General features: G+C 72.9%; 41 protein-coding genes (2 of these 41 only partly in view). 20 read left to right on the top strand and 21 right to left on the bottom strand.

Annotated elements, in window-relative coordinates:
* Together Cba03nite_RS17905 and Cba03nite_RS17910 are read left to right on the top strand one after the other, a co-directional pair.
* Positions 1-57, top strand: the end of a protein-coding gene (locus Cba03nite_RS17905) for a beta-1,3-glucanase family protein (protein ID WP_203747173.1). 1,596 nt of this gene lie to the left of the window's left edge; 57 of the gene's 1,653 nt are visible here — the last part of the coding sequence; its start codon lies off the left edge, out of view; its stop codon occupies positions 55-57.
* 141 nt (positions 58-198) lie between these two features.
* Positions 199-1,065 (top strand): aldo/keto reductase, encoded by an 867-nt coding sequence (locus Cba03nite_RS17910; protein WP_203747175.1) that lies wholly within the window; start codon positions 199-201, stop codon positions 1,063-1,065.
* A gap of 150 nt (positions 1,066-1,215) precedes the next feature.
* On the opposite strand, the gene Cba03nite_RS17915 is transcribed toward Cba03nite_RS17910, so the two are convergent.
* The gene (locus tag Cba03nite_RS17915) at positions 1,216-1,908 is read right to left on the bottom strand and encodes an alpha/beta fold hydrolase (RefSeq protein ID WP_203747177.1); all 693 of its coding nucleotides are present in this window, start codon (positions 1,906-1,908) and stop codon (positions 1,216-1,218) included.
* A gap of 46 nt (positions 1,909-1,954) precedes the next feature.
* On the bottom strand, positions 1,955-4,663 hold the full coding sequence (locus tag Cba03nite_RS17920) for a tetratricopeptide repeat protein (protein WP_203747179.1): 2,709 nt from the start codon (positions 4,661-4,663) through the stop codon (positions 1,955-1,957).
* Between the two features lie 290 nt (positions 4,664-4,953).
* On the opposite strand from Cba03nite_RS17920, the gene Cba03nite_RS17925 reads away from it, so the two are divergent.
* Entirely contained in the window at positions 4,954-5,211 is a 258-nt protein-coding gene (locus Cba03nite_RS17925; RefSeq protein WP_203747181.1) for a hypothetical protein, read from the top strand.
* A 116-nt stretch (positions 5,212-5,327) separates the two neighbouring features.
* On the opposite strand, the gene Cba03nite_RS17930 is transcribed toward Cba03nite_RS17925, so the two are convergent.
* Complete coding sequence (locus tag Cba03nite_RS17930) at positions 5,328-7,361, bottom strand: putative bifunctional diguanylate cyclase/phosphodiesterase (RefSeq protein ID WP_203747184.1); 2,034 nt, start codon at positions 7,359-7,361, stop codon at positions 5,328-5,330.
* Positions 7,362-7,725: 364 nt separating this feature from the next.
* Between Cba03nite_RS17930 and Cba03nite_RS17935 the strand changes: the two genes are divergently transcribed.
* Complete coding sequence (locus tag Cba03nite_RS17935) at positions 7,726-9,816, top strand: cellulose binding domain-containing protein (protein WP_203747187.1); 2,091 nt, start codon at positions 7,726-7,728, stop codon at positions 9,814-9,816.
* A gap of 172 nt (positions 9,817-9,988) precedes the next feature.
* Complete coding sequence (locus Cba03nite_RS17940; RefSeq protein WP_203747189.1) at positions 9,989-11,554, top strand: M4 family metallopeptidase; 1,566 nt, start codon at positions 9,989-9,991, stop codon at positions 11,552-11,554.
* Between the two features lie 79 nt (positions 11,555-11,633).
* Here Cba03nite_RS17940 and Cba03nite_RS17945 read toward each other — a convergent pair whose 3' ends face one another.
* Together Cba03nite_RS17945 and Cba03nite_RS17950 are read right to left on the bottom strand one after the other, a co-directional pair.
* On the bottom strand, positions 11,634-13,118 hold the full coding sequence (locus tag Cba03nite_RS17945; protein ID WP_203747191.1) for a S1 family peptidase: 1,485 nt from the start codon (positions 13,116-13,118) through the stop codon (positions 11,634-11,636).
* A 57-nt stretch (positions 13,119-13,175) separates the two neighbouring features.
* Complete coding sequence (locus Cba03nite_RS17950) at positions 13,176-14,144, bottom strand: LysR family transcriptional regulator (RefSeq protein ID WP_203747193.1); 969 nt, start codon at positions 14,142-14,144, stop codon at positions 13,176-13,178.
* A gap of 281 nt (positions 14,145-14,425) precedes the next feature.
* Here Cba03nite_RS17950 and Cba03nite_RS17955 point away from each other — a divergent pair, with 281 nt between their 5' ends.
* Positions 14,426-15,292, top strand: a complete 867-nt coding sequence (locus Cba03nite_RS17955) for an alpha/beta hydrolase family protein (RefSeq protein WP_239125827.1) — start codon at positions 14,426-14,428, stop codon at positions 15,290-15,292.
* 63 nt (positions 15,293-15,355) lie between these two features.
* Here Cba03nite_RS17955 and Cba03nite_RS17960 read toward each other — a convergent pair whose 3' ends face one another.
* The gene (locus Cba03nite_RS17960; RefSeq protein ID WP_203747197.1) at positions 15,356-16,048 is read right to left on the bottom strand and encodes a DUF4386 family protein; all 693 of its coding nucleotides are present in this window, start codon (positions 16,046-16,048) and stop codon (positions 15,356-15,358) included.
* Positions 16,049-16,102: 54 nt separating this feature from the next.
* Here Cba03nite_RS17960 and Cba03nite_RS17965 point away from each other — a divergent pair, with 54 nt between their 5' ends.
* Positions 16,103-16,786: a TetR/AcrR family transcriptional regulator gene (locus Cba03nite_RS17965; protein WP_203747198.1), complete on the top strand. Its 684-nt coding sequence runs from the start codon at positions 16,103-16,105 to the stop codon at positions 16,784-16,786.
* A 61-nt stretch (positions 16,787-16,847) separates the two neighbouring features.
* Here Cba03nite_RS17965 and Cba03nite_RS17970 read toward each other — a convergent pair whose 3' ends face one another.
* Positions 16,848-17,513 (bottom strand): NAD(P)-dependent oxidoreductase, encoded by a 666-nt coding sequence (locus tag Cba03nite_RS17970; RefSeq protein ID WP_203747201.1) that lies wholly within the window; start codon positions 17,511-17,513, stop codon positions 16,848-16,850.
* Between the two features lie 97 nt (positions 17,514-17,610).
* On the opposite strand from Cba03nite_RS17970, the gene Cba03nite_RS17975 reads away from it, so the two are divergent.
* A complete protein-coding gene (locus tag Cba03nite_RS17975) occupies positions 17,611-18,048 on the top strand; it encodes a MerR family transcriptional regulator (protein ID WP_203747204.1) in 438 nt (145 codons plus the stop codon).
* A 267-nt stretch (positions 18,049-18,315) separates the two neighbouring features.
* On the top strand, positions 18,316-18,915 hold the full coding sequence (locus tag Cba03nite_RS17980; RefSeq protein WP_203747207.1) for a hypothetical protein: 600 nt from the start codon (positions 18,316-18,318) through the stop codon (positions 18,913-18,915).
* Positions 18,916-19,050: 135 nt separating this feature from the next.
* On the opposite strand, the gene Cba03nite_RS17985 is transcribed toward Cba03nite_RS17980, so the two are convergent.
* Entirely contained in the window at positions 19,051-20,712 is a 1,662-nt protein-coding gene (locus Cba03nite_RS17985) for a bifunctional 3-(3-hydroxy-phenyl)propionate/3-hydroxycinnamic acid hydroxylase (protein WP_239125828.1), read from the bottom strand.
* A 117-nt stretch (positions 20,713-20,829) separates the two neighbouring features.
* Between Cba03nite_RS17985 and Cba03nite_RS17990 the strand changes: the two genes are divergently transcribed.
* The 6 genes from Cba03nite_RS17990 to Cba03nite_RS18015 all read left to right on the top strand — a co-directional run bounded on the left by Cba03nite_RS17990 (position 20,830) and on the right by Cba03nite_RS18015 (position 25,640).
* Positions 20,830-21,705 (top strand): exodeoxyribonuclease III, encoded by an 876-nt coding sequence (locus tag Cba03nite_RS17990; protein WP_203747214.1) that lies wholly within the window; start codon positions 20,830-20,832, stop codon positions 21,703-21,705.
* Positions 21,702-22,571, top strand: a complete 870-nt coding sequence (locus Cba03nite_RS17995; RefSeq protein WP_505661184.1) for a DUF72 domain-containing protein — start codon at positions 21,702-21,704, stop codon at positions 22,569-22,571. The genes Cba03nite_RS17990 and Cba03nite_RS17995 overlap by 4 nt, the downstream gene beginning before the upstream one ends.
* Before the next feature lie 80 nt (positions 22,572-22,651).
* On the top strand, positions 22,652-23,308 hold the full coding sequence (locus tag Cba03nite_RS18000) for a class I SAM-dependent methyltransferase (protein WP_203747217.1): 657 nt from the start codon (positions 22,652-22,654) through the stop codon (positions 23,306-23,308).
* 41 nt (positions 23,309-23,349) lie between these two features.
* Positions 23,350-24,450, top strand: a complete 1,101-nt coding sequence (locus Cba03nite_RS18005) for a sensor histidine kinase (protein ID WP_203747220.1) — start codon at positions 23,350-23,352, stop codon at positions 24,448-24,450.
* The gene (locus Cba03nite_RS18010; protein WP_203747223.1) at positions 24,447-25,109 is read left to right on the top strand and encodes a response regulator; all 663 of its coding nucleotides are present in this window, start codon (positions 24,447-24,449) and stop codon (positions 25,107-25,109) included. The genes Cba03nite_RS18005 and Cba03nite_RS18010 overlap by 4 nt, the downstream gene beginning before the upstream one ends.
* A gap of 111 nt (positions 25,110-25,220) precedes the next feature.
* Positions 25,221-25,640 carry a hypothetical protein gene (locus Cba03nite_RS18015; RefSeq protein ID WP_203747226.1) on the top strand — a complete coding sequence of 140 codons (420 nt, stop codon included), beginning with the start codon at positions 25,221-25,223 and terminating at the stop codon, positions 25,638-25,640.
* Between the two features lie 95 nt (positions 25,641-25,735).
* Here the strand turns inward: Cba03nite_RS18015 and Cba03nite_RS18020 are convergent, their stop codons facing one another.
* Both Cba03nite_RS18020 and Cba03nite_RS18025 read right to left on the bottom strand, forming a co-directional pair.
* Positions 25,736-35,491, bottom strand: coding sequence for a calcium-binding protein (locus Cba03nite_RS18020; protein WP_203747229.1), 9,756 nt, complete (start codon positions 35,489-35,491; stop codon positions 25,736-25,738).
* Positions 35,492-35,767: 276 nt separating this feature from the next.
* The gene (locus Cba03nite_RS18025) at positions 35,768-36,211 is read right to left on the bottom strand and encodes an Rv0361 family membrane protein (RefSeq protein WP_203747232.1); all 444 of its coding nucleotides are present in this window, start codon (positions 36,209-36,211) and stop codon (positions 35,768-35,770) included.
* Positions 36,212-36,491: 280 nt separating this feature from the next.
* On the opposite strand from Cba03nite_RS18025, the gene Cba03nite_RS18030 reads away from it, so the two are divergent.
* Positions 36,492-37,589, top strand: coding sequence for a substrate-binding domain-containing protein (locus Cba03nite_RS18030; RefSeq protein ID WP_239125829.1), 1,098 nt, complete (start codon positions 36,492-36,494; stop codon positions 37,587-37,589).
* 46 nt (positions 37,590-37,635) lie between these two features.
* Here the strand turns inward: Cba03nite_RS18030 and Cba03nite_RS39840 are convergent, their stop codons facing one another.
* The 6 genes from Cba03nite_RS39840 to Cba03nite_RS18060 all read right to left on the bottom strand — a co-directional run bounded on the left by Cba03nite_RS39840 (position 37,636) and on the right by Cba03nite_RS18060 (position 45,893).
* On the bottom strand, positions 37,636-38,961 hold the full coding sequence (locus Cba03nite_RS39840; protein ID WP_239125830.1) for an RICIN domain-containing protein: 1,326 nt from the start codon (positions 38,959-38,961) through the stop codon (positions 37,636-37,638).
* Between the two features lie 19 nt (positions 38,962-38,980).
* Positions 38,981-40,396, bottom strand: a complete 1,416-nt coding sequence (locus Cba03nite_RS18040) for an RICIN domain-containing protein (protein ID WP_203747481.1) — start codon at positions 40,394-40,396, stop codon at positions 38,981-38,983.
* Between the two features lie 138 nt (positions 40,397-40,534).
* On the bottom strand, positions 40,535-42,589 hold the full coding sequence (locus Cba03nite_RS18045; protein ID WP_239125831.1) for a beta-galactosidase: 2,055 nt from the start codon (positions 42,587-42,589) through the stop codon (positions 40,535-40,537).
* A gap of 130 nt (positions 42,590-42,719) precedes the next feature.
* Positions 42,720-44,060, bottom strand: coding sequence for an ABC transporter substrate-binding protein (locus tag Cba03nite_RS18050; RefSeq protein ID WP_203747241.1), 1,341 nt, complete (start codon positions 44,058-44,060; stop codon positions 42,720-42,722).
* Positions 44,061-44,103: 43 nt separating this feature from the next.
* Positions 44,104-44,904, bottom strand: coding sequence for a carbohydrate ABC transporter permease (locus Cba03nite_RS18055; protein WP_203747483.1), 801 nt, complete (start codon positions 44,902-44,904; stop codon positions 44,104-44,106).
* 65 nt (positions 44,905-44,969) lie between these two features.
* Positions 44,970-45,893, bottom strand: coding sequence for a carbohydrate ABC transporter permease (locus tag Cba03nite_RS18060; RefSeq protein ID WP_346111078.1), 924 nt, complete (start codon positions 45,891-45,893; stop codon positions 44,970-44,972).
* Between the two features lie 242 nt (positions 45,894-46,135).
* Here Cba03nite_RS18060 and Cba03nite_RS18065 point away from each other — a divergent pair, with 242 nt between their 5' ends.
* A complete protein-coding gene (locus Cba03nite_RS18065; RefSeq protein WP_239125832.1) occupies positions 46,136-47,152 on the top strand; it encodes a LacI family DNA-binding transcriptional regulator in 1,017 nt (338 codons plus the stop codon).
* Positions 47,153-47,163: 11 nt separating this feature from the next.
* Here Cba03nite_RS18065 and Cba03nite_RS18070 read toward each other — a convergent pair whose 3' ends face one another.
* A complete protein-coding gene (locus Cba03nite_RS18070) occupies positions 47,164-47,796 on the bottom strand; it encodes a M23 family metallopeptidase (protein ID WP_203747247.1) in 633 nt (210 codons plus the stop codon).
* A gap of 211 nt (positions 47,797-48,007) precedes the next feature.
* Here Cba03nite_RS18070 and Cba03nite_RS18075 point away from each other — a divergent pair, with 211 nt between their 5' ends.
* On the top strand, positions 48,008-51,385 hold the full coding sequence (locus Cba03nite_RS18075) for an aminoglycoside phosphotransferase family protein (protein WP_203747250.1): 3,378 nt from the start codon (positions 48,008-48,010) through the stop codon (positions 51,383-51,385).
* On the opposite strand, the gene Cba03nite_RS18080 is transcribed toward Cba03nite_RS18075, so the two are convergent.
* Together Cba03nite_RS18080 and Cba03nite_RS18085 are read right to left on the bottom strand one after the other, a co-directional pair.
* Positions 51,373-52,185, bottom strand: a complete 813-nt coding sequence (locus Cba03nite_RS18080; protein ID WP_203747252.1) for an HAD family hydrolase — start codon at positions 52,183-52,185, stop codon at positions 51,373-51,375. The two genes, Cba03nite_RS18075 and Cba03nite_RS18080, sit on opposite strands and share 13 nt — an antisense overlap.
* Entirely contained in the window at positions 52,182-53,210 is a 1,029-nt protein-coding gene (locus Cba03nite_RS18085; RefSeq protein WP_203747254.1) for a hypothetical protein, read from the bottom strand. The genes Cba03nite_RS18080 and Cba03nite_RS18085 overlap by 4 nt, the downstream gene beginning before the upstream one ends.
* 171 nt (positions 53,211-53,381) lie before the next feature.
* On the opposite strand from Cba03nite_RS18085, the gene Cba03nite_RS18090 reads away from it, so the two are divergent.
* Both Cba03nite_RS18090 and Cba03nite_RS18095 read left to right on the top strand, forming a co-directional pair.
* A complete protein-coding gene (locus Cba03nite_RS18090; protein ID WP_203747256.1) occupies positions 53,382-54,710 on the top strand; it encodes a sensor histidine kinase in 1,329 nt (442 codons plus the stop codon).
* Complete coding sequence (locus tag Cba03nite_RS18095; protein WP_203747258.1) at positions 54,698-55,357, top strand: response regulator transcription factor; 660 nt, start codon at positions 54,698-54,700, stop codon at positions 55,355-55,357. The genes Cba03nite_RS18090 and Cba03nite_RS18095 overlap by 13 nt, the downstream gene beginning before the upstream one ends.
* A gap of 58 nt (positions 55,358-55,415) precedes the next feature.
* On the opposite strand, the gene Cba03nite_RS18100 is transcribed toward Cba03nite_RS18095, so the two are convergent.
* Entirely contained in the window at positions 55,416-57,302 is a 1,887-nt protein-coding gene (locus Cba03nite_RS18100) for a pectate lyase-like domain-containing protein (protein ID WP_203747260.1), read from the bottom strand.
* Positions 57,303-57,583: 281 nt separating this feature from the next.
* Positions 57,584-57,671: the end of a hypothetical protein gene (locus tag Cba03nite_RS18105; protein WP_203747269.1), read on the bottom strand. Its footprint extends 320 nt past the window's final position; only the last 88 of its 408 coding nucleotides appear in the window; its start codon lies beyond the right edge, outside the window; the stop codon is at positions 57,584-57,586.

Here is a 57,671-nt window from a genome sequence, read left to right on the forward strand (position 1 = left end):
CAGTACACCTGCAACGGCACGGGCGCGCAATCGTTCCGCCTGGTCGCGCAGCCCTGATCCAGCTCGCGCGGCCACGGGCCGTCCCGCCCCTGCCCGGGTGGGACGGCCCCCTCGCCTTCCGGAACCGCCGCGGGCGGCCATCCCGGCCGATACGCTGAACTGCGGGCCAGACTCCCCCGGACGAGGCGAGGAGCGAGGATGACCACGCAGACCCTTCCCGCGGCCGCCGCCGGCCGCTTCACCATCGGCGGCGACCTGGACGTCGCCCGGCTCGGGTACGGCGCGATGCAGCTGACCGGCCCCGGCATCTGGGGCGACCCGGCCGACCCGGACGAGGCGGTGCGCGTCCTGCGCCGCGCCGTCGAGCTGGGCGTCGACCTCATCGACACCGCCGACTCGTACGGCCCCTTCGTCAGCGAGCTGCTGATCAAGAAGGCGCTGCACCCGTACCCGGACGGGCTGGTCATCGCGACCAAGGCCGGGCTCACCCGCGCCGGGCCGGACGACTGGCGGCCCCTGGCCCGCCCGGAGTACCTCCGTCAGCAGTGCGAGCTGAGCCTGCGCCACCTGGGGCTGGAGCGGATCGACCTCTACCAGCTGCACCGCATCGACGCGAAGGTGCCGCTGGAGGACCAGGTCGGCGAGCTGGTGCTGCTCCAGCAGGAGGGCAAGATCCGGCACATCGGGCTGTCCGAGGTGTCCGTCGAGCAGATCGAGCAGTGCCGCAGGCTCGCCACCATCGTGAGCGTGCAGAACCTGTACAACATCGCCAACCGCAGCGCCGAGGACGTGCTCAGCCACTGCGAGAAGGAGAACCTGGGCTTCATCCCGTGGTTCCCGATCGCGACCGGTGAGCTGGCCCGGCCCGGCGGCCCGCTGGCCACGGCCGCCGAGCAGCACGGCGCGTCCCCGGCCCAGCTGGCGCTGGCGTGGCTGCTGCGCCGCTCGCCGGTGATGCTGCCGATCCCCGGCACCTCCAGGGTGTCCCACCTGGAGGAGAACGTCGCCGCCGCCGAGATCCGCCTCACCGACGAGGAGTTCCAGGCCCTCGCCGACGCGGTCTGAACGCCCCGCCGCCCGGCCGGGTGGGCTGCAGTTTCAGGGAAACCGCAGCCCACCCGGCTGCGTTGACTGCGGTTTCCCCGAAACTGCAGCCCGTCCGGCGGGGGGGACGTGCGGGTTCCCGGTGGGTGCGGATCTCGGTGGGGTACGGGGTCAGCGGGTGGCCGCGCGGTCGGCGATGTCGCTGAGGATCTCGGCCAGGTCGGCCGGGCGCGTCCACATCGGCCAGTGGCTCGTCGGCAGGTCCAGGTAGGTGACGTCGCGCAGGTCGGCGAGGCCGGCCAGCCAGGGCACACCGTCGGCGACCCCGGCCTTGATCTCGGCGGCCGTCATCGACGTGCAGATCACCGTGCTCGGGACGTCCAGCCGGGCGTCGTTCACAGCCCGGGGCGGTGCTTCGCGCAGCGCCGCGCCGGGCTCGGGCACCGCGCGCTCACGGAACACCGCCAGCTGCTCCGGGCTGAGCCCGGCGAAGTCGTCGGCGGGCAGCGGCTGCTCGACGCCGTCGAAGCCCGCGTCGAGCGCGGCGGTCGCCGGACCGGAGTCGACGTAGACCATCGCCGCGATCAGGCCGGGCAGCCGGTCGGTCACGGCGTAGCCGGGGACCCCGGCGCCGGAGTGCACCGCGAGCAGCACCGGCTCGCCCGCAGCCTGCACGGCGTCGCAGATCGCGTCGATGTGGTCGGCGAGGCCGACCCCGGCCCGGTCGGCGTGTGCCGACTCCAGACCGGGCAGCGTGAGCGCGGTGACGTCGTGCCCGTCGGCACGCAGCCGGGCGGCGACGTCGTCCCAGGCCCAGGCGCCGAGCCAGAAGCCGGGCACGAGGATGATCGGTGCGGATGCCATGAGGCCGACCCTAGGCGCGGCCCCCGACATCCGGCCGGAGCCCGCGTCAGGCCTCGCCGCGCCAGCTGTCGAGCTGCGCCGCGACCTCGCGGGTGCGGGGATGGGTGTCGCCGACGGCCTCCCGCATGTCCCGCAGGAGCACGGTCAGCTCCGCGTACGCCCCGGCCGGATCGCCCGCGCGGTGGCGCAGCTCGGCGAGCTGCTGGCGGGTGCGCAGGGCGCGCGGGTGGACCGGGCTCATCACCTCGGCGATGACCGCGTGCAGCGCACCGAGCTCGGACATGCCGCGCTCCGGGTCGCCGGCCAGGCCGCGCCAGTAGGCGAGGTTGGCCTGAACGGTCAGCGTCGTCGGGTGCCGGGGCCCGATCGCCCGCACGGCGTCCTCGGCGGCGATCGTGAACTCCGCCACGGCGAGGTCGTGCCGCCCGGTGAGGCCGCGCCAGTAGGCGAGGTTGTGCCGCGCCATCAGCGTGTCATGGTGCAGCGGCCCGACCGCGGCCGCGAGCCCCGTCACCGCCCGCTGGTAGGTGACCACGGCCTGCTCGGCGTCGCCGCTCTCGCCGATCCAGCGGCCCACGAAGTCGAGCAGGTTGAGGGTCTCCAGGTGGTCCGGGCCGAGCCTGGCCTCCGACTCGGCGGCGAGCTGGGCGAACGCGTCGCGCGCGGCCGCCGGGTCGCCGCCCAGCCCGAAGGTGAGCGCGACGTAGCGCCGGGTGGCCAGGGTGAGCGGATGCACGTCACCGAGCAGCCGGGCGGCATCGCGGGACAGCACGCTCAGCTCCTCCCGGGCGCCGGGCGGGTCGCCCAGGTCGAGGCGCTGCCTGGCGAGGTGCAGGCGGATCTGGAGTGTGTCGGCGTCGTCGTCGCCGAGCAGAAGCCGGGCGTCGGCGAGCAGCGCCCGCAGCTCGGCGCGGGCGCCGGCCGCGTCACCGAGATCGCCCTGCGTCTCGGCGACCTGGGTGCGCAGCACCAGCACGTCGCGGTGTTCCTCGCCGAGCCGGGCGCGGGCCTCGCGGAGCAGGTCCTGGACCGCGCCGAGGGCGGCGGTGGCGCGGCCGACCCGGTTGAGGTGCTCGCCGATGCGGCGCAGCACGGGGTGCAGGCCGCCGTGCCACAGGTGCTCCCCGGCCTCGCGGCGCACCGTCTCGATGCTGTCGTACAGCGCCGCCGGGTCCACCCCGGCGATCCAGGCCTGCTCCAGCGCGTCCGCGGCGGCGCGGGCCAGGCGGGGCAGCTCCGGCTCGGGCACGGCCTCGCGGACGGCCCGCTGCACCAGCGCGTGCATGGCGATGGCGGCGTCGGCGTGGGTGAGCAGGCTGAGCCGGTGCAGGGCGCGCAGCGCGGCGGACGCCTCGCGGCGGGTGCCGCCGAGCCAGGCGCAGGCCGCCTCACCGAGCAGCACCTGCTCGGGCACGCCCGCGGGGGCTAGCAGCGCGGCCAGTTCGAGCAGACGCTGCGCGGTGCCCGGTTTGGCCAGCGCCGCCGCCCGCTGCGCGGCCAGCTGCCAGGTCCCGGCGACGGTGCGGGCGTGGCCGTCGGCCGGTGACGACGCCGGGAACAGGTCGGCCAGCCGTTCCCGCCGGTCGGCCAGCAGCCGCCGGTAGTCCGCGAGTGAGGTGCCCGTGTCGATGAGATACGCCGCCGCCTGCGACAGGGCGAGCGGGAAGTGACCCAGGGCGGCGGCGAGTCCGGCCAGCTCGGCGTCGGGTCCGGTCGGTGCGGCGTCAGGGTCGCCGACCGGGTCGCCATCGGGGTCGCGGCGCAGCTCGGCGCCGGATGCGGCCGACACGATGCCGGGACCGTCCCCGCCCGCTACTTGGTCCGCAGCCAGGCGGCTGCGGAGGTAGGCGGCCGATTCGGCCGGGGTGAACATGCCGACCTGGATCAGCCGGGACTCCGGCCGGAGCAGGACCGCGTCGCGGCGGCGGGTGGTCACCACGCAGCGGCCGGCGTCGCCGAGCGGCCACATGCCGTCCAGCTCGGCCGGGTCGTCGACGTCGTCGAGCACCAGCAGCCACGGCTGCGAGGCCGTGCGCAGCCAGGCGATGAGCAGGTCGGCCTGGGTCTCCTCGTCGTGACCGTAGCCGTCGGGCGATCCGGCGGGGCGGTCGTGGAGCCCGGCGGCAAGCGCGCGCCAGGTGCGGGCGTACCCGGTGAGCACGGACTGGCGCGACGATGCGCCGATCCAGGCGAACAGGCCGCCGCCGCCGCGTGCCCGGTGGAACGCCGCGGCGGCCAGCTGCGACTTGCCGGAGCCACCGGGACCGGTGAGGACGACCTGGCCCACGGCCGGGTCGCGCAGCGCCTCGTCGATCGCGTCGGCCAGGTCGGGGCGCGGCCGCAGCGACGCGGCGTCGCTGGGCGGCCGGCCGACGACCAGCTCCGCGGCGGGTGCGGTCGCGGTGGGGGTACGCGCCGGGGCCCGGTGCTCGTGCGCGGCCCGCCACAACCGGCGCCAGCCCTCCACCGACGGGCCCGGGGCACCGCCCGCCGCCGCCCCGCCCGCCGTCTCGACCGCGCGCACCAGCGCGAAGACCTGCTCGAAGTCCCGCGGCACGGAACGGCCGCTCAGCCACTCGCCGATCCGGCGCGCGTTCACGGAGACACGGCGGCCCGACGGCAGCGCGGTGGCGCTGGCCCGCCGGGCGAGCACCTCGTCGGACACGTCGGGCAGCCTGCCACGCAGCCTGATCAGCGCGGCCACGAACTCGGCCCGGGGGTCGGCGGGATCCTGGCCCTGCGGGGGCTGTGCCATGGCGTACGACTCCCTCCCCCCGGCCACCGTCCGAAAGCGATTCTAGGCGACCGGGCGGACGCCCTCCGGTCCCCGCAGCGGCCCGGAACGGGGGACTTCGCGGCGCCCGGTCTCCGCGCTCTGACCTGCTTGGACAGTCGGGGAGGGCCGGGCGGCGGCGGCCGGGCGAGGTGGTGCGTGCCTAACGTCGGCGCATCAGCGGGTGGGGAGGCAGCGGCCGGTGTAGGCGCCGGCCGCGCCGCACCCGGCGGAGGCGGATCGCCGGAGTGTCCGGCAGGAAAGGCGGGAGCATGCGCACCCTCGGCCAGGCGGACATCGATCGGCTGCGCCGGTCGCACCGGAACCTCATGATCTCACTGGCGCTGTCGCTGCCCGTGATCGCGGTGCTGACCGTGGCGATCATCATGGCGGGCATCAGCTTCCCGCTGTTCGGACCACTGCTCGGGGTCGGCATCGGCTGGCTGCTGCTCATCCCGCAGCGCCGCCTGCTGGACGAACTCGGCCTCACCAGCAAGGAGGCGAAGGAGATCCTCAAGGCCAATCGGTGAGCGGCGCCCAGTGGAGCCTGAAGCCGCTGACTGCCAGGCCGCCGGATGACGGCGACCGTGACCAAGTTAAGAAGGTGCCCTTCCTCTACGGAAAACGATAAGAAGGTGCCCTTCCTTTAGGGGGTGGGGGCGGGGATGCGGGAGGCGGCGGCGTCGGCGACGAGCTGTGGGATGGCTTCTGCCGGGAGGGCGGGCGCGAGCAGGTAGCCCTGCATGAGGGAGCAGCCGGCGGCGCGCAGGCGGTGGCGGGTGGGCGCGTCCTCGATGCCCTCGGCGACGGTGCGCAGGCCCAGGGTGCGGGCCAGCGTGACGACGGAGGAGACGATGGCGCTGTCGTGGCGGTTGGTGGTCATGCCGGACACGAACGAGCGGTCGATCTTGATCTCGTCGAGCGGGATCTCGCGCAGGTGCTGCAGCGAGGAGAAGCCGGTGCCGAAGTCGTCCAGGGCCAGGCCGACGCCGAGTTCGCGCAGCGCCTTGATGGTGGGCAGGGCGCGGGTCGGGTCGGCCATCAGGGCGCTCTCGGTGATCTCCAGCTGGAGCAGGTGCGGCGGCACGCGGTGCTCGGCCAGGCGGCTGCGCAGCCGCTCGACGAGATCGTCGCGCAGCAGGTCGCGGATGCTGACGTTCACGGAGGTGCGCAGGTTCAGCCCGGCCGCCTGCCAGCGGCCCGCCTGGGCCACGGCGTCGTCGACGATGCGGTCGGTGAGCTGGTGCATGACCGGGGTGTGCTCGACCATGGGGATCAGCGTGGCCGGGGACACCGGCTCGCCGTCGGGGCCGCGGTAGCGCAGCAGCGCCTCGACGCCGACGACGCGGCCGGTGATCAGGTCGGCCTGCGGCTGGTAGTGCAGGGTGATCGCCTCGCGGTCGTCGGTGACGAGCGCGTGGCGCACCTGGTCGAGCAGCTCTAGGCGCTGCGCGTGGCGGTCGGTGCCGGGCTGGTAGAGGGCGACCCCGGTGTTGTCGCGCTTGGCGTCGTACATGGCGATGTCGGCGTGGCGGAGCAGGGTGACGAAGTCGTCGCCGTGCTGCGGGCTGACCGCGACGCCGACGGCGGCGGCCACCTCGACCTCCAGGCCGCTGAGGCTGACGGGGCCGTTCACGGCCGCGCTGATGTGCTCGGCGGCACGCAGGGCGCAGCCGCTGTCGCGCTCGTCGAGCAGCACGGCGAACTCGTCGCCGCCCAGCCGCGCGGCGTAGGCGCCCTCGGGCAGCGCGGCGCGCAGGCGCTCGGCGAAGGCGGTGAGCAGCCGGTCGCCGGTGTCGTGGCCGAGGGCGTCGTTGACGTACTTGAAGCCGTCCAGATCCATGACGAGCAGCGCCGGGCCGCGGCGGCGGGCGGCCGGGACGGCCTGGCGGCGGGCGTACGCGGCCTGCAGGCCGGTGCGGTTGCCCAGCCCGGTGAGGTCGTCGGCGTGGGCGGCGCGGCGGCGCTCCTGGGACAGGCGGGCCATCCGCTGCACGGCGTAGAGCGGCATGATCACCAGTGGCACGAAGCCGAGGCTGACGTGGCCGGTGACGGCGAGCACGGGGCTGAGCATGGTCAGCGCGGTGACGTGCGCGGCGGGGTCGCGCAGCGCGGCCAGGCGGTAGCGCAGGCTGCCGGACGACGGGAGCGCGTCTGGTGCGGTGAGCAGCACGGCCAGGCCGTACACGACGGTGAAGGCGAGGGCCGCGAGCGCGACGGCGATGGTGTCGCTCGCCAGGTCGGCCAGCGAGCCGCCCTGGAACGGGTCCGGCTCGCCGATCAGCAGCACGAGGTAGGCGGCGCCGAACGCGACGGCGTAGCGGGCGCCGCTGAGCACGGCGTGCCGGATCCGCTGGCGGGCGCGGACCGCGATCACGGTGACGGCGAGCGCCTGGACGGCGATGGCGGGGCCGAGGTCCCAGCAGAGCAGGATCGCGAAGGTGAAGACGAGCGACGGGCTGACCACGACGCCGCGCAGCGGCCTGCCCACGGGCACGTAGGTGACCGCGGCGGCGGCCAGCGCGAGCGCGGACATGACCCAGAAGGGGGTCTTCTGCGCGGCGAGCGGCATCTGGCCCATCGTCAGCACGAAGAGTGTGAGCGCGATCATGGAAAGTGCCGTCGGCACGGCGGCCACGCGGCGCCACGCAGGCACCCCGACCACTGACAGCGGTGTCACGAAGCCCTCCTCCGGGTTCACGGCTGCGGGCAAATGAGCTGCCAGCCTAACCGACGAACCGGGGAAAGCGAGCAAATCACGCGTACCGGATGATGCACTGCACGTCGGGAATAACTGCGGCCAGCAGTAGCCGGCCCGACCGGCTCGGGCAGCACAGTCACCACCCATCCCCCTCGATGTATTCAAGATTATGGCTGGAGTGGTACGTTGCTCACCGGCCTGGGAGCCGGATCAACGCGGTCGAGGAAGGGCAGCCTCCCGCCGTACCACCACGCTTGCTGCGCGCGCGTCCGCGCCCGGCGGGCAGGGTCCGGGCTGCCGTCGCCGCGCGCCGCGTGCACAGCCTCATCCCTGAGGAGACCCTGTGTCACCGACCCCCGCCGGAGCCCCCGCCTCGGCCGGCCCGCCCGACCCGCTCCGCTCGCGCCGCCCCGCCACCCGCCGGGCCGCGCTCGCCCTGTCCGCCCTGCTCGCCGCGTCCGGCCTGGCCGCGGCCTCCCCCGCCGCCGCCGAGGACGCACCCGTGCGCGTCACGGTCAACGTGCGGGGCGGCTGGGAGACCGTCAGCGACACCGCGGTAGGCGTCAACCACGCGATCTGGGACACCGAACTGGGCAGCAACCAGACGGCCGACCTGCTCAAGGACGCCGGGGCGCGGCTCATGCGCTACCCCGGCGGCTCGTACTCCGACATCTACCACTGGCGCGACCACACCGCCCCCGGCGGCTACGTCGCCCCGAACACCGACTTCGCCACCTTCATGGCCGGGGTACGCCGGGCCGGGGCGCAGGCCATCGTCACCGCCAACTACGGCACCGGCACCGCGCAGGAGGCCGCCGACTGGGTGCGCCACGCCAACGTCGAGCAGGACTACGCGGTCAAGCTGTGGGAGATCGGCAACGAGAACTACGGCAACGGCCACTACGGCTCGCCGTGGGAGGCCGACGACCACGCCGACAAGAGCCCGGCCGAGTACGCCCGGCACGTCGTGGAGTACTCGCGCGCGATGAAGGCGGTCGACCCGAGCATCAAGATCGGTGCGGTGCTGACCACGCCCGGCGAGTGGCCCGACGGCATCACGGCCGCCGGGGACGCCGGGCCGTGGAACCAGGTCGTGCTGGACATCGCGGGCGACGACATCGACTTCGTGATCCTGCACTTCTACGCCGGCGGCGGCAGCGCGGCCGAGGCCCTGGCCCGGGTCGACCGCATGCCGGTCGCCATCGACCTGCTGCACCGCCAGGTCCGCGAGCAGGTGGGCCGCGACCTCGGCGTCGCGGTAACCGAGATCAACATGACGCAGGGCATGAACACGCAGCCCGGCGCACTGTTCGCCGCCGACGTGTACGCCGCCCTGATCGCCCGCGGCGTGTTCACCGTCGACTGGTGGAACGTGCGCAACGGCATCGGCACCATCGGCGAGTACGCCGGGCAGACCGACTACGGCGACTGGGGCCTGCTGTCCTCCGGCAACTGCACCGCCGACGGCGCGACCTGCCAGCCCGCCCTCAACACCCCGTTCGCGCCGTACTACGCGCTCGGCATGGTCTCCCGCTTCGCCCGGCCCGGCGACCAGTTCGTCCGGGCGGGCGCCAGCGACCCGGCGGTCAAGGCGCACGCCGCGCGGCGGGCCGACGGCGGACTGGCCGTCATGCTGCTCAACGAGGACCCGGCCGCGGCCAAGCAGGTCAGCCTCTCCTACGCCGGGTACACGCCCGCGGCGTCGGCGCAGGTGCTGCGTTACGGCAACGGCGACACCGCGATCAGCACCGGCACCGGCACGGCGTCGTCGGTCACCCTGCCGCCGTACTCGATCACCACGCTGGTGCTGCGCCCGTCGGCGGCGCTGTCCGGCCCGGCCGCGCCCGGCCGCCCCGCCGCGTCGGCGATCACCGACCGGTCGGCCACGCTGACCTGGCCCGCGGCGGCCGGCAGCGGGCTGAAGTACGAGATCCACCGGCAGCACGGCACCGTCACCGAGCAGTGGGGCGAGACCACGGGCACCACGTTCACCGTCGGCAACCTCACGCCGGGCACCACGTACACGGCCAACGTGATCGCGCGGGACGGCTCCGGCAGGGTCTCCTGGGCCTCGCCGCCGGTGCTGTTCTCGACGGTCACGCCGACGACGTCGACCTGCGCGGTGGCGTACAACGACGACAACGACTGGGGCAACGGGTTCGTGGCCGGCGTCGACGTCGTCAACACCGGCACCGCGCCGATGGACGGCTGGACGCTGACCTTCGACTGGCCGACCACCTGGCAGCAGTTCGGCAGCGGCTGGAACGCGAACTGGTCGCAGACCGGCGGCACGGTGAAGGTGACCAACGTGGACTGGAACCGCCTGATCGCGCCCGGCGCCAGCGTGAACGTCGGCTTCGTGGGCAATTACCAGGGCCCGAACCCGGAGCCGCCGCGCTTCACCGTCAACGGCATGCTCTGCACCACCCGCTGAGCTTGCACGGGGCCGGGTACCACGCACCGCCGGTGCCCGGCCCCCAGCGTTCACGGGGCCTGACTTCACTCAGCCAACAGCCCGACATCTATCTATTCTCGTCGATCCCCTTTGGATATACATGGACACCAGTGCCTCATCGGCACTGCCATGCCCTCTGGGGAGGTAATCCATGAGACGAACCCTCACCGTCACGGTGGTCACGTTGGTGGCGACCGCCGCGACCGCGCTGGCCACCGGCTCGGCTGGCGCTGTCAGCGACCCGGTCCGTGCCACCGGACCAGCCGCGACCGCGCTGGCCGCGCTCGGCGCCGGGCCGGACGGCGCGGCCGCGAGCGGCGAACGCTACACCGCGCTGCGCACCGCGACCGACGCCGACGGCAGTTCGCACGTGCGCCTGAGCCGGACCGTGCACGGGCTGCCCGTGCACGGCGGCGAGGTGATCGTGCACCTCGACCGCACGGGCCGCGTCACCGGCACCGACGGCGCCGTCCGGGTGGCACCCGGCAGCACCACGCCCCGGGTGGCCGCCGACGCCGCCGCGCGCGCCTCGACCGGCGCGTTCAGCGGGACCGTCAGCGGGGTCGGCGCGCCGCGCCTGGTCGTCGACGCGTCGGCCGGCAACAGGCTGGCCTGGGAGACCGTGGTGCGCGGGTTCGCGCCGGACGGGCAGACGCCGTCGCGGCTGCACGTGCTGTCCGACGCGGGCACCGGTGCCGTCTACGCCACATTCGACGAGGTGCGGACCGTGCTCGGGACCGGGCGGGCGATCTACGCCGGGCCGGTGCGCATCGACACGACGCCGTCCGGCACGGCGTACCAGATGATCGACCCTTCGCACGGCGGGAACCGCACCTGCGACATGCGCAACACCACCACGGGACCGTGCGTCCTGTTCGTGGACGCCGACAACCTGTGGGGCAACTACACCACCGCCGACCGGGCCAGCGCGGCCGCCGACGCGCACTTCGCCTCGGCCAAGACCTACGACTACTTCAAGTTCGTGCACGGGCGGTCCGGGCGCACCGGCACCGGCGCGGGGATCACCTCGCGGGTGCACTACGGCAGCAACTACGTCAACGCCTTCTACGACGGCACGCAGCTGACCTTCGGCGACGGCCTCGGCAACGTCCATCCGCTGACCTCGATCGACATCCTGGCCCACGAGCTGGGCCACGGCTACACCGACGGGCTCGTCAACCTGGTCTACAGCAGCGAGTCCGGCGGCATCGACGAGGCCAGCAGCGACATCTGGGGCGCGATGGTGGAGTTCTACGCCGCCGCGCCCGGCGATCCGGGCGACTACCTGATCGGCGAGGAGGCCGACATCTTCGGCACCGGCGAGCCGTTCGGCAACCTGTTCGACCCGTCGCTGGACGGCTCCTCACACAGCTGCTGGTCGGTGGCCACCCCGCCCGCTCCGCCGCACGTGTCGGCCGGGGTGGGCAAGCACTTCTTCTTCAACCTGGCCGAGGGCACCGGCGCCACGGCCTACGGGTACAGCCCGCTCTGCGGCGACGTGGCCGACGTGGTCGGCATCGGCCGGGCCAAGGCCGAGAAGATCTGGTACCGGGCGTTGAACGTGTACGCCGTGTCCACCGCCACCTACGCGAACATGCGGACGTACACCCTGGCGGCCGCCGCAGACCTGTACGGCACCTGCTCGGTCGAGCAGAAGACCGTGCAGGCGGCCTGGACCGCGGTCAACGTCGCCGGGCCCACGCTCTGCGGCGGCTGAGCCGCCTGAACGGGGTCCCGGAAGGCGGTGGCCCGCCCGGCGTGGGAACCGGGCGGGCCACCGTTCTTTGCGGGTCAGGTCACGGGTTGCTGAAGCCGAGCGTGTAGCTGCCCGAGCCGCTGTACGCGTAGACGCGGTAGCGGTAGTAGCCGGCGGTGCCGGAGTACGTGATCGACTCCGAGCTGGCCGACGTCGTGCCGGAGGCCACGTTCGCCCACGCCGAGCCGTTCCACTTCTGCAGGTACAGGTCGAAGTCGGTGCCGGACGGGCCGGCCAGGCAGCCGCGGTGGGTGCCCGAGACGGTCGACTGGTAGTAGCTGTTGTCGGGCTGGTAGACGCTGCCGCCGCTGGACAGCGAGCCGGTCCGGGTGAACTCGTAGCCCGTGCAGCCCCCGCCGCCCGGCGGCGGCGACGACGGCGGGGTGGTGCCGCCGGTCAGCAGGGTCAGGCCGTACGCCTGCAGGATCTCGTTGACCGGCTGGAAGTAGGTGGTGCCGCCCGACGAGCAGTTGCCCGAGCCGCCGGAGGTGACGCCCTGGGCCTGGTTGCCCGCGATCAGCGAACCGCCGGAGTCGCCCGGCTCGGCGCACACGTTGGTGCGGATGAGGCCGGACACGGTGCCCTGGGAGTAGGTCACCGACGCGTTGCGGGCCTGGATGGTGCCGCAGTGCCAGCCGGTGGTCGAGCCGGAGCGGCAGACCGAGGCGCCGATCGCGGCGTCGGTGGAGCCGTTCACGCTGACGGTGCCGCCGGCGTAGTTGTTGACCAGGCCGCGCGGGGTGTTGCCGGAGGCAACCTGCACCCAGGCGTAGTCGTTGCCGGGGAAGCTGGAGCCGCGGAACGTGCCGCTGGGCTGGGTGGTGGTCGAGCCGTTGCTGCCGCAGTGGCCGGCGGTGACGAAGCCGCCGCTCACCGAGAAGCCGACCGAGCAGCGGCTGCCGCTGCCGATGTAGTACGCGTTGCCGCCGATGACGTCGATGTAGGGCACCGGGTTCTCGGTGGTCGCCTGGATGCGCACCGCGCTCGCGTCCACCCCGGCGGCCTTGACGAATGCGGCCGCGTCGGCGCCGCGCGAGAGCACGACGACGGTGTTCGCGGCGACGTCGACATACCAGCCGGGGATGGCCTTGGGCGCCTTGGCGGCGACCGCGTCGAGCTGCTCCTTGACCGCGTCGAGCTTGGCCAGGCTGTGCTTGACCAGCTTCGGCGTGGCGCCGGCGGCGGTCACCTTGGCGGCCTCGGCCTGGCTGGTCACGCCGACGGTGAACGACTTGGCGTCGGCCGACAGCCAAGCGCCGCCGTAGGTGCCGGCGAGCGACTTGCGCAGCGACAGGTCGGCCTTGGCCGCCCGGTTCTCGTTGGCGAGGCGGTCCTTGACGCCGGCGACGTCGAGCTTGAGGTCGCGGGCCATGGCCTGGAAGACCTCGAGCGAGACGCCCGCGGTCGCGGCCGCGTCGGCGGCGGATTCGGGGCGGGGGTCGGCCGACGCCGGATAGGTCAGCGCGGCGGTGACGCCCAGGGTGAGGGCCGCCACCGCGGAGATGTGGAGGAGTTTGCGATTCATGCGCCGAAGCTTCGCAACTCCACATCGATGGCGGCAGATATTTGATGGGTCATAGCGTCATGCGATGGGCAGCGGCGGCCCGAACCGGGGATTGGCCTCGCACCACTTCAGATAGTGCGGGTTGCGGGCGGCCGACTCCGCGTACGCCGCGCGGGCGTGGGCCAGCACCGCGTCGCCGTACGCCGCGGCCTCGCCGCGCGGGTGCCAGCCGAGCAGGTGCCGCCAGCGCAGCGGCCCGCCCGCGATGGGCAGCGTGACGATCCCGTCCACCCGGCGGAACGTCGCCTTGCACAGCCCGACCGCGTGACCGGCCTGCACCGCGTCGAGGGCGTTGCCGAAGTCCATCTCGTGCATGGTGCGCGGGGCGAACCCGGCCCGCGCGCACGCGGCGGCGAAGCAGTCGCCGAAGCAGCCGTCCCCCGGCATGCTCGCCCACTGCGCCTCGGCCAGGTCGGCCAGGTCGACCTCCCAGCTGTCGGCCAGCGGGTGGCTCTCAGGGAGCATCACGAAGATGGCGTCGATGGCGATTTCCCGCCAGACCAGGCCGTCGTCGGGCGCGCCGGGCACGGTGTCGCCGCAGACGCCGACGACGCAGAAGTCGAGCTTGCCCGCCGCGGTCAGCTCGGCCAGCTTGTCCGCCCAGTGCGACGGGTGGGTGAGCACCTGCGTGCCGTCGCTCTCGGCCAGCCGCGACATGAGCCCGCCGAGGATCGGGCCGTTCACCGCGCCGATGCGCCACTGGTTGGGCCGGACCACCTGCCCGGCCAGGCGGGCGGCGTCCTCCTGCAGGCCCTTCATCGCGGGCAGCACCACCCGGGCGCGGGTGAGCACCAGCTCGCCGAGGGCGGTCGGGGTGACGCCCCGGCGGCCGCGCTCGAACAGCGGGCCGCCCAGCGCCCGCTCGATGCGCTGCAGCTGCGCCGTGACGGCGGGCTGGGCGAGCCCGAGCAGCGAGGCGGCCTTGGTGACGCTGCCGGTGTCGGCGATCGCGCAGACCACTCGCAGATGGCGTACCTCCAGGTTCATGGTCCTCCAGTCGGCAAAGGATCATTGATCGGAAGTACCTGTAGATACTAATCCGCACATGTTTCCATGTCTCGGTGAAAGCGGGCGGGGCCGCGGCCGGTGATCCGGCCCATCGCCGGTGGGTGTGCCCGCACCGCAGGCAGGCCGCGTGACCGGCGATTCTGCCGATGCGTCCAATCATGTGGGCTGATGAGACTGGCTGCACTGCCCGACAACCGGCCTCCCCGTCCCCCGTGGCACCGCCGCAACGGAGCCGGTTCCTCACCGTCAGGAGTGCAACAGTGCCGCAAGTATCCGTCCGCAGGCGGCTCACCCGCCTGGTCGCCACCGCCTTCGTCGCCACCGCCCTCGCCGGCGGGACCGCCCTGGGCGCCGCGGCGCCCGCGTACGCCGACGAGATCGGCCAGGCGCCGACGTCCTCCAACATCACCGGCAACGGCAGCTTCTCCGTCGCCACGTACAACATCTCCAGCCTCGTCAGCGGCTTCGGCGGCGGCGTGGCCTACTACCCGACCACCTCGGGCCGCTACCCGGTGATCGCGGTCTCCCCCGGCTTCACCGCCCGCTGGTCCAGCATCAGCTGGATCGGCCCGCGCCTGGCGTCCTGGGGCTTCGTGGTCGTCGGCATCGAGACCAACAGCATCTACGACCAGCCCGGCAGCCGGGGCAGCCAGCTGCTGGCGGCGCTCAACTGGGCCGTGAACTCGGCGCCCAGCTCCGTGCGGGACCGCGTCGACGGCAGCCGCCGCGGCGTCGCCGGCCACTCGATGGGCGGCGGCGGCACCCTGGAGGCCCTCGCGGCCGACACCACCGGCCTGGTCAAGGCGGGGGTGCCGATCGCGCCGTGGAACACCGACACCACCTGGGGCGGCCTGAACGAGGCCGTGCAGATCGTCGGCGGCGAGAGCGACACCATCGCACCGGTCTCCTCGCACTCGATCCCGTTCTACAGCACCCTCGGCGGCCCCAAGAGCTACGTCGAGCTCAACGGCGCCAGCCACTTCTTCCCGCAGACCAGCAACTCGACCCTGTCGCGCGCCCTGGTCTCCTGGTTCAAGCGCTACCTGAACAACGACGCCCGCTTCACCCCGTTCACCTGCGGCTACAGCGGCCTCTCGATCTCGGACTTCCGCAGCAACAACTGCTGACCGAAGCAAGGAAGGGCACCTTCTTAACGCTATGCGTTGTAGAAGGTGCCCTTCTTAACGTCGTCAGCCCGCGGCCACGCGGACCGGACCGGGCGGCGTCACGGCCGGCCCGGAAGCCGTGGCCGGGCGACGCGCGAGGCTCGCCCCGGTCACCGCCAGCCAGACGCTCCACGCGAGGTAGCCCGCGAAGTTGACCGTCCCCGCGGCGGCCAGGCCGAACGGCTCGGCGACACCGACGGCGACAGCGGCCGCGGCGGCCACGCCGAGCAGGCGCAGCAGGCCCCGCTGCCGCAGCGGACCGGTCACCACCAGCACGGTCCAGGCGGCGGTGCCCAGGTAACCGAGGGCCTCCCCGACGCCCACGCCGAGGTATGCGTGCAGCGCGCGGAACGTGGTGACGGCGGCCTCGCCCACCGGCTCGGCGGCCAGCACCGGCACCTCGTAGACCCAGCGCAGCAGGCCGAGCACCTGCACCAGTCCGGCGAGCACACCGACCGCGACGGACAGCCGGGCGCGCTCCCCGCGGCCGAGGCCGCCGATCGTGACGCTGATCGGGACCAGCAGCGCGGCGGTGGCGGCGAGGCCCGCGAACAGGGCCGTCACGGCGCCCTGGTCGGCACGGAACGCGCCGAGGATCTCGGCCGGCTCGCGCCGGAGCACCTCGGGGTAGTCGAACACGGCGCCCAGGCCGAGAAACAGCAGGTTGGTCGCCACAGCGGCGACGATCATGAACAGCCCGGCGGCGCGGACGGTCACGGCTCCCCCTTATTTGTACGGTGTACAGAAACTATACGGCGTACAATTCCCGTCGTGTCAAGCCGATCCGCAGGACGTCCTGGAAAGCACCGCGTGCTGGCCGCACACCAGATCCTGGACACCGCGCTGGCGCTGGTCGACGAGCGCGGCACCGACGCCCTGACCGTCCGTGGCGTGGCAGCCGCGCTCGACGTGGCGCCCAACGCGCTCTACACGTACTTCCCGAATCGCGACGCGCTGCGTGCCGCCCTCGTCGAGCACCTGCTCGGCGAACTCGACGGCGTCAAGCTGCCCGCGGACTGGCCCACGGCGCTGCGGCACCTAGCCGGGGCGTTGCGCGCCCTGCTCGCCCGCCATCCCGGCGCGGTCCCCCTGTTCGTCGCCGGCCCGATGTTCGGCCCGCACGGCCTGCACACCGGCGAGCGGGCGCTCGCGCTGCTCGCCGGGGCGGGGTTCACGCCGACCGCGGCGGCGCGGGCGCTGTACACGGTGCTGGCGTACACGCTGGGCTTCGCCGCCATGGACGCCGCCGAACTCACCCCGGGCGCCCCCGCCGACATGGACACCCGGGTCGCGCAGCGCCGGACGGCCTTCGAGGCCGTGCCGGCCGCCGACTACCCGCACACGCACGCGGCAGCGTCGGTGATGGCGACCTACGTCACCGACACCCAGTTCCGCAGCGGGCTCGACACGATCCTGGCCGGGCTGGCCCGGTCCGCGGCCTCGCCGAGCCGCTGACGAGCAAGGAAGGGCACCTTCTTATCGGTTTCCGATGGAGAAGGTGCCCTTCCTAACGCGGTCAGCCCGCGGCGACGAGGACCCGCCCGGCCGGTACACCGCGGCCGGCGGCACCCTCCAGCAGCAGGCCCGCCACGTCAGCGCGGCTCACCTTCGGGTTGCCCCGCAGCGGCCGCCCGGTCGCGTCGGCGCGGCCGGTGGTGGGGCCGTCGGTGAGCGTCACCGCCCGCACCACCACACCGGGCGGCGTCGCAGCAGCCACCAGCCGCTCGGCCACGGCCAGCTCGCGGTACGCCACCCGCAGCGAACTCGTCGCGAGCAGCGCCCGTACCGGAGCGGGCAGCTGCCGCCAAGAGTCCCCGACGCCGAACGCGCTGAGCAGCACGAACCGGGTGCCCGCCGGAGCGGCCGCCAGCGCGGCGCGCACGGCCGCGGGGGCCACGTCGGGACGGCCCTCGATGCCGCTCCACGGGTGCCCGCGCCGGTAGCGCACACCGAGCGCGACGATCACGGCGGCCGGTGCCGGGCTCATCACCTCGCCCATCGCGGCCGGATCATCGATCGAGCCGGTGACGATCCGCAGGCCGCTGCGGCACCTCACGTCGGCGGACAGGCGGGCGGGGTCGCGTACCAGCGCGGTGACGGACCAGTCGCGGTCCAGCGCCTGTCGGACCACGAGCGTGCCGACCCGGCCGGTGGCGCCGAGCACGGCGACGTGGGTGTCCATGAAGCTCCTTCCGATCACGACCGCCCCGGGCGGGGCGGGCTAGAGTCATGGCACACCTTCGAGCCGACTCGAAGTCAAGCCCGCCGGGGAGCAGCCGATGCACACCGTGCCACCGCAGCATCCGCAGTGGACGGTGGCGCAGTTCGCCGAGCAGTCGGGGATCCCCGCGACCACGCTGCGGTACTGGGACGACGAGGGCCTGCTGGTGGCCGACCGGCTGGTCAACGGGCACCGCCGGTACACGTACGGGCACACGGCCCGGCTCCAGATGATCCAGATGTGCCAGGCGCTGGGCTGCACGGCCGACGAGATCCGCCTGATCCTGGACACCCCGGACCCGGCGGCTCGGGCGCGTTACGCGGCGGAGAAGCTGCCCGAGGTGCTGGAGAAGATCGAGATCCTGCGGGTGGCGGCCACGGTGCTGCGCCACGTCGCCGAATGCGCCCACCCCGACGCGGCCAGCTGCGGCGCCTGGATGCGCGAGCAGCTGCCCGACGACGCCCGCCCGGCCCACCGGCCGCCCCGCCGGTCCTGACCTGACCCCGTCGCCGGGCTACTCAGCCGGCACGGCAAGACCGAACCGCGCTTCTGCCGAGCCGACCCACATTCCGCCACGGGCCACAACGCAGGAGTTGTGAGTAAAACTCCTGCGTTGTGGCGCGCGCCCTCTCCCACCCACCTGTGCTCACCGGCCGGTCGGCGGGCCCACGCGCCCCCGGGAGTTGTCGTAGCATCCCGGCGGGCCGTGGCGGTTGCGCTCACGGCGCTTCTGAGACGCCGATCATCACGGGGAGGAGACACGATGGACGGTGAGTCGAGGGCGCCTGCGCCGGGCGGCAGGCAGGCCGGGGCGGGCCTCGCTCCCGCGGTTCGTGCGGTCCGGACGGCCTTCGCCGCGCTCGCGGTGCTCGGCATGGCCGCCCAGGTCGCGGTAGCCGGACTGATCCTGGCGGCGCGGGCCGAGCGGATCGGCTTCGTGGACGATCTGGGTTACTGGCGGCCGCAGCTGATCGCCGTGTCCGCCGTGGTGCTGGGCCTCGGCATCGTCGCGACCGGACTGTTCCGGCGCGGCGGAGGGGCGGCGGCGGAGCACGCCTGGTCGGCCGCGGCCATGGTCGCGACGGTGGCCGCCCTGCTCGGCGGGCCCGTGGTGCTCCTGCTGTGGCAACTGTTCCACACCTCCGACCCCGGATCCGTCGGATCCCTGATCCACGACCTCTACCCGCTGCTGTCGTGGGTTCTCGCGGTGGTCGTGGCCTACCTCATCTGGCGGGCCGTGCGGGGGACGCTGCGGGCCACCGGCCTGCTGGCCACCGGCACCGTGCTGACCTTCACGGCACTGGCCGCGCTGGTCCTGGCGGTCGTGTACGTCACCGTCCCGTCGACCTGCTGCCCCTGGTAACCGCCCAGCCCTCCGCCGCCTCCCTTCGCGGCAGGCAGTTTCGGGGAAAGTGCAGGCTCCCGACGCCGTATTCGTGCACTTTCCCCGAAACTGCCGACCGGCACCGACGGGCACGACCGGCGGGCGGCGCGGCGGCTACGGGCGGGCGGTGTGGGAGGGGCGTGGGGCGGCGAGGGACGCGGTGAGTTCGCGGAGCACATCGTGGGCAGCTGCTGCCGGCGCGACGGCGTACACGAACCGGTCGGGCCGCAGCACCACGAGGTCGGCGCCGTGCTCGCGCAGCCACCCAGCCAGCACACCGCCGGTGTCGACGACGTCGACCCGCGAGCCGTCGTCCGTGCCCCGGGAGGGCGGGATGGTGCCGCCGGCCGGGTACACCGCCACCCGCCGCAGCGGCGGCGTCGCTCCGCCCGGCTCGCCCGAGGGACTGCCCGCCTCCCCCAGCGCCGCGACGGCCGCCGCGAGGCCGACCACGGCGAACCCGTCGCCGAGCACCTCGTCCAGCGGCACCGGCGCGGACGAGCCCGGCACCGTCACCGTGGGCTGCGGGAACAGGCAGCCGACCGGCCCCTTGCGCCGCCCGCCGCGCATCAGGCCGCGCTCGTACGCCGGCACGGGCTTGAACTCGAAGTGCTCGACCGCCCGCCGCACCCGCGGCACCAGCTGCGCCGCCGTCAGCAGCGTGTCCCGGGCCCAGGCCCCGGCCCGGCTGCGCGCCAGGAACACCCGCCCCAGGTTGACGCTCATCCGCGCCATCGCCACGGTGTGCGGGCGGCGCTCGGCCTCGTACGTCTCCAGCAGCTCCTCCCCCGCTCGCCCGGCCAGCACCAGGGCCAGCTTCCAGGTCAGGTTCGCCGCGTCGCGCAGCCCGCTGACCAGGCCCTGCCCGAGGAACGGGGGCATCTGGTGCGCGGCGTCGCCGAGCAGGAACACCCTGCCCTCCCGCCACCGCGCGGCGACCAGGTCGTGGAAGGTGTACCCGACGGCCCGTGTGACGGTGAACCGCGCCGGGTCGACGTACGGCGCGGCCAGCTCGGCGACCACCTCAGGCCGGGTCATCTCCGCGGCGGTCTCGCCGGGCCGCAGCATGAACTCCAGCCGGTAGCTGCCACCGGTGCCCGGTGACACGAACGCGGGCCGCCGCCAGTCGCACACGAACGTGGTGTGCGGGACGCGCACCGCGTCCGGCGGCACGTCCCCGGAGATCGCCAGCCAGGGCTCGCCGTAGCTGCGCCCGCTCAGCGCGATGCCCGCCTCGGCCCGGGTGGTGCTGCGCGCGCCGTCGCAGCCCAGCACGTATCCGGCCCGCACCAGGCGGCTCTGCCCGGTGGCGACGTCGCGCAGGGTGACGTCCACGCCGTGCGCGTCCTGGGCCAGGCTCACCAGCTCGGTGCCGAGCCGCAGCGTGACGTGGCCGAAGCGGTCGAGCCCCGTACGCAGCGCCGCCTCCAGCCGGGGCTGGTCGAAGAAGTTCAGCGGCGGGTGCCCGAACCCGAAGTCGACCTCGGACAGGCGCACCCGGGCGAAGATCCGCCCGGCCCGGTTGACGTAGTTCGCCAGCACCGGCCGGTGCATGTACGGGCCGACCTGCCCGAGCAGCCCCGCCTGCTGGTAGACGCGCAGCGCCTCGTCGTCGCAGGAGAACGCGCGCGGCTGGCCGTGCGGCAGCGCGCTGCGCTCGACGACCAGCGTGCTGACGCCGCGTACGCCGAGCAGGTTGGCGGTCAGCGCGCCGACGGGCCCGCAGCCGATGATCACGACGTCGACGTCGGCGGGTGGTTCGGAGGGGGTGGTCATCGCGGTTCCTTGTCGATCGGGGAGGCGCCGGTGCGGCGGCGGCAACGTAACCGGGGCCGCGTGCATTCGGCGTGCACCGCCGGGCCTGCCGGTCCGCTGCCCTATATCGTGGGTCCGGTGCGGGTGACGACCTGGAACGTGAACTCGGTGAAGCAGCGGCTGCCCCGGCTCCTGCCCTGGCTGGACCAGCGCAAGCCTGACGTGGTGTGTCTCCAGGAGCTGAAGCTCGGCGACGGCGCCTTCGCCGAGCTGCTCGGCCACGAGCTGGCCGCGCGGGGGTACGCGTTCGCCGTGCACGGTGAGGCGCGCTGGAACGGCGTGGCGATCCTGTCGAAGGTGGGCCTCGACGACATCGTGCAGGGGCTGCCGAACGGGCCGGGCTTCCCGCACCAGGAGGCGCGGGCGGTGACCGCGACCTGTGGCGGCATCCGCGTGCACTCGGTGTACGTGCCGAACGGCCGGGAGCCGGACTCCGACCACTACCGGTACAAGCTGACCTGGCTGGCGGCGCTGCGCGACACCGTGGCGGCGGGCCCGGAGGCGGCGATCGTGGCCGGTGACGTGAACATCGCGCCCGCCGACGCCGACGTGTTCGACCCGGCGGCGTTCACGGGCAGCACCCACGTGACCGCGCCGGAGCGGGCGGCGCTGGCCGAGCTGCAGGCGCTGGGGCTGCACGACGTGGTCCGCGACCGCTGGCCGCACGAGCGCGTCTTCTCCTACTGGGACTACCGGGCCGGCATGTTCCACCAGGACCTGGGCATGCGCATCGACCTGATCCTGGCCTCGGCCCCGGTGGCGGCGCGGGCGAAGGCCGCCTGGGTGGACCGGCTGGCCCGCAAGGGCACCGGCCCCAGCGACCACGCGCCGGTGGTCGTCGACCTGGACGAGGCGCCCGACGGCGACATCGGCCCGGTCGTGCCCCCGCCGTCGGCCCCGCGCACCCGGAAGGGCGCGAAGCTGCCGCAGGCCCCGGCCCCGACCGACACATGAGCGGTGCTCAGGAGAAACGCCTGCACGTGGGCTGTGCCATGTGGACGCACAAGGCGTGGCCGGGGCACGCCCTGCCGCCCGGCGAGCGCCTGCGCTGGTATGCGAGCTGCTGCAACGCGGTCGAGGGCAACACCACCTTCTACGCGACCCCGGCGCGCCGGACCGTGCAGACGTGGGCCGAGCAGACCGGGCCGGACTTCCGGTTCGTGGTGAAGCTGCCCAAGCCGATCACCCACGAGCGGCGGCTGTCCGGTGCCGAGGAGGAGCTGCGCGTCTTCCTGGACGCGGTCGAGCCGCTCGGGCCGCGCAACCACGCGCTGTGGCTGCAGCTGCCGGGCTCGTTCGGGCCGAACGACGTGGGCGACCTGGCCGCGTTCCTGCGGCGGCTGCCGGGCACCTTCCGGTATGCCGTGGAGGTGCGCCACCGGGCGTTCTTCGAGGATCCGCGCGAGGTGCGGCAGCTCGAACAGGTGCTCGCGGCGGCCGGGGCGGAGTGGGTGCCGTTCGACACGGTCGCGTTCTTCGACACGCCGCCGACCAGCGACGCCGAGCGCGACGCGTGGCTGAAGAAGCCGCGCATGCCGCGCCGCTCGGCCGCGCTGACCGACCAGCCGATCGTGCGCTACCTGGGCCGTGACGACTCCGCCCGGACCGTGGCGGGCTGGGCGCACTGGGTGGACGTGGTCGCGGGCTGGCTGCGGGAGGGCCGCTCGCCGACGGTGTTCGTGCACACGCCCGACAACGCCGAGGCGCCCGAGCTGGCCCGCCGTTTCCACGGGGAGGTGCGGGCCCGCGTACCGGAGCTGGCCACCCTGCCCGACCCGGTGGAGCCCGCACGCGACGACGAGCCCCTCACCCTGTTCTGACCGGGTTGTTGCCGGAACGGCAACGAACTTTGCGCTCCGGCGGCGCGGAAGCGCAGGCTGGGAGCTGGAGGTGGTCAACCATGACCCACGCGCACGACGCGCACGAGGCACCCGACCTCGACGTCTTCTTCACCGCCGAGTTCTGGGACGAGCGGTACGGCTCCAAGGAGCGGATCTGGAGCGGCAACCCGAACCCGCACCTGGTCACGACCGCCGCCGAGCTGGCCCCGGGGACGGCGCTCGACGTGGGCTGCGGCGAGGGCGCCGACGCGGTGTGGCTGGCGGACCGGGGCTGGCGGGTCACCGGCGTGGACGTGTCGGCGGTGGCGCTGGGCCGGGCGGCGATCGCGGCCGAGGCGGCGGGCGTCGCCGACCGGACCACCTGGCTGCGCGAGGACCTGCTGGCCTGGGCGCCTGAGCCGGCCGGGTTCGACCTGGTGTCGGCGCAGTTCATGCAGACGCCGGAGCCGCTGCGCACCGCCCTGCACCGCAGGCTGGCCGCCGCCGTGCGGCCCGGCGGCACGCTGCTCATCGTCGGCCACCACTTCTCCGACCTGGAGACCACGGTCGGCCGCCCGCACATGCCGGAGCTGATGTTCACCGCCGAGCAGGCCGCCGCCGCGCTCGACCCGGCGGCGTGGGAGATCCACACGACGACCCCCTCGCGCGAGGTCACCGACCCCGACGGGCGGCCGGTGGTCGTGCACGACGCGGTGCTGCGGGCGGTCCGCCGCTGATCGTTTGACCCGCCCCGGCCGCACCGGCGACAGTGGACGGTGTGAAGCGTGCCCTCGATCTGCTGACCGTGGCCGCGTACCTGACGCTGCTCGCCGGGACCGGCAAGGCGCACGACGCGGTCGCGGCGCTGGTCCTGGGCGCCGTCTACGTCGCCGGCGCCACGGTCGGCTTCGCCTGGGTGCTGCGGCGCGCACGGCGCGGGACCAGCATCGCGTACGTGATCACGCAGCTCCTGCTCGGGTACGCCGTGTTCGTCGCCTCCTGGGCGGCGGTCGGCGCGGTGCTGCTGCTCCTGGTGCTGGTCAGCCACAGCGTGCTGCTGCTGTCCCCACCGTGGACGCTGGCCCTGGTCGTGCTGGTGCCGTTCGCGCACACCGGCATGGCGTGGCGCGACGCGTTGCGCGAGGGTCTGGGCATGCTGGCCGCGGCCGCGTTCGCCGCCGTGCTGACCCATCTGATGGTGCGCGAGCAGCGGGCCCGCACCGAACTGGCCGCCACGCACGAGCAGCTGCGGGCGTACGCGCTGCAGGCCGAGCGGCTCGCGGCGGTGCAGGAGCGCAACCGGGTCGCCCGCGACATCCACGACGGCCTCGGGCACTCGCTGACCGTGGTCCAGATGCAGGTCAAGGCGGCCCGCGCGGTGCTCGCCACGGACCCAGGCCGGGCCGACGCGGTCCTGGCCAAGGCGCAGGACCAGGCCGAGCAGGCGCTGGCCGAGGTACGCCGCTCGGTCGGCGCGCTGCGCGAGCCCCGCACGGCCGTGCCGCTGCCCGAGGCGCTGCGCGAGCTGGTCGCGCTGGCCTCGGCCGCGGGCGTGCCGACCAGCCTGGACGTGACCGGGCAGGCCCGCCCGCTGGAGCCCGCCGCGGAGGAGTCGCTCTACCGCGCCGCGCAGGAGGGGCTGACCAACGTGCGCAAGCACGCCCACGCCAGCCGGGCCGCGCTGGTGCTCGATTACACGGGCGAGGCGGAGGTGCGGCTGGAGGTCCGCGACGACGGCGCCGGTCCCGCCGGCGACCCGCACGACGGCGGGTTCGGCCTGGTGGGGGTACGCGAGCGCGCCGCGTTCGCCGGGGGGCGGATGAGCTTCGAGCCCGTGCCCGGCGGCGGCGCGGCGCTGCGGGTGGCGGTGCCGGGATGAGCGCCGGACCGGTGCGGGTGCTGCTCGCCGACGACCAGGCGCTGTTCCGCGAGGCACTGGCGATGCTGCTCGGCGTACGCGACGACATCGAGGTGGTGGGCGAGGCGGGCGACGGCGCGCAGGCGCTGGACCGCGCGGCCGAGCTGCGCCCCGACGTGGTCCTGATGGATCTGCGCATGCCGGTGCTGGACGGGGTCGCCGCCACCCGCCGGATGCGGGCCGAGCAGCCCGGGGTGCGGGTCATCGTGCTGACCACGTTCGACGACGACGAGGAGGTGTTCGCGGCGCTGCGCGCCGGTGCGGCGGGCTACCTGCTCAAGGACGCCTCGTCGGCGCAGCTGGTGGACGCGGTGCACGCCGCCGCGCGCGGCGAGGCCGTGCTGCAGCCGTCGGTGGCGGCGAAGGTGGTGGCCCAGTTCGCCCGGCTCACGCCCGAGCCCGCCGCGCCACGGCCGCAGCCGCTGGTGGTGCCGCTGTCCGAGCGGGAGCTGGAGGTGCTGCGGCTGCTCGCGGGCGGCCGGTCCAACCGGGAGATCGCCGCCGCGCTGTTCCTGGCCGAGGGCACCGTCAAGAACCACGTGACCAGCGTGCTGGGCAAGCTCGACGCCCGCGACCGCACCCAGGCGGCCCTGCGCGCCCGCGACCTCGGCCTGCTGTGACCGGTCGCGCAGTCGCGCGGCGGTGAGCTGCTCGGGTCACGGCACGGGGTGACCCCGGGGCATGACGTTCGGCACCTGACCGCCGCGCCGGCACGGCCGACGATGGACGGCATGACGACCTCCACATGCGACAAGGACCCCGCCCACGCGCCGCGCTCGGCGGCCCGCAAGAACCTCCGCTTCGCGCTGCACTACCTCGAGATGGTCGTGGCCATGTTCGTCGGCATGTTCGCGCTCGGGCCGCTGTGGTCGTGGGCATGGCCGGGACTGGACGCGCTGCCCGCGGTGGACGCGGTGGTCATGGCGACGAACATGACGGTCGGCATGGCGGCGTGGATGCGGGTGCGGCGCCACTCGTGGCCGCAGATCGCCGAGATGTCGGCGGCGATGTACCTGCCGTTCCTGGTGCTGCTGGTGCCGTACTGGCTGGGTGTGCTGTCCGCCCACGGGCTGATGATGGGCGGCCACGTGATCATGTTCCCGGCGATGCTGGCCGCGATGTTCTGGCGGCTGGACGAGTACCGGCACTGACCCGCCGGCCGGTGGGGATGATCGCGAGTTCGTGTCGAAACGTGTGGTCTGACCATAGGTTTCGACACGAACTCGCGATCATCCAGGCGGGTGAATCAGTCGGTGCAGCTGGTCGGGTCGTCGAAGTGGCCGGGGGTGGCCGGGTAGGCGCTGCCCGAGCCGTGCGAGTTCTCGCCCGGGTAGGTCAGTGCCAGTTCGAGGTACGCGGAGGTGCCGGACGTGGTCGCGTCGGTGGCCGACCTGCCCGCGCCCGCACCCCAGGCCAGTTTCTGCAGGAAGTTCTGCATGCTCGGGCTGTGCTGGCGGACGTCGTTGTAGCCGCCGTAGGCCGCGTTGCAGTGGGTGTAGAGGTTGTAGGCGCCGTTCCAGTCCAGCAGCCGATCGCCCGGGTTCGGGCCGTTCTGGGCCACGTTGCCCTGCAGGACGTCGCGGTCCCAGCCGCCGTAGAGCCAGTCGGTGCCCTGGTGGTGCTGGTTGTCGGCGGGGCTGCCGTCGGTCATGTCGGTCATCTCGAACCAGGCGCACGGGTCCACGGTCACGCTGCCGGTCGTCTGCGGCCACGGGTTCGTGGTGCAGGACGGGTACGTGCCGCGCGGCTTGAAGTCCAGCATGTCCGAGCCCAGGTTGCCGGCGACGGCCGGGCCGCTGACGGCGCCCGCGCCGCCGAACACGTGGTCGACGAACCGGTCCCGGTCGCCGCGCGCGGACGGGTCGAACACGCCGGCCTTGAGGCAGTCCACGGTGGCCGCGTCGAAGACCGGGTCGCAGCCCTTGCCGCCCCACAGCACGTCGGCGCCGCCGCCGCCGAAGATCTCGTCGCCGCCGCTGTCGCCGTTGACCAGGTCGTCGCCGAACCCGGCGTGGATGTCGTCGGCACCTGTGCCGCCGCGGATGCGGTCGTCACCACCGTTGTGGTAGCCGTCCCGCGGCATCGGCGCGCTGGTGGAGCCGCCGATCCAGGTGTCGCCGTCGGTGTCGTGCAGCAGGTCGGCCCGCCGGTCGTAGTAGCCCGCCCGGAACCCGGTGTAGGTCTCCTGCGGCGTGCCGCTGACGGTGACGGTGAAGCCGAGCGCCGCGACGTCGTCCGGGTTGAGGTGCTGGTTCACCACGCCGCCCCGGTCGCCGAGGATGGCGTCGTCGCCCGCCTCGCCGTACAGGGTGTCGGCGCCCAGCTCACCGAACACGTCGTCGTCGCCGTCGCCGCCCCGGATCGTGTCGTCGCCGTCCTGGCCCCAGAGGCCGTCCTGACCGGCGTCGCCCCACAGCTGGTCGGCCCCGAACGAGCCGGCCGGCTCGCAGGTGGCCTGGGCCGTGGTGCAGAACCTGGTCGACGGGCCGGGCAGGGCCGGGTCGTGGGTACGCGCGACCGTCGCGTCCGCCGGGACGGCCCCGGCCGGGTAGCGCTCGGTGTAGACACGCTCGGCCGTGCCGCCGTTGATCAGCGTACGCAGCAGCGAGCCGTCGTCGCCGAGGATCACGTCCGCGCCGCCGTCGCCCTGGATCAGGTCGGTGCCGTCGCGGAAGCCCTGCCGTGACGAGCCGCCGATCAGGTCGTCCTGCCCATCCGGGGTGACCGTGCCGATCAGGTCGGCCGCGGCCGAGGCGCTGCCGGGCCAGCCGGGATCGGCGAGCGCGGTGACCGGCGCGTGCCCGGCCGCGGCCAGCGGCAGGTCGCCGCGCAGGGTGTCGGTGCCGCCGTTGCCCTCCAGGTAGTCGCCGTCGCCGTCGCCGGTGAGGGCGTCGTCGCCGTCCTGGCCGTAGGCCGCGTCGACGCCGTGCCCGCCGCTGACGCGGTCCCCGCCGCTGCGGGTGGCGTCGGCCGGGGCGGTGAGGTCGTACATCGTGACGGTGCGCGCCGCGATCGGCTGCCCGCCGGTGCCCAGGCGCACGGTCGCCGCGGTGGGCTGCTCGCCGCCGAGCGGCCGCAGCACGACGCCGTTGTCGCCGAGGGCCACGTCGGAGCCGGGGCCGCCCCAGATCGCGTCGGCCTGGTCGGGCTGACCCTTGCCGGTGGTGTCCTCGGTGGACGAGCCGCCGACCAGGTCGTCGTCGCCGCCGTCGCCCTCGATCCAGTCGGTGCCGGGGCCGCCCTCGGCGTAGTCCTGGCCGGACCCGCCCAGCACCCGGTCGGCACCGGCCTGGCCGTAGGCGACGTCACCGTCGAGGCCGCCGTCGATGTAGTCGTTTCCGCTGGTCCCGGCCACCGGGGTGAAGCCGAGGTCGAGCAGGACGACCCGCCGCGCCGGGAAGTCCCGGCCCTGGGTGACCCGGGTCGGGGTGCCGTCGGCGAAGACCTGGGCGTTGTCGCCGAGGATCAGGTCCGCGCCGCCGTCGCCGTAGAGGAGGTCGCCCGTGTCCGGGCGGCCGGTGCCCGCCGACGCCTCCTGCGAGGAGCCGCCGATGATCGTGTCGAAGTCGCCGCCGCCGCGGACGGTGTCCCCGGCGTTGTTGCCTTCGAGGTGGTCGTCGCCGTCGCCGCCGAGCACGGTGTCGGCCGCCAGGCCGCCGTAGGCGATGTCGTCGCCGGTGCCCGCATCGATGACGTCCGGGCCGCCGGCCGCCGGCACGCTGCCGTCCAGGTCGTACGGGAACGGCCCCATGTCGCCGATCTTCGCGGTGCCGTTGTCACCGATGATCCGGTCGTCGCCGCCCTCGCCGAACAGCTGGTCGCCGGTGTCGGCGTCGGTGGCCGTGCGGCCGCCGCCGTAGAGCACGTCGTCGTGCTCGCCGCCGAAGATCCTGTCGAAGCCGTTGTCGCCCTCGATCGTGTCGAGGCCGTCGCCGCCGTACGCGGCGTCGTCGCCGTCGTTGCCGAAGATGGTGTCGTCGGCGGCGTCGCCGAAGACCTGGTCCTTGCCGAGGCCGCCCCAGGCGCGGTCGGCGCCGTCGCCGAGGTGCAGCACGTCGTCGCCGCGCTGGCCGCAGGCCCGGTCGTCGCCGCCGCCGAGGTCGGTGCGGTCGTCGCCGCCGCCGGCGCTGACCACCTCGATCCCGCTGCCGCCCAGGATCAGGTCCCTGCTGCCCTGGTCCTCGGCCGGAGGCTGGGCGCCGGAGCTGTACGAGTCCACGCACAGCTCGTCCGGCAGGTGCTTGTCGCCGAAGATCGTCGAGCCGCCGTCGCCGCCGATGACGTGGTCGCGGCCGAGGCCGCCGACGAGCAGCTTGGTCTGGCTGGTCACGCCGCTGGGCAGCGGCTCGTGGGTGACCGTGCGGGCCGTGCCGAAGCCGTCGTCCACGGGGCTGGCCGCGGTCTCCACCCGGGACGGTTCGGCGATGACCCAGTCGTCGCCCGGGCCGCCGTAGATCTCGTCGGTGCCGTAGCCGCCGATGAGCACGTCGGCGTTGCCGTACCCGCTGATCTTCGCGGTGGTGCCGTTCGGCGAGTGCGAGGTGACCAGGTCGACGCCCTGCGAGCCGGTGACCGTGTCGGTGCCGCCGCCGGTGTCGACCTTGTCGACGTCGGTGCCGGGGCCGTAGCCGTCGTCGTCGACGGTGTCGGGCACGGCGGTGCTGTACGTGTAGATCTTGTCGTCGCCCTTGCCGCCGCTGATCGTGTCCGAGCCCTGGCCGCCGACGAGGGTGTTGATCCCGTTGCCGTGCTTGTCGTCGACGTTGACGCCGATGACGTCGTCGCCGTCGTTGCCGTACACCTTGTTGGCGCCGTGGCCGACGGCGATGTGGTCGCCGTCGCCCGCCTCGCCCAGGGTGGCCGAGGTCGGCGGCTGGTGCAGCTTCGCCGGGTCCCAGTCGACGACGCCGCTGAGGTCGACCTCGCCCTGCGGCGTGGTCACCTTGACCTCGCCGGGCCGGGCGCTGATGGCCAGGTCGCCGTCGCCGGAGACGATGTCGTCGCCCTCGCCGGTGGTGATGACGTCCTTGCCGGGGCCGCCCGCGACCCAGGAGACGGTCATCGGCCTGCCGTCCCTGGGTGCGACGTCGCCGGTGGTGATGATGTCGTCGCCGTCGCCGCCCTGCACCCACGCGTTGCCGGCGCCGGTCTTGATGCGGTCGGGGCCGGGCGTGCCGACGACCACCGCGTCCAGCTCGAACTGCGAGGTCACCGTGCCCGCGTTGTTCTGGGCGGTCTTGCTCTTGTCACCGTCGCCGAGGAACGTCAGCGCCATGCCGGACTCGGCCGCGTCGAAGTCGCCGGTGAGGCGGCCGTCGACGACGACCCGCTTGATGCCGGCGTTCGGGAACACCTGGCGGCGGCCCAGCGACTCCACGGCCACGCCGTCGAAGTCGTCGTCGGCCTCCTGGCCCAGTTCCTCGTCCGCGTAGTGCAGCTCGTAGACCTTGACCACGTCGCCCTTGTTCTTGTTGTCCCACACGGCGTGGCCGCGCTGGGCGGGCTTGCCGAAGCGGCCCGCGAAGACGATCAGCGTGTCACCGTGCACCGCGCCCAGCTCCGGCGGCGGCGGGTCACAGTCCGGCTGTGCCTTGAAGTCGAGCAGCACGGCGTTGACCAGGGTGAAGTCGAAGGTCTTGGAGAACAGGAACAGGTTGATGGTGATGTAGACCTTGAGGAACACCGACAGCTGGCCGCTCACAGTGAACAGGCAGATCGGGTTGACCTGCAGCCGTTGCAGGAACTCGCTGGTGCGGAACTTGCCGTCGTTGTCCGGGTCGTTCCACAGGAAGCCGATGGTCAGGCGTACGCCGCCCTCCACGCCCGCGGACACGATCAGGACGGTGACCTGGGCGCCCGCCGCGATCTCGCCCTTGAGCGTGATCACCGGGGCCGCGTTGCCCTTCTCGTCGGTGGTCTTGAAGTAGATGCCGTCGAGGATCCCGATCGCGTCCACGGCCTCGCCGTCCTGGGCGGCCTCGATGGCCGAGCGGATGCCCTTGGTGTCCAGGCCCATCCGGATGCGGGCCGAGACGGAGGCGCTGCCCGCCAGCGTGATCATGACCGGCGGCGGCGCGTACACCGGGCCGAAGCTCTGCCGCCAGGTGAAGCCGAGCGACAGCGGGCCGGAGTCGAACGACACCAGCTCGATGTCCTGCCCGAGCAGCAGGCCGAACGCGGACGCCGGGTTGTCGAAGATCGGGAAGGCGAAGCCGAGCTTCTCGGCGTTGCTCTTGCCCTCGGCCAGCGACGGCGGCTTCGCGTACAGCTTCTCGCCGTCGCTCAGCTCGTCGACCTTGTCCTTGACCGCCTGCGTGCCGACGGGGTGGTAGCCGTTGCTCTTGTCGATGAGGCCCTCGGCCGACGCCGGGGACACGGCCGTGGACAGCGCCTTGCCCGGGTTGACGAGGAAGTCGCCGAGCGGGATCAGGCAGCCGTCGCCGCTGGAGCTGCAGTTCGGGATCTTGTTCACGAACGCGATGACGTCGCGGATGCGGTCGATGAACGTCAGGTCGGGCCCGCCGGTCAGGGTGGAGAACTTGTTGGCCAGGTACACCAGGGTGATGTCCGGGCCGTCGACGGCGTGGGAGAGGTCGGACAGCACCGGGATCGGCGCGTACAGCGTGTCGATGATCGGCTGCAGCGGCCCGGTGACCTGCTTGACCTTCTCCAGCACCGGCTTGAGGATCTTGCTGAAGAAGGCGCCGACGTCGAGCTTGATGTCGGAGAAGCCGATGGTCAGCGGCTCGGCCGTGGTCGCCGACAGCGGGCCGCTGTGGTTGCCGATCCCCCACTTGAGCTTGAAGACCGCCTGGATGCCCGGCAGCGCCGAGCCGACGCCGTCGCCGGCGACCTTCGCCTTGAGCAGCCAGTCGATGTCCACGTCGGCGTCGAGCTGCACGTTGACGTGCGCGCCGATGTCGGCGAGGTCCGCCGGGGCGAGCCGCCGCGTGGCGTCGGCCGCGCAGCCGCCGTCCCAGCAGCTCGCCTCGCCGTTGTGCAGGTCGATGCCGAAGTAGGCGCTCACCAGCGGCTTGGTCGAGGCGGGGTCGCGCTTCTGCGCGGTGACCTGGATGAACGCCAGCTGCGCGTTGAGCGTCTCGTCGCTGCCGTCGCCGAGGTCGAAGGCGGCGCCGATGGCCAGCTCCGGCTTGGTGTCGTCGCCGGTGTCCCGGCCGTGGGTGGCGACGTAGAAGCCCAGCTCGCGGTCGAGGACCACGTCGAGGTGCACGCGCCAGCCGAGGCTGGCCGTGATGCCGCCGTCCTCGCCCTTGCCCGCCTTGAGCGCCAGGCCCGGGATGCCGATGTTCAGCGGGACCTGCTTCTTGAGGCAGTCGCCGGTGCAGCCGTTTTCCGGGTCGACGGTGCCGCGGGCGGCGTCGAGCTGGATGCGGATCGACTTGAACTCCTCCGCCGCGCAGGGCGAGGCGGTGGTGCAGTCGACGGTGACCTTCACGCCGGAGAAGCCGGTCTCGGCCTTGAGCGCGTTGGTGATCGCCTCGCCGACCGCGACGTTGTCGCCCGCGGTGGCCAGGGCCGGTCCGATCTTCTCCTTGACCTTCTCGCGCACGTCGGCGATGAAGCGCTGGCCCTGCTGCAGGTCGTCGCCGACCAGCGGCAGCTTGCCGTCGAAGCTGGCCAGGCGTAGCGCCTCCTCCATCTTCGACAGGTAGCCGTCGATCCCGCCGGTGAAGTCGAGCGGGTCGAGCTTGAAGGTCGCGAAGCAGCCGGTGAAGTCCGGGACGCTGGAGCCCAGCGTGTTCAGGTCCTTGTCGAGCTGCACGGCGAGCACGTTGCCGGTGCCGCCGTCCGGGGTGCAGATCGTGGAGGACACGGGCGCGTTGACGCAGATCGCGGTGCCGCTGGTGCCCGCGCCGCAGTCGACGCCCGCGGTGGTGCGGGTCAGGTCGGCGCCGAGCAGGTCCTTGAACGGGGCGTCGGCATCGAGGCCGCCGAGGCTGAAGCCCAGGTCGGCCTTGACCGTGGCCGGGTCCGAAGGCAGCTTGCCCACGGCCAGTTCCAGGGGGCCGACCTTCGCGGTCAGCGCCACGTTCGTCGCGTCGGCGGCGACGCTCACGGCGGCGTGCGAGCTCTTGTCGATCAGCGGTACGCCGTCCGCGCGCAGCGGCAGCAGCAGCCCGATCGAGGCGTCGCCCTTGACGGTGACGCCGAAGGTGCCCTGCGCGTCGACGCTGACGAGGTTGCGGGTGCCGTCCCAGCTCATCGAGAGCGGGCCGCCGGTGTGGAACTGCCGCTTCCAGGTCCACGACAGCTTCAGGTGCGGGCCGTTCGGCTTGGCGGTGTCCAGCTCGAAGCCGAACCCGGAGCCCGTGCCGAGCACCGTGTTGAGCCGGTCGACGGCGTCCTGCAGCGTCGTCGGCGGGTCGGCGAGCAGCTTGTCGACGGCGTCGGCCAGTTCCGGGCGTACGGCGTAGGCGGTGCCGTCGGACGGCCTGGTCTGCGTACCGCCGTCGAGTTCCAGGGTGGATCCGTCGACGACCTTGCTGATCTGGTAGGCGTGGCTGCCCACCACGATGGTGCGCCCGGTCAGGCGTGCACCGAACGGAGCGGCGGCGCGACCGGCGTCGACGAGGTGGAACAGACCCGTGGCACCGTCGGCTCCGTCGGTGTAGGTGACGGGCTTGCCGACGCCGCTCTCGTCGGAGCCGAGCAGCTGCTTGGCGGAGCGGCCGATGATCGGCAGCTTGGCCGACAGCGGCCCGCTGCCGGCAGACGGGTCGAGGAAGGCGTCGTTGACCTGCCGCAGCGCGGAGATCACGAGTGCCATCAGCGCCTGCGGGTCGTCGGGGTTGAAGTCGGTGGCGAACAGGTCCGACAGGCTTGACGTGTCGACGGTGGGGGCGGCGTCGGGCAGGGTCCACGCGACGTCGACGCCCACGCCGGTGCCGAGGCTGCCGGAGGCGCCGGGCACGGAGATCTTGACCTGGCCGGTCGCCTTCACCGAGACGGACGGGGCGAGCAGGTCGGCCGGCCGGGCGGGCACGTGCTGGGTGAGCAGCCTGGCGAACAGGGTGGCGAGGCTGACGTCCGCGGCCTGCTGGAACCGGACGCTGATCATGTCGGTGCCGGTGGCCGGGCCGACCTCGAGGTTGCCGCCGAGCTTCACCTTGAGGAAGCCTGCGGTGGCGTAGAAGTCGATGCCGGTGCGGATCGGGAACGCGGCCGTGAACAGCGGTACGGCCGGGTCGGTGCGCAGCATGACGCGGTCGGCGTTGACCTGCGGGTCGGTCGAGGGGCGCAGGTCGAGCACGATGGTGACCCGGGCCTGGTAGGAGGGCTTGACCTCGGCGAAGCTGGACTGGGCGTTGGCGCCGCGCAGGCCGGTCTTGCCGTTGCTGCCCGGCTTGGTCAGCGCGCCGCCGAGTTCGACGGCGCCGATGTGGGCCTCGCCGCTGCTGATCACCCAGGCGCTGGTGTCGACGGGCTGGCCGCCGACCCAGCCGGCGGCGTCCAGCGTGATCGAGTTCTTGGTGTTGGCGGTGATGGTGCCGCCCGAGGTGCCGGCGACGACCCGCTGGCCGACCAGCGCACCCTCGGTGAACTTGTCGGCGCTCAGGGTGAAGCCGGTCGGGCTGAACACCGCGCCCTTGCCGGTGACCTTGGCCGCGCCCGTGTCCAGCGGGATCCAGTCGGAGGTCCGGCCGAACTTCAGCGGGAAGGCGATCTTGTCGTCGGCCAGGATCGCGCCGCCTTCGGGCAGCGCCGCGGCGTCGAGCAGGCCCTCCTGGGCGAGCTTGGTGAACAGGTCCTGCAGGCTGGTGAAGCGCGGCTGCCCGGCCAGCGCCGGATCGTCGACGCCCTCCTGGAAGTTCGCGTCGCCCGGCTTGGGGCGGATGAACTTGCCCAGGAACGCCACCAGCTGCTCGTTGATCTTCACGGCGTCGGCCAGGGTGCCCTTGAGGAACGGCAGCTTGCGGTTGCCCGCGTGCTCGCTGGCCTGGACGCCACCGATCAGCTCGGCGACCTGGGCCAGGCCCGCGCCGAGGTCGAGCAGGCTCATGTTCTGGAACTTCGCCAGCGTCTCGTCGAGCCCGGTGGTGGTGACCGACGGCGTGCCCGTGGTGATGTCGGGCCAGTCCAGCGTGATGCCGGCGTTCACGCTGGCCGCGACGTTCAGCACCGGCGCGCCGCCGCCGGGGTCCTGCGTCGGTGCGGCCTTGAGCTTGATCTCGGCGTGCGCCTTGCCGGGCGTGGTGGTCTCGGTGAGGTCGCCGTCGGGTCCAGTGCCGATGACGCCGCCCGCGTGGTCGAACCCGACCTGCACGAGGCCGGCCAGCGACCCGGGCGCGCCGAGTTCACCGCTGCCGAAGGCCAGCCTGCCGTCGCCGTCCGGGTCGTTGACCTTGACCACGAAGTGGGCGCTGAGGTCCAGGGTGGAGGTCTGGTCGACGGCCACGCCGAGGATGCCGAGCGCGGCCTTGGCCTGGCCGGTGTCGCCCAGGTGCGCGACGGCGTCGATGTCCAGGCGCGGCGCGGCGGAGTCGCGGACCAGGTGGGCGCCGGTGCCGGACGCGTCGACCCGCAGCTTCAGGCGCAGCGTCGCCCAGCCCTCGACGCTGACCGCGTCGGCGAGGGTGACCCCCGCGGCGGCGAACTGCTGCTTGGTGAGCTGCTTGTGGTGGCGCAGCGTCAGGTCGAGGGTATGGTCGCCGTTCGGCTCGGTGGTCAGCGAGCTGTCGAGCGTGCCGCCGCCGGGCACCGGGGTGCCGTCGTTGGTGAGGTCGTCCTGCAGGGCGTCGGCGGCCCTGGCGATCAGCTGGTCGGCATCGGCGAGGCTGCCGGGGCTCACGCCGAGCAGCGGTATCGGCTGGGCGAGCCGGCCGACCTGGCCGAGCCCCTGTTCCGCCCAGTCGCCGGCCTGCGTGGCCAGCCCCTTGAGCGCCGTCTCCCATGCTTCGTCGGCGTGCGCCGGTGTCGCGTACACCGCCGCCAGCGGCAGTGCCAGCACCGCCGCGAGCGCCGTCGAAATCCAGCGTCGCACAGCCGATCCCCCCTGACCCGTTACCGCCGCCGGGCAGGCAGCGAGACGGAGCAAGAAGATCGGAGCCAACCCATCGACGACAATGGCTCTATCGAGTTGCTGACACGGAGAAGAGCCGATCTATCACCCTCTGTGACACCGTCTACAATGGACTCAACCGAAGGGTGGATTGCCCTGCCACACCGGCTGACGGTCATGCCACTGACGTGCGGCTGCGGTCGCGGCCGGCTGCCGAGCGGACAACAGGATTCCCGCCGGCCCGGTCACGCGCGTGCACTACGAAGGCCTGCTGACGGCGGTCTCGTAGCAGATGCGCCAGCCGTCGCTCTCGTCGTACAGCTCGAAGTGCCACAGGTGCACCTTGCCCGCGGCGTCAGTGAGGTCGGCCTCGACGTAGTAGCCGGTCGGCGCCTCGCTTCGGTCCTCGATGACCACGTCGACGATGCGGTAGCTCTCGATGTCGGGCGAGGCGTGGTAGCGCGCCCACTCGTCCTGGGGGTGCTTGCGCTGCTCTTCGGCGCAGACCCAGCGGTAGGCGGCGGCGTAGTCGGCGTCGCGCCAGGCGTCGAGGTACGCGGTGGCGGCCTCGGTCATGCCTGCCTTCGTCCGCGGATCGGCCCAGTTCCGGTACGCCACATACGCCGGGGTGCCGACGCAGATCAGCAGCGCGACGACCACCAGGATGGGGATGAAGCCGCGCTCCTTGTCCGGCTCGGCCATGACTCCCCTTCCACCGGCCTTCGACAACAGGCACGGTAGGGCACGCCCGCCAGCCGGGTCCGCACGCGACTGCGGTTTCGGGGAAAGTGCACGTTCGCTAGCACGCAAAGCTGCACTTTCCCCGAAACTGCGGCGGCTCGGCCCCCCACGAGGCGATCGACGTCCCGGCATACGTCTGATAATGTCTGGAACGCTCCGAATCGCACTCACCGCCGCGTTTCACCAGTCGGTTCAGCGCGTCGTGGCCTGCCCGGGCCGGGACGCCGTCGGCGGAGGTCGTATGGCGGCAGAGCGGATGTTCCGTGTGCAGCGGCAGGAGCTGCTGCTCGGCGAGCTGCGCAGGCACGGCGCGGTGCGGGTCAGCGCCTTCGCCCGGGAGCTGGACGTCAGCGAGCTGACCATCCGCCGCGACATCGACGCCCTGGCCCGGCGCAACCTGGTGACGAAGGTGCACGGCGGCGCGACGCTGCCCGGCCCGGTGGACCGCACGGCCCGGCCGCGGCAGGCGCCGCAGCGGTTCACGGTGGGCATGGTGGTGCCGTCGCTGGACTTCTACTGGCCGCCGATCGTCGGCGGGGCGCGGGCGGCCGCCGCCGCGCTCGGGGTGAACCTGCAGCTGCGCGGCTCCAGCTACGACCCGGACGAGGACCGGCGGCAGATCGGCCGGCTCATCGAGGCGGGCCAGGTGCAGGGCCTGCTGCTGGCGCCGAGCCTGGAGGGCGGCCGAGCGCCCGAGATGATCGACTGGATCGGGCGGCTGCCGGTGCCAACGATCCTGGTGGAGCGCCAGCCGGAGCGGTGGACCGCGACGGCGCGGCAGCTGGAGTGCGTACGCAGCGATCACGCGCTGGGCATGGAGATGGCCGTGCACCACCTGCACCGGCAGGGCCACCGGCGGATCGCGCTGCTGCTGTCCAAGGGCAGCCCGACCTCGGCGTACCTGGCCCAGGGCTGGCGGGTGGCCTGCGCGGACGTGGGGATCTGCGACGCGATGGTGATCCGGGAGTCGGTGGCGCTGGACACCCCCGGCCATCGGGAGATCATCCGCGGGGTGCTGGCGGAGTGCGAGCGCTCGCGGATCACGGCGCTGATCGTGCACAGCGACCCCGACGCGATGTCCGTGGCGCAGTTCTGCGCCGAGCACGGGCTGTCCATCCCCGGGGATCTGGCGCTGGTGTCCTACGACGACGAGGTGGCGCACCTGGCCGAGCCGTCGCTGACGGCGGTGCGCCCGCCGAAGGCGCACGTCGGCCGGGTGGCGGTGGAGATGATGGTGTCCCGCCTGCTCGACGGCGAGCGCCGCCCGTCGCAGCGGGTGCTGCTGTCCCCGGAGCTGATCGTGCGCCACTCGTCGGTGGCCCACGTCCCCGTCCGGTAGTGCCCTGTGGCCAGGGCTTCGGCAGCCCTGGCCACGGGGCGCGCGGTCAGGATTGGGTACGGGTCCACTGCTGGTTGGTACCCGAACCGCAGGTGTACTGCTGGATGTCGGCGCCGTCGGCGGTGGACGAGCCGACCACGTCCAGGCACTTGCCGCTGTGGCGGGCCCGGAGCTGGAAGTAGCTGCCGGTGGCGACCCACTGCCACTGCTGGTTGGTGCCGCTGCCGCAGGTGTACTGGATGATGTTGGCCCCGTCGGCTGTCGAGGCGCTCGCCACGTCGAGGCACTTGCCGCTGACCTGGCTGACCACGCGGTAGTAGCCGCCGCCCGCGTCCTGGAACTGCCACTTCTGGTTGGCGCCGCCGTTCCAGGTCCACTGCTTGATCTCGGCGCTGTTGGCCGTGGACGCGCTGACCACGTCCATCACTCTGCCGCTGTTGCGGTTGGTGATCCGGTAGGCCGGCGCCGCCTGGGGCAGCGAGGCGACCGGCAGCACGGTGCCGTGGCGGCAGCCCGGGCAGGCGACGCTGCTCAGGCCGGTCCAGTTGTTGAGGTCGGAGCTGGTCGCCGACCAGATGCCGCCGTTGGTGTACTTGTCGACGTAGATGCGCCAGACCCCGTTGGCCTGCTGCACCACGGCCGGTCCCTCGTACCCGGACGTCCACAGCGTGGCCGCGAGGGTCCAGCCGCTGCTCAGGCTGGCGCTGGTCCAGTGCTCGATGTACTTGCTGGTCTCGTTCTTGGCGAACGCGTGGTAGGTGCTGCCGGACTTCACGACGTACGTGTCGATGTGGTTGAAGCCCAGCCCGCCCATCTGCGCAGGCCCGCTCCACGAGGTGAGCGCGCTGTTCTGGGCGGTGTAGACGTACGGCCGGAAGCAGTTGGAGCAGGTCGTCTGCGCGATGCTCGCGATGATCCGGACCGTGCCGCCCTCGACGTAGAACTCGGGCGCCCAGGTGAACTTCGTGTCCGCGATGCCGGAGTTGACGCTCGCCACGTGCGTCCAGCTGGTGAGGTTGGTGCTGGAGGCGACGTTGAAGTAGGTGGAGTTGGTCGTCCACGACTGGACCGTGTACGCGATGAAGTACACGCCGTTGAGCTGGATGATGCTCGGGTCGCGCAGCACGCCGGACGGCCCCTGGTAGTTGGTGTCGGCGTAGGTGGTGAAGTTGCTGCCGTCGGTGGACTGGTAGACCCACAGCTCCTGGTCGGCCGCCCCGTCCCCCTTGAACGTCGTGTAGAGGTAGCCGCCGGCGGCCGACGCCGGTGCGGCGACGGCGACGAGGCTCCCGGCGGCGACGAGCAGCACGGCGGCCGACCGGGCCGCCCACCGCCCGAGCCGGGTGAGCGATCTTGCTGGACGTGATGTCACGCGTGCCTCCTCAGGCGGGTCAGGCGGTGGTGCGGGACCACTGCTGGTTGGTGCCGCTGCCGCAGGTGTACTGCTGGATGTCGGTGCCGTCGCCGGTGCCGGAGCCGACGACGTCGAGGCACTTGCCGCTGTGCCGCGCGACCAGCTGGAAGTAGCTGCCCGCGGCGCGCCACTGCCACTGCTGGTTGCTGCCGGAGCCGCAGGTGTACTGGATGACGTTGGCCCCGTCGGCGGTCGACGCGCTGACCACGTCCAGGCACTTGCCGCTGTTCACGTTGACGACGCGGTAGTAGCCGCCGCCCGCGTCCTGGAACTGCCACCTCTGGTTGCCGCCGCCGTTCCAGGTCCACTGCTTGATCTCGGCGTTGTTCGCGGTGGACGCGGAGATCACGTCCATCACCTTGCCGCTGTGCCGGGCGGTCACCCGGTATGCGGGGACAGCGCCGGTGCCGGTGACCGTGCCGGTGGCGGTGTCGATGACCACCTCGGGATACCAGGTCAGGCTCATGCTGGTGCTGGACGGGAAGCCGATGGGCAGCCACACGTACTGCGAGTCGCCGACCGGCCCGCCCCAGGCCCCGGCCCACCGGTCCCCCATGTAGAGGTAGCTGGTGGTGGACGAGCCCTGGATCGGCAGCACGTACGCCGGCTGCGAGTTGAACGTGGTCCCGTCGCCGACGTTGGTCCAGCCCGTCCACGGCCCGGAGATGCTGGACGCGGTGGCGTACTTGGCCTGGTTCGGGCTCCAGCCGGTCGCGGCCGAGGTCAGCAGGAAGTACACGCTGCCGCGCTTGAACATGGCCGGGGCCTCGCGGTGGGCGTCGTTCCAGAAGTTGCCGACCAGGCTGGCGACGTTGAGGAAGTCTGACGTCAGCCGGTAGATGTGCAGGTCGTAGTTCTCGTCGGCGGCCGAGATCATGTACGCGGTGCCGCCGTCGTTGTAGAGCGTGATGTCGCGCGACATGTGCTGGCCCAGCGGCCGGAAGCTGCCGTGGTAGGTGTAGTTGCCGTCCACGGTCGCCGAGGACGCGACGGCGGCGCGGGCCTCGCCGTAGTCGCGGCCGTTCTCCTTGTGCATCCACATCACGAAGCGGCCGGTGGCGCTGTTGTAGATCACCTTGGGGCGCTCGATGTTGGCGACGTTCAGCTCCGCGGCCGAGCTCTGGGTGAGCACGTTGTTGCGGAACTCCCAGTTGCGCAGGTCGGTGGAGCGGTACACCGACACCGCGCGGAAGGTGTTGTCCGCGTTGCGGTTCTCGCCGAACCAGTAGTAGTAGCCGCCGACCTGCAGCACGCCGCCGCCGTGCGCGTGCAGCACGTTGCCGCTGGTGTCACGGAACTGGGTGCCGTTGGTGACGGTGACCGGTGCCGCCTGGGCGGGCGACACCACGAAGCCGACGGCGGCGGCGGCGGTGAACAGGACGGCGGCGGCCAGGGCGAGCCACGGCCGGGGCGTGGTGGAGCGGGGGCGGAGGTCCACGCTGATCGACTTCCCTCCGGGGCAGGGACGGTTTCAGGTGCGTTACACGTTGACCCCCGCCGATTCCCCGCGCCACTGTCCGTTCGGGAAGGCTCAGATTCGTTCAGAGTCGAACGCCTGGCGCAGCACCGCCACCGCCCTGGGTGCCAGCGCGACGGCCCCTGCCGCGTCCCGGCTGCCGGCCAGCAGCTCGCCGGGCAGGCCCGGCACGGTGACCGGTTGCTCGGTGCGGTTGACCAGGAACAGGTAGCGTGCGTCGGCGTCGCGGCGCACGGCCGCCTCGACATCGCTCCGCGCGGCCGGGGGCAGCTCCGGCGTGAGCCCGGCGGGGCCTGCGAGTTCGCTCAGCAGGCGCGTCAGGCCAGCCGGGCCGAGCCGGGTCGACACGTACGCAGCGGTGCCGTCGCCGGCGGCGCGCCGGGTCACCGCCGGATGCCCGGTGTGCTCGCCGGTGGCGTAGCGGGCCAGCACGGTCACGTCCGGGCCGGTGACCTGGACGCGCTCGGACCAGAGGGTGCCGCGCAGGCCGGTGTCCAGCGTCTCGGTCTCGCCGTCGAGCAGCGGCGCGAACTCCTCGACCCGGATGCCGAGCAGCTCGCGCAGCGCGCCGGGGTGGCCGCCGAGCCAGACGTGGTCGTGCTCGTCGACGATGCCGGAGAAGTACGTCGTGACGAGGTGCCCGCCGGACTCGGCGTACGCCGTCAGCTCCTTGGCGGTCTCGGCGGCGACCACGTGCAGGATCGGGGCGACGACGAGCCGGTAGCCGTCGAGCGGGGTGCCCAGCGGCACGACGTCGGCGCGGATGCCGAGGTTCAGGAACGCGGTGTACCAGTCCAGGGCCTCCTGGCGGTAGCGCAGCCGGTCCGTGGGGTGGGAGTCGGCCTCGGCGGCCCACCAGGAGTCCCAGTGGAAGACGATCGCGGCGGGAGCCTGCTCGCGTGCCGCGCCCGCGACCGGGGCGAGGTCGCGCAGGGTCGCGCCGAGCCGCGTCACGGAACGGAACACCTCGCTGTCGGCCCCGGCGTGCGGGACCATCGCCGAGTGGTACTTCTCGGCGCCCGCCGCCGACTGCCGCCACTGGAAGAAGCACACCGCGTCGGCGCCGTGCGCGACGTGCACGAGCGAGTCGCGGGCCAGCTCGCCCTGCTTCTTGGCGAGGTTCACCGGCTGCCAGTTGACGGCACTGGTGGAGTGCTCCATCAGGAACCACGGCCGCCCGCCCGCGATGTTGCCGGTGAGGTTGGCCGAGAACGACAGCTCGTCGAGCGACTGCGGGCCGGGCTCGCGGTAGTGGTCGTTGGACACGAAGTCGACGTCGGCGGCCCAGGCGGCGTAGTCCATCCCCTTGGTGCCGCCCATGACCATGAAGTTCGTCGTGACGGGCACGTCCGGGGTGTATCGCCGCAGGATGTCCGCCTCGGCCCGCAGGTGCTCGCGCAGCGCGTCGGAGGAGAAGCGCTTGAAGTCCAGCTGCTGGGTCGGGTTGGGGTGGGTCGCGGCGAGCCGGGGCGGCAGCGGCTGCGCCCAGTCGCTGTACTCCTGCGACCAGAACGCGGTGCCCCAGGCGTGGTTGAGCGCGTCCAGCGTGCCGTACCGGGCGCGCAGCCAGTCACGGAAGGCGCGGGCGGCGTCGTCGGAGTAGTCGTAGACGTTGTGGCAGCCCAGCTCGTTGGAGACGTGCCAGGCGGCGAGCGCCGGATGCTGCGCGTAGCGGGCGGCGAGCTGCTCGGTCAGGCGCAGCGCGTGCTCGCGGAAGACCGGCGAGGTGGGCCGCCAGTGCTGGCGCCCGCCGGGCCAGACCGTCTCGCCGCGCGCGTTGACCGGCAGGATCTCCGGGTGCGCGGTGGTGAGCCACGGCGGCGGGGAGGCGGTGGCGGTGGCCAGGTCGACGGCCACGCCGTGCTCGTGCAGCAGGTCCATGACCTCGTCGAGCCAGCCGAAGCGCCACGTGTCGGCGCTGGGCTGGAGTTTCGCCCAGGAGAAGATGCCGAGCGACACGATGCCGACGCCGGCCTCCCGCATGAGGCGGGCGTCCTCGCGCCAGACCTCGCGGGGCCACTGCTCGGGGTTGTAGTCGGCGCCGTAGGCGATGCCCCCGGCGTTGTTCGCGGGCAGGCGCAGCCAGCGGTGGCGGGCGGGAGGGGTCACGGAGGTGCTCCTTGCGGGTGTCGCGGTGGGCCGGGGTCCGCGCCGCGGGCGGGTGGGTGGGGGTTCGCCGCCCGCGGCGCGGGGTGCGGCCGCGGGACGGGTTCGTGGCCCGCCCGCGGCACGTTCGTGGTCAGCCGACCGTGAAGCCCTGTTCCTTGCCGTACTTGGCGGAGGCGTCCTGCCAGGACTTGAGGGTGTCGGCGAGCTTCTTGTCCGACACGTACGCCTGACCGACGGTGTCATTGAAGATGCTGTTCGCGTACACCTGGAAGGGCAGGTAGGACCAGCCGGGCACGACGGCGGCGGCGGACTTGGCGAAGATCTCGTTGGCCTTCTGGCCGCCGAAGTACGGGAACTCCTTGTTGAGGAACGCGTCGGACTTCAGTTCGGCGTTGGTGGCCGGGAACGCGCCGTTGTCGATGCGGATCTTCACGCCGTCACCGGCGGTGGCGTACTTGAGGAACCCGTAGGCCAGCGCGTTGTTGGCACCCGCCTTCGGGATGGCCAGCGAGCTGCCGCCGTTCTCGGCCGCGGCGTTGGCGCCCGCGGTCCACTGCGGCATCGGCGCGACGCGCCACTTGCCCTTGGCGGCGGGCACGCCCGACTCCAGGTTCGCGGGCATCCACGCGCCGATGACCAGGGTGGCGATGGTGCCGTCGCCCAGGCCCTTGTACCAGCCGTCGCTCCACGAGCCGACCGGCGCGACCAGCTTGCCGTCGAGCAGCTGCTGCCACGTGCTCGCGAACTTCGACGAGCCCTCGTCGCCGAGGTTGATCTTCACGTTGGTGCCGTCGACGCTGAACGGCTTGCCGCCGGCCTGCCAGATGAGGCTGGTGGTGAAGCCCGCGTCGCCGGTGTCGTTGGTGATGTACGCCTTCGGGTCGGCCGCGTGCAGCTTCTTCGCGGCGGCGACGTACTCGTCCCAGGTGGTGGGGACGGCGATCTGGTGCTTGTCGAAGACGTCCTTGTTGTAGAACAGCGCCATCGGGCCGGAGTCCATGGGCAGGCCGTACACGCCGCCGCCGGACTTGACCGACGACCACGGGCCGGGGGTGAACGTGCCGTCCAGCTCGCCGGTGCCGAACGCGGTCAGGTCGGTCAGCGACTTGCCGAGGGCGAACTGCGGCAGCGCGTAGTACTCGATCTGCGCGACGTCGGGCACACCCGAGCCCGCCGCGACCGCGTTCTGCAGCGCGGTGTACTGGTCGTTGCCGGTGCCGGCGTTGACCAGGTTCACCTTGACCTTGGGGTACTTCGCCTCGAACGCGGTGACGACCTGCTTGAGGGTCGGCTCCCAGGCCCAGACGGTGATGGAGCCGCCCGCGTCGAGCGCGGCCTGGACCTGGTCGGCGGAGACCGGGGTGCCGGTCTCGCCGTCGTCGCCGGAGCCGCAGGCGGCCAGCGCCGCGGTGGTGACCACGGCGGTCAGGGCCGCCGCGGCGCGCAGGAACGCGCGTCGGTTGGTGAACATCGTCGTCCTCTCATACAGGGGTGGGGGCGAGAGCGAGTCGGGGTCAGTCCTTGACGCCGCCGGCGGTCAGGCCGGACTGCCAGTAGCGCTGCAGGAACAGGAACGCCGCGAGCAGCGGCAGGATGGTCAGCAGCGAGCCGGTGATGACCAAGTGGAAGATGGGCTCCCCGCCGGCGGTGGCGGCCTGGTCGTTCCAGGCGTTGAGGCCGAGGGTCAGCGGATACCAGTCCGGGTCCTTCAGCATGATCAGCGGCAGGAAGTAGTTGTTCCAGGTCGCGACCATGGTGAACAGGGCGACGGTGACGATGCCCGGGGCGAGCAGCGGCACGCAGACGCGCAGGAAGGTGCGCAGCTCGCCCGCGCCGTCGACGCGGGCGGCCTCCATCAGCTCGCCGGGGATGGCCTGCGCGGCGTAGGTCCACATCAGGTACAGCCCGAACGGCGAGATGAGCGACGGGATGATCACCGCCCAGGGCGTGTTGGTGAGCCCGAGCTTGGCGAACATCAGGAACGTCGGCACGGCCAGCGCGGTGCCGGGCACGGCGACCGCGCCGATGACGGTGGCGAACACGCCGCGCTTGCCCGGGAAGTCGAACTTCGCCAGGGCGTACCCGCCGAGGGTGGCCAGGGCGGTGGCGCCGCCCGCGCCGATGACGACGTAGAGCAGCGTGTTGCCCAGCCAGCGCACGAACACCCCGTCGTCGTAGGTGAGCGTGTCGCGGATGTTGGTGAGCAGCGAGAAGTCGCCGGAGAACCACAGCCCGAACGAGTCGAGCAGGCTGGCCTGGGTCTTGGTGCTGTTGACGAACAGCCACACCAGCGGCACCAGGCTGTAGATCAGCATGAGCGCGGTGAGGGCGGTCAGCAGGGGGCTGCGCCGGGCGCGGTCCCGGCGGGCGGGGGTGGTCGTCACGACCGGCGCTCCTTCCGGTTGGCGCGCAGCTGGACGGCGTAGGCGACGATCATGGTGAGCACGCCCATGACGATCGCGACGGTCGCCGAGTAGTCGTACTGCTGGCCGGAGAAGGACAGCGAGTAGGCGTACATGTTGGGGGTGTAGTACGTGGTGATGACGTTGGGCGCCAGGCTCTGCAGGATGTTGGGCTCGTTGAACAGCTGGAAGCTGCCGATGATGGAGAAGATGGTGGCGATGAGCAGCGCGCCGCGGATCGCGGGCAGCTTGATCGAGCGGATCACGTGCAGCTGCCCGGCCCCGTCGATCTCGGCGGCCTCGTACAGCGAGCGCGGGATGGTCTGCAGCGCGCTGTAGAAGATCAGCATGTTGTACCCGACGAACTCCCAGGTCACGATGTTGCCGATGGAGGCGAGCATCAGGTCCGGGGAGAGCGGGTCGGGCAGCGACAGCCCGAACGCCTCGTTGAGGTTGCCGACCAGCCCGAACCGGTTGCCGTACATGAAGCCCCACATGAGCGTGGCGACCACGGCCGGCACGGCGTACGGCATGAACACGGTGACCCGGAAGAACGCCCTGCCGTAGAGCCGCCCGCTGTCGATGGCGAGCGCGACCAGCAGCGCAAGGAACAGCATCACCGGCACCTGCACGGCGAGGAACAGGCTGACCCGGCCGGTGGCCTCCCAGAACTTCGGGTCGGTGAACACCTGCCGGTAGTTCTCCAGGCCGACGAAGCTGGTGCCGCCGATCAGCCGGGTGCGGAACAGGCTCAGCCAGATCGCGTACGCGATGGGCGCCAGGAACACGAAGGCGAACACGGCCATGAACGGGCCGACGAACGCCCAGCCGGTCCAGGACCTGCCGCGGCGTGCCCGCACGGGCCTGCCGCGGCCGATCGTCGGAGGGGCGAGTGCCGTCACGTCTACTCCTTCCGACATCGCATCGTTGCTGGTCCGGGCGATGTTTACGCAAACATAGCGCACCTGCCGCGATCGCCCGCGTGGCACAACGCAGGGCAACATAGCGGTGACGGAGCGAGATGTTTACGTAAACATCGCCGAGTGATAGTGTCACCGGCGCCGACAGGCGTCAAGCGCCGGTTTCGGATTCGTTACCCACGCCGCCCCGACCGCGGCCCCGGACACCGCCGAAGGAGCGCGCCATGAGCCGGCCGAAGGCCCGCGTGTCGATGGCCGACGTGGCCCGGCTCGCCGGTGTCTCCTCGCAGACCGTCTCGCGCGTGTCCACCGGCCACCCCGGCGTCGTCGGCAGCACCCGCCAGCAGGTCCTCGCCGCGATGAAGCAGCTCGGCTACCGCCCCAACAGCGCCGCCCGCGCGCTCAAGAGCGGCCAGTTCCGCACCATCGGCGTCATCCTGTTCAGCTTCTCCAGCACCGGCAACAGCCGCACCCTGGAGGCGATCGCCACCCACGCCGCGCAGGAGGGGTACGCCATCACCCTGATCCCGGTCGCCGTGCCGACCCAGGACAGCGTGGTCGGCGCGTTCACCCGCCTCGGCGAGCTGGCCGTGGACGGCGTAATCGTGATCATGGAAGTGCACCTGCTCGACTCGGCCACCGTCACCCTGCCCCCGCACGTGCAGGTCGTGGTCGTCGACTCCGACGCGGGCGACCGCTACGCCGTCGTCGACACCGACCAGGCCGACGGCGCCCGCCAGGCCGTCGACCACCTGCTCGGCCTCGGCCACCGCACCGTCTGGCACGTCGCCGGTCCCGCGGAGTCCTTCGCCGCCGAGCGCCGCGCCCAGGCCTGGCGCGACACCCTCACCGGCGCCGGGCGCCAGGTGCCCGAGCCGCTGCGCGGCGACTGGTCGGCCGAGTCCGGCTACCAGGCCGGGCTGGTGCTCGCCGACCGCCCCGACTGCACCGCCGTATTCGCGGCCAACGACCAGATGGCGCTGGGCGTGCTGCGCGCCCTGCACGAACGCGGCCGCGCGGTGCCAGGCGAGGTCAGCGTCGTCGGCTTCGACGACATCGCTGACGCGACGTCGTTCATCCCGCCGCTGACCACGGTGCACCAGGACTTCGCCGAGGTCGGGCGCCGCTGCGTCCAGGGCATCCTGCGTCAGCTAGACAGCGGCGAGACCGCCCCCGGCACGACCCTCGTCCCCACCCGCCTCGTCATCCGCGCCAGCACCGCCCCGCCGCCTGCCCGTTAGGCAGGTGCCCGCTACCGGCCGGCGCAGTTGTTGCTGGTACGGAAGACCGCGTACTCGCGGTCGTCGTGGGTGATCTCGGACGCCTTCCCGTCGAAGTAGGCTTCGACCTTCTGGAAGCCGCGGCGCTGCTCGTAGTGCAGGTGCGGCGCGCCCGAGTCGCCGGTGCTGCCCACCTTGCCGAGCTGCTGGCCGGTCTTCACCTCCTGGCCCACCTCGACCATCGGCGGCTCCAGCAGGTGCATGTACGCCGTCTCCCAGCGCCCGCCGTGATCGATCTTCACCCAGTAACCGCCGCCGCTGCCGCGCGGCCCGTCCGGGTTCTGCGGGGTGCGCCCGCCCAGCTCGCCGTTGACCCCGGCGGCGGTGACCGTTCCCTCGTAGGAGGCGTACACCGGCCGCCCCCACGCGGTCTTCCCCTCCATCGGGAACAGGTCGACGTCGTAGGTACCGTGCCCCGGATACGTGCCGAGCTGCCACTTCTCGCCGCAGGCGACCGGCAGCTGGAACGGCGGCCGCGGCCCGGCGGGCCAGAACCACATCACTACCGCCGTGCCCGCGAGCACGGCGAACACGACGCCGAGCCCGAGCAGGACACGGACTCGACGGGTCCGGCGGCGGCCCCTGGTGGCGTGGTAGACGGTCATCGCCCCAGATGATGGCAGACGACGGCAAGCCCAGGCCGGTGCCCGTCACCCTGCCGGCCGCCCTCGCCGCCCGGCAGGGCGCCGAACCGCCGACACGGGCTCCACCGACGCGGTTCCCGTGACTGTCCGGGATAGACTGTCGGCGCACAGTGATCGTCCTGTTCACCCGACGTGAGCACACCAGCCGGTCGAGCCCCAAGACGGAGCCTGCATGACGGTCACAGCGCGGTATCAGCCCGGCGCGGTGCGTATCCCGTTCGTCGACCGGGAGGAGCTGCTCGCCGCCTTCGACGCGGAGATCGCCGCCATGGGTGCGACACCCCGGCTGCTGGAGCTGACCGGCGTCGGCGGGATCGGCAAGTCACGGCTGATGCACGAGCTGGTCAGGCGCGCCCCGAAGGACCTCCCGCAGGCCACGCTCAACCTGCAGGAGCCGTCCCAGCGCCCCGCACCGGCGGGCCTGGGCTCGCTGCGGGCTCAGTTCGGGCGGGCCGGGGTGCGGTTCGACCGGTTCGATCTGGCGTACGGGGTGTGGTGGCAGCGCCTCAATCCCCACGTGGCGCTGTCCGCCGACCAGTTGAGCTGGGCGGCCGAGAGCGACCTGATCACGAGCGTGCTCAACGACGCCTCGGGGGTGCCGGTGTTCGGCGTCGCCGTCAAGGTGCTCGGCATCGCGGCCCGCAGGTTCAAACGCTGGAACGTCATCCGCCACGACCCGACGCTGCTCGAACTGGACGAGCTGACCCTCGACCAGCTCGGCGACGCCGTGGTGTACCTCTTCGCGCAGGACCTGGAGAAGCACGGCCGCTACCTGCTGTGCGTCGACGCGTACGAGGCGCTGGTCGGCGGCGTGGCCCGCGCGGGCACCGCCGCGCTGGCCGACGTGTGGCTGCGCGACCTGCTCGGCCAGCTCGACCGCGGGCTGGTGGCGGTGGCCTCCCGGGAGCCGCTGGGCTGGGTCCGCCACGATCCCGGCTGGGCCGGCCGGATCCAGCCGCTGCCCGTTGCCGCGCTGCCCTACGAGGCGCGCCATGAACTCGCCGCCGCGCTCGGCGTGGCGGATCAGCGCACCCGCGAGGCCATCGCCCGCGACTGCGAAGGGCTGCCGTTCTACATCCACCTGGCGCACGAGTCCGGCCCTGCGGCCGGCCGCTACGCGCACATCGAGGAGCGCTTCCTCCATCACGTCGAGCCGGACATGGTGCGCATCTTCGAGCTGCTCAGCGTCGCGCGCGTGTTCGACCGCGAGATCTTCCGGCGCGTCGCCCGCCACTACGAGCTGCGCGCGGACACACAGATGTGGGAGCGGCTGATCTCGTACTCGTTCATCGCCACGGTGGGCCGCGACAGCCTGCAGCTGCACCAGCTGATGGCGCGGTCGATCCAGTCCCGGCTGAGTCCCGGTGTGCTGCGCGAGCTGCACGAGCTGCTCGGCGACCTGTGGCAGCAGCGGGGACTGGCCACGCGTTCGGCCGACGCGTGGCGGGAGGCGGCACGGCATGCCGCGTACGCGAACCCGGGCGACCTCGCCGCGCTGCTGCCCTTCGCCGACCGCCTGGCGGCCACGGGCAAGCCGGGGCTGGACGCCATGCGCACCGACCTGGAGGAGATGTGGGCCGGCGCCGCGGGAGCCGACGGACAGCGGCTGGTGCGGCTGCTGCACGCGGAGGCCGAGCTGCTGGTCGGGGACGGCGACGCGGCGCACGAGGGCCTGCGCTCGCTCGGTGCGCACCTGCCCCCGGCGGCCGACGAGGTGGACGCCCGGCTCGCCCTGGCCGCGGCCAACGCGCTGCGCATCATCGGGGAGACGGGCCAGGCGTTGCACCGGTACGCGCAGATCTGGCCTGACTACAGTGGACCGGTGAGACTCGATGCCGGACTCTGGCACGCCGATCTCGACATGGCGCAGGGCAGGTTCGTCGACGCCATCGCCACGGCCGAGGCTGTCGCGGCCGCCTCGTCCCCGGACCGGGTGGCGCTGCTGGGCGACCTGGCGCGGCTGCGCGCGCTGGCCTACCGCTTCGCGTTCGAGCCCGAGCTGGCCCATCCCGAGCTGCGGCAGGCCCGCGAGTTCTACGAGGCGGCGGGCCACGAGGTCGGGCTTGCCAACATCATGACCAACGAGGCCGAGGTGCTGGCGTTGAGCGACCCGGCCCGCGCGGTCACCGCCGCCGAAGCCGCCGTCGCCGCCCAGCGCAGGATCGGCGCGACGCTGGAGGTGGGCAAGTCCCTGTCCGCCCTGGCGCTGGGCCGGCTCGGGCTCGGCGAGCTGGAGAAGGCCGACGCGGCGCTCGACGAGGCGGTGGTGGCGCTCGAGCAGTCGGCCTACCGCTCCGGCCGCGCCCGCGCCGAGCTGGTCCGGGCGCTGTGCCACGCCCGCGCGCGGCGGCGCGACGAGGCGGTCGCCAGCACCGTGTGGGCGGTGTCCGAACTGGAGGCGGTGCAGGTATACCCGACGCTCATCATGGTGGCCGGGGCGCTGCTCGACCGGATCGGCGCCCCGGATCCGGCGGTGACGGCCGCGGTGGAGCGCGCGATCGCCGCGCTCCAGCCGCTCAACGGCCTGCCGCGCCTGGCCGCCTCGGTCCGCGCCCTGGTGTCGCAGCTGGTGGCCGACGACTGGGACGAGGTGTACGACCAGGCGCAGGCGCAGGTCGAGGGCAGCTCCGGCTTCTACAACCACAACGTGCGCGTCGGCGACCGGCTGGTGCGGGTGCCGATCGCCGGGGCCGACCGCATGGACCTGCACATCTGGCCCGAGGAGGCGGTGCTGGCGGCGGCCGGGCGGCGGCTGGCCGACGTCCCGGCGCTGTACACCGTCAGCCGGGAGCCGGCGTACCAGATCCACGAGTGGGTCGACAGGCCGACGCTCAACGACGTCGCGCCCCGCGGCGTGCCCGTCCCGCCGGGCGTCATCGACCAGCTCGCGGCGTTCTTCGCCCGGCTCGGCACGGTCCCGCTGGACACGCTGCCGCCCGTGCCGGACGGGTGGCCGCACGACGGCGACTCGGCGGCGTTCGCCGACCGGCTGCTCGACACGACGCGAGGCGTGCACGCGAGCTTCGCCGCGGGCTTCGGCGCTCTGTGGGAGCGGCTCGGCATCCCCGCCGACCCGTTCGCCGCCCTGACGCTGAATCAGCTCGCGACCAGACCCTTCCGGCTGGTCCACGCCGACGTGCACCGCAAGAACGTGCTCCTGCGCGACGGCGACGGTGCGGTGGTGATCCTCGACTGGGAGCTGGCGCTGGCCGGCGACCCCGTCTACGAGCTGGCCGTGCACCTGCACAAGATGGGCTACCTGCCCGAGGAGGACCGCGCGATGCGGGCCGCGTGGGCGCGGGCGTGCGCGGCGGAGCAGTGGCCGGGCTGGGAGTCCGACGTCGCCCGCTACCTGGCGCACGAGCGGGTCAAGTCGGTGATCGTGGACTCGGTCCGGTACGCCAAGCTGGTCGTGGCCGAGCCCGGCGAGCTGGACCAGTGCACGGAGACCTTCACCGACAAGCTGTCGCTGGCCAGGCATGTCTGGGGCGACGACAGGCCGGTGGACCCGGCCGAGGTGCGGTCCCTGCTCAGCGGCTATCTGGGCTGACCGGTTCCCAGCCGGAACCACCGTTCCAGCACGAGCGCCACCCCGTCGTCGGTGTTGGCCGCGGTGACCTCGGCGGCCACCGCGATCACGTCGGGGTGGGCGTTGGCGACGGCCACGGCGTGCTCGGCCCACCTCAGCATGGGGATGTCGTTGGGCATGTCCCCGAACGCGACCGCCCCTGCGGCGACCCCGAGCCGCCCGGCCAGCCACGCCAGTCCCGTGCCCTTGTCCACGCCCCGCGCGCTGACCTCGATCAGCCCTCCGGCCTGGGAGTACGTCACGCTCACCGTGTCACCGAGCAGCGCTGTCACGGCGGCGGCCAGGGCGGGGCTGCTCATGCCGGGGTGGCTCACCGCCAGCTTCACGCCGGGCCTGCCCAGGATCTCCGCCCGTTCCGCGTCCTCGCTCTTGACCGCCGGAAGGGCGGCCCGGAACGCCGCCTCGGCCCGCAACGCCGGCCGGCCGTCGAGGCTCTCCACCGCGTACGCGCACCCGGGCAGTTCCGCGTCGAGCACCGCCACCACGCGGTTCAGCTCCGGCGGTGCCAGCGCGACCACCCGCAGCGGGCGGTCGGACCGCATGTCGTAGACCACCGCGCCGTTGGAGCAGACGGCCGGGCCCGCGACGCCCGCCCTCGACGCGATCTTCTTGAGCGTTCGCGCCGGACGGCCGCTGACCAGCACGAAAGGCACGCGCGCGGCGAGCACCCGGCCGACGGCCGCGAAGGTGCGCGGGCTGACCAGGTTGGCGTGGTCGAGCAGTGTGCCGTCGGCGTCGGTCGCCACCAGCCGGGGTGTCATCCGGCGGCCCGCACCGCGGGACGGTCGAGCATCCGGCCCTGGCCGGCCTGCCACAGCGCGCGCCCGGTGCGGCCGAGCAGGCATCGCGCACCCGGCACGTCGTGCTCGACTAACTGGCTCGCGACCAGCGTCGGCGCCCAGCTGTCCGGGTCCAGCCCGGCGTCGCGCAGCTCCCCGCACCAGCGCTGCCAGTCCAGGGGCCGTCCGTGCTGCGCCGACCGGACCGCCTCACCGGCGCGGGCCGCCGCGGCACCCGGCCCGCCGCCGCCCCGGGCCGTGTCGGCGAGCGCGGCGAGCACCGTCCGCAGCGCCGCGTCCACCGACAGGTCCCGGGCCGGGAACTCGGCGTACAGCTCGCTGATCACGGGCTCGGGGTCGGCGCGCAGCCCGGCGGCGACCCGTTCGGCGAGCCGTGTGTAGACGCCGCGCAGGGCCTCCGGGTCGAAGATGACGCCCAGCTCGCGTACCACGTCCATCGGCTCGTCCGGGCAGTGCACGACGACGAGGATGCGGTTCGGCGCGCCCAGCCGGGATCGCAGGTGCTCCGGGCCGCGGTCGGCCGGTGAGGCCGAACCCTTGTGGCGGCTGAGCCGGGAGCTGGCCGGTATCCGCAGCGGCAGGCCGGTGTCCAGCAGCACCAGGCACAGCGCATCGGAGCGGTAGTGGATCCGCTCCCCCACCGCGAGCCGGTCCAGGGACGCCACGTTCCACTGGTAGCGCCACAGCTCCCGGATCATCAACCGGTCGTAGCGGAAGCGGTAGGCGTACACCGGCTCGAAGTCCAGCTCCGCCAGCGCCTGGACGCAGTCGCGCGCCTTACGGCCCAGGATCCCCTCGGGCCGGACGGTGAGCAGGGCGATCCGCTGCATCAGCCAGCCCGCGTCGGCGCCGAGCACGTCGACCGCGAGCTGCCAGCTCTCCCGGAAGTGGGTGTCGGCCAGGAAGTAGTCGAACTTCTCCCGCTGCGCCGTCAACGTCCGCCAGGCCTCGTCCACGTGCAGGCGGTGCATGTACGCATCGAGCATGTCGGCTCCACATCCGCGTGAACGCAGACCGACCCACCGATGGTCTGCCGGTGCACACAGTGTGCCCGGCGGCCTCAACCGCACCCGGGCAGCCGAGGTAGGGCTGGCACTACCCCTGATCCGCCCCCTGGACGGCTGGGACCGCCCCGTCCCGCTGGCTAGCGTGTGCTCATGCCCGCTGAGCAGCCATCTCACCTCCTCGCCGCGTTGACGTCCCGGCGCTTCCTCATCTCCGCCTGGCCGTGGCGAGCCGCCGCGTACGCCCTCACCGCACTGCCCGTCCTCGGCGTCGCCGCGCTGCTGCTGTCGCCGCTCATCCTCGCCTGGGCGGCGACGGTCAGCTTCGCCGCCGACGGCCGCTTCCATCTCCCGGTGCTGGTGATTACCGCGTTCCTGACGCTGGCGCTGGGCGGGGTGGGCACGGTGCTCGCCGCGCCGTTCGCCGCGCTGGAACGCCGCCGGCTCCGCCTCGCGGACCCCCGCCCGGTCGAGCCCGGCCACCGCGCCGCCGCCGGGCTGCCCTGGCTGGCCGCCCGCTACGGCGAGCCGGGCGCGTGGCGGGAGCTGCTCTACCTGCTGCTGCTCGGGACGGTCGCGCCGATCGTGTACTCGCTGCTGGCCTTCGCCGCCTTCGTCGTCGCGGTCTTCATCGTCAGCCCGCTGCTGGTGTTCAAGGACGGCACGGACCTCGACGGCGTCGCCGACACGATCGTGCTGGGCCCGTGGCAGGTCACGACCCCGACCCAGGCGATCCCGTACCTGCTGCTCGGCCTGGCCCTGCTGCCCGTGCTGGCGTACCTCACCGGCCTGCTGGCCGCCGGACATGCCGCCATCGCCCGCAGGCTGCTCGGCCGCGGCGACGACGCGGCACTGCGCGAGGTGGCGCGCTCGCGCACCCGGCTGGTCGACGCGTTCGACGCCGAACGCCGCCGGATCGAGCGCGACCTGCACGACGGCGCCCAGCACCGGCTCACCAGCCTCACCCTGCAGCTCGGTGTCGCCCGCCTGGACCTGCCCGAGGACACCCCGGCCGCGCAGGCCCTCGACCGCGCCCACACCGAGGCGAAGGACCTGATGGTGCTGCTGCGCGACCTGGTGCACGGCATCAGCCCGCAGACGCTGGCCGACCTCGGCCTGCCCGCCGCCCTGCACGATCTGGCCGACCGCAGCCCGCTAGACATCACGGTCACCGTGGACCCGGGCGTCGCCGACCGCTACCCTGCGCGGCTGGAGAACACCGCGTACTTCGCCGCCTCCGAGGCACTCGCCAACGTCGCGAAGCACTCCGGCGCCACCGCGGCCTCGGTCCGGCTCGCGCACCAGCGCGACACGCTCATCGTCGAGGTCCACGACGCCGGACGCGGCGGGGCCGATCCGGCGCGCGGGACGGGACTGACCGGCCTGGCCGACCGGGTCGCGGCCGTGGGCGGGCGGCTGCTGCTGTCCAGCCCGGCCGGCGGCCCTACCCTGGTCCGGGTGGAGCTGCCGTGTCTGACCTGACCAGGGTCGTGCTCGCCGAGGACGGCGTGCTGCTGCGCGAGGGCCTGTCCGGGGTGCTGGCACGCTTCGGGTTCACCGTGGCGGCGGCGGTCGGCGACGGCGACGAACTGCTCGCGGCGGTCGCGGCCGAGGACCCCGAGCTGGTGATCACCGACATCCGGATGCCGCCGAGCTTCACCGACGAGGGCCTGCGGGCGGCGCTGGCGCTGCGGGCCGCCGCGCCCTCGCGGGCGGTGGTGGTGCTCAGCCAGTACGTGCAGCCGGAGTACGCGGCGCGGCTGCTCGACAGCGGTGACGGCCGGCGGATCGGCTACCTGCTCAAGGACCGGGTCGTCGACATCGCCGAGTTCGTCGCGGCGCTGCGCACCGTCGTCGGCGGCGGCACCGTGGTCGACCCTGATGTGGTACGCCGTCTGCTGCAGCACCGCCGCGACCCCGTGTCGGAACTGTCCCCGCGGGAACGTGAGGTGCTCGCGCTGCTCGCCGAGGGCCACTCCAACGCCGCGATCGCCAGGCGCCTCACGGTCACCGAGGCGGCCGTGGGCAAGCACGTCGGCAACATCCTCGCCAAGCTCGGCCTGCCCCAGACCGACGACACCAACCGGCGCGTGCTGGCGGTGCTGGCGTACCTGCGCACCACCCGCTGAACGGGGGACGGCCGGCCGGAGCAGTCCGCTCCGGCCGGCCGTTTCGGTGCTACAGGTGTTACGGGGCCGGGTACTCCACGATGAACTGCGGAGAGCCGATGTTGGTGGTGTCCGCCTGGCCGCCGATGCCGTTGACCACGTGGTCGATGATGCCGGCGCTCAGGTTGACGGTCATGATGTGGTACAGCTTCACGCCCGGCCGCTCCGGCACCTCGAAGCCGTTCGCGGTGTGGATGGACGGGTTGTTCTGGTTGAACACGTACACGCCCGCGCCGTACAGCGTGTGCTTCTGGACCTTGTCGCCCACCTTGTAGCCGGCGTAGCCCTGCACGTCGCCGTTCATCCAGTCGGCCTGCGTCGGCGGGTCGTACGGCAGCTCGTTCTGGTACAGGATGGTCCGGCCGTTCTCGCCGTTCCAGACGGTGTTGTACTTCTGGAAGTGCTCGACGAACAGGCCGTTGGCGTTGACGTTGTCACCGTTGATGACCGCGCCGTACCGGCCGGTGTTGGTGTTCCACCGCTCGGTGTCGGTGAAGCCCTCCACGCCGTGGTCGCCGCGCCACACCCAGGTGTGGTCGATGAGCACGTTGTCGCTGTTGACCTGCAGCGCGGTGTCGGTCTTGCCCACGTGCGGGCCGCCGACGCGGAAGTACACGTCGGACAGCGTGGTCGGGTTGGTCTTCGACGACCAGCGCAGCGGGTTGACCTTGCGGCCGACGCGCAGCAGGACCGGGGACTCCTTCAGGCCGGCGTCGATGGTGACACCCGCGATGATGACGCCGGGCACGTCGGCGACGTCCAGCGGGACCGAGCCGTTGACCGCGGTCAGCGTCGCCTGGCCCAGGCCGAGCACCACGGTGTCGGGGCGCCAGACCTCGATGCTGCGGGCGATGTCGTACACGCCCGGGGTGAGCAGGAGGTGCTTGCCCAGCGCCAGGGCCAGGTTGATCTTCGTGACGGAGTCGCCCGGCTTGGCGACGAAGAAGTCGCTCAGCGGCACGGTGCGGCCCGGGGTCAGGCCGTCGGCCCACGAGATGCCGCTGGTCTCGAACCGGGCCTCCGGCACGCGGACCTGGTACTTGCCGTTCGCGTCCACGAACAGGTACGGCTTCTCGCGGCTCACCGGGGTGGTGTCCAGCGTGGTGTACGGCGGGTTCGGGAACCCGGCGTCGTCGGGGGCGCCGACCACACCGGCGAACACCTGGTTCCACACACCGTTGGACCAGCCGTCGACCTGGCTGTTGCGGATCAGCCACTGCTGCTGCGAGCCGTTGATCACGAACGGCAGCTTCGAGTCGGCGATGAAGCCGCCGCTGGCGTACTGCGGGCCGGCGGTGCAGTAGTCCATCAGCGACAGGTTCGCGCCGGTGACGTTCATCCGGCGCATCGAGACGGCCTGCGACACGGCCCAGAAGTTGGCCGAGGCGCGGCAGCCGTCCTGGCCGAGCGCGTTGACGTTGAGCGTCAGGTTGGACAGGGTGCGCCAGAAGTTGACCAGGGCGAGGCAGTTGGCCGTGCCGCCCTCGGTCAGGCACCGGTTGTAGACCTCGATCTTGCCGTTGATCACGACGTCGGTCGGCTGCGCGCCCAGACCGGCGATCTCGGTGTAGTAGCCCACCTTGATCTGGAGCGGCTGCTCGGCGGTGCCGTAGGTGCCGGGCTTGAACAGGTACGCGTACCGGCTGGTGCCCATCTCGTTGCCGACCTGGGCGGTGTGCGTGGCGTCCAGGGCGGCCTGGATGTCGGCCACCGGCATGCTCGGGTCGAACACGGTGACGTTCGCGCCGAAGTTCGGCGTGCCGGACGGCAGCGGTGTGGCGGCGGCCGAGCCGGGCAGGCCCGCGACGGCGACGGCGACGGCGGTCGCCAGGCCGAGCGTGACCCTGCGGCGTACGCCGCGGTGGGGGGACGGCGCCTTGACGGCGCCGCCGGGACTCGTGCTCATCACTGTGTGCAAGTCCTCTCTAGGGGGCTGACGCCGGACGGTGACAACGCTCTCGCCCATGCGAGGTGGGCGCGACCTGGATCCGCAGGCGTTGAAGAGAGCGCTCTCCCGTACCGGTCCCCTGGAGCGTAGCGGAGCCGAATCAATCTGGAAATCTCCGGTGTGGACTCTGCGTAATCGATCCCGGTTAACCGGAACAGCGGCGTTCGGCGCACCTCGCCCGTCTTGCCCCGCAACAGCGGCCCGCCGGCGGCCCGTCTCGCCCCGGCGGGCCAGCCCCGTCACCGCACCGCGGGTGACGCCGAGCTGTCGAGCAGGCGGGCGATCGCACGCTTGCGCCGGTTGACCACACCGGCGAAGTTGACGAGT

Origin of the sequence: Catellatospora bangladeshensis (assembly GCF_016862575.1) — a bacterium.
Classification (GTDB): Bacteria; Actinomycetota; Actinomycetes; order Mycobacteriales; family Micromonosporaceae; genus Catellatospora; species Catellatospora bangladeshensis.

Coding starts and splice junctions, on each gene's coding strand:
- Cba03nite_RS17915 (WP_203747177.1), bottom strand. CDS start 1,908: ATGGCATCCGCACCGATCATCCTCGTGCCCGGCTTCTGGCTCGGCGCC.
- Cba03nite_RS18065 (WP_239125832.1), top strand. CDS start 46,136: ATGAGCCGGCCGAAGGCCCGCGTGTCGATGGCCGACGTGGCCCGGCTC.
- Cba03nite_RS17910 (WP_203747175.1), top strand. CDS start 199: ATGACCACGCAGACCCTTCCCGCGGCCGCCGCCGGCCGCTTCACCATC.
- Cba03nite_RS18070 (WP_203747247.1), bottom strand. CDS start 47,796: ATGACCGTCTACCACGCCACCAGGGGCCGCCGCCGGACCCGTCGAGTC.
- Cba03nite_RS17970 (WP_203747201.1), bottom strand. CDS start 17,513: ATGGACACCCACGTCGCCGTGCTCGGCGCCACCGGCCGGGTCGGCACG.
- Cba03nite_RS17940 (WP_203747189.1), top strand. CDS start 9,989: ATGAGACGAACCCTCACCGTCACGGTGGTCACGTTGGTGGCGACCGCC.
- Cba03nite_RS17985 (WP_239125828.1), bottom strand. CDS start 20,712: ATGACCACCCCCTCCGAACCACCCGCCGACGTCGACGTCGTGATCATC.
- Cba03nite_RS17995 (WP_505661184.1), top strand. CDS start 21,702: ATGAGCGGTGCTCAGGAGAAACGCCTGCACGTGGGCTGTGCCATGTGG.
- Cba03nite_RS18050 (WP_203747241.1), bottom strand. CDS start 44,060: ATGTTCACCAACCGACGCGCGTTCCTGCGCGCCGCGGCGGCCCTGACC.
- Cba03nite_RS17925 (WP_203747181.1), top strand. CDS start 4,954: ATGCGCACCCTCGGCCAGGCGGACATCGATCGGCTGCGCCGGTCGCAC.
- Cba03nite_RS18025 (WP_203747232.1), bottom strand. CDS start 36,211: ATGGCCGAGCCGGACAAGGAGCGCGGCTTCATCCCCATCCTGGTGGTC.
- Cba03nite_RS17950 (WP_203747193.1), bottom strand. CDS start 14,144: ATGAACCTGGAGGTACGCCATCTGCGAGTGGTCTGCGCGATCGCCGAC.
- Cba03nite_RS18080 (WP_203747252.1), bottom strand. CDS start 52,185: ATGACACCCCGGCTGGTGGCGACCGACGCCGACGGCACACTGCTCGAC.
- Cba03nite_RS18055 (WP_203747483.1), bottom strand. CDS start 44,904: ATGCTGATCTACAGCCTGGTGCCGCTGGTGTGGCTGTTCGTCAACAGC.
- Cba03nite_RS18090 (WP_203747256.1), top strand. CDS start 53,382: ATGCCCGCTGAGCAGCCATCTCACCTCCTCGCCGCGTTGACGTCCCGG.
- Cba03nite_RS18075 (WP_203747250.1), top strand. CDS start 48,008: ATGACGGTCACAGCGCGGTATCAGCCCGGCGCGGTGCGTATCCCGTTC.
- Cba03nite_RS18010 (WP_203747223.1), top strand. CDS start 24,447: ATGAGCGCCGGACCGGTGCGGGTGCTGCTCGCCGACGACCAGGCGCTG.
- Cba03nite_RS18000 (WP_203747217.1), top strand. CDS start 22,652: ATGACCCACGCGCACGACGCGCACGAGGCACCCGACCTCGACGTCTTC.
- Cba03nite_RS17975 (WP_203747204.1), top strand. CDS start 17,611: ATGCACACCGTGCCACCGCAGCATCCGCAGTGGACGGTGGCGCAGTTC.
- Cba03nite_RS18015 (WP_203747226.1), top strand. CDS start 25,221: ATGACGACCTCCACATGCGACAAGGACCCCGCCCACGCGCCGCGCTCG.
- Cba03nite_RS17980 (WP_203747207.1), top strand. CDS start 18,316: ATGGACGGTGAGTCGAGGGCGCCTGCGCCGGGCGGCAGGCAGGCCGGG.
- Cba03nite_RS18085 (WP_203747254.1), bottom strand. CDS start 53,210: ATGCTCGATGCGTACATGCACCGCCTGCACGTGGACGAGGCCTGGCGG.
- Cba03nite_RS17920 (WP_203747179.1), bottom strand. CDS start 4,663: ATGGCACAGCCCCCGCAGGGCCAGGATCCCGCCGACCCCCGGGCCGAG.
- Cba03nite_RS18100 (WP_203747260.1), bottom strand. CDS start 57,302: ATGAGCACGAGTCCCGGCGGCGCCGTCAAGGCGCCGTCCCCCCACCGC.
- Cba03nite_RS17945 (WP_203747191.1), bottom strand. CDS start 13,118: ATGAATCGCAAACTCCTCCACATCTCCGCGGTGGCGGCCCTCACCCTG.
- Cba03nite_RS18030 (WP_239125829.1), top strand. CDS start 36,492: ATGGCGGCAGAGCGGATGTTCCGTGTGCAGCGGCAGGAGCTGCTGCTC.